This is a genomic window from Clostridium beijerinckii (genome assembly GCF_036699995.1).
Taxonomy (GTDB): domain Bacteria; phylum Bacillota; class Clostridia; order Clostridiales; family Clostridiaceae; genus Clostridium; species Clostridium helianthi.
Genome location: NZ_CP144906.1, coordinates 4,568,700 through 4,626,370, shown reverse-complemented (window position 1 = coordinate 4,626,370; position 57,671 = coordinate 4,568,700). Strand labels below are relative to the sequence as shown.

Genomic DNA, 57,671 nt, shown 5'->3' with positions numbered 1-57,671 from the left:
CAGTTTATGAAAACTTAGCACAAGCTGAACCAAAGAACGGATTCACAATCGGAATCAAAGATGACGTTACAAACACTTCATTAGAAGTTCATGTAGATATAGATGCTACTCCAGAAGGAACTACAGCTTGTAAGTTCTGGGGATTAGGATCAGACGGTACTGTTGGAGCTAACAAGAGCGCAATCAAGATTATCGGAGATAATACTGATATGTATGCTCAAGCATACTTCTTCTATGATTCAAAGAAATCAGGTGGAATTACAGTATCTCACTTAAGATTTGGTAAGAAAGCTATTAAGTCACCATACTTAATAAACAAAGCAGACTTTGTTTCATGTTCTAACCAATCATACATCCACAAATACAATGTACTTGAAGGATTAAAACCAGGTTCAACATTCTTATTAAACACTATCTGGACTCCAGAAGAATTAGAAGAAAAATTACCTGCATCATACAAGAGATTCTTAGCAAACAACAACATTAAGTTCTATACTATTAATGCTGTAGGAATTGCTCAAGAAATCGGTCTTGGCGGAAGAATCAACATGATAATGCAATCAGCTTTCTTCAAGTTAGCTAACATTATTCCAGTTGAAGATGCTATTAAGCACTTAAAAGATTCAGTTGTAACTTCTTATGGTAAGAAGGGTGAAAAAGTTGTTAATATGAACAACGCTGCTATCGATAAAGGTGTTGAATCTATTGTTGCAATCAATATTCCAGAAGCTTGGAAGACTGCACAAGATGAAGCAGCTGAAGAAATCAAGCATGCAACTAAATTTGTTAAAGATATAGTTATCCCAATGAACAGACAAGAAGGAGATCAACTTCCTGTATCTGCATTTGCAGGAATGGAAGATGGTACATTTGAAGCAGGTACTGCAGCATTCGAAAAGAGAGGAATTGCAGTAAATGTTCCTGAATGGGATAAAGAAAAATGTATTCAATGTAACCAATGTTCATATGTATGTCCACATGCTGTAATAAGACCATTCTTATTAACAGAAGCTGAAAAGAATGCTGCTCCAGAATCAGTTAAAGCAGTTGCAGCTAAAGCATTAAAGACTGAAGAACCATTATTCTATGCTATGGGTATTTCTCCATTAGATTGTAGTGGATGTGGAAACTGTGCTCAAGTATGTCCTGCTCCAGGAAAAGCATTAGTTATGCAACCACAAGAAAGCCAACATGTAAATATTCCAGCTTGGGATTACTTAGTACATGATATTTCAGTTAAGAAGAACCCAATGAGCGTAAACACAGTTAAAGGAAGCCAATTTGAACAACCATTACTTGAGTTCTCAGGAGCTTGTGCAGGTTGTGGAGAAACTCCATATGCTAAGCTTATAACTCAATTATTTGGTGACAGAATGATGATTGCTAACGCAACAGGATGTTCATCAATTTGGGGTGGATCAGCTCCTTCAACTCCATATACAACTAACAAAGAAGGACATGGTCCAGCTTGGGCTAATTCATTATTCGAAGATAATGCTGAATATGGATTTGGTATGTTCTTAGGAGTTAAAGCTATAAGAGAAAGATTAGCTGAAAAAGCTGAAGCTGCTATAGCTGCAAATGATCCAGCAAAAGCTGAAATACAAGATTGGTTAGATAATATAGATGAAGGTGCTGGAACTAGAGATAGAGCTGCTAAATTAGTTGCTGCTTTAGAAAAATCTGGTACTGAAATAGCTAAAGAAATGTTAGCTGAAAAAGACTACTTCGTTAAGAGATCACAATGGATCTTCGGAGGAGACGGTTGGGCATACGATATCGGATACGGTGGAGTTGACCACGTATTAGCTTCAGGAGAAGACGTAAATATATTTGTATTTGATACAGAAGTTTACTCAAATACAGGAGGACAATCTTCTAAATCTACTCCAACTGCTGCAATAGCTAAATTTGCTGCATCTGGTAAGAAGACTAAGAAGAAAGACCTTGGAATGATGGCTATGACTTATGGTTATGTATATGTAGCTCAAGTTAATATGGGAGCTGATAAGAACCAAGTTCTTAAAGCAATCGCAGAAGCTGAAGCTTACAAAGGACCATCATTAATAATCGGTTATGCACCATGTATCAACCACGGATTAAGAATTGGTATGGGTAACAGCCAAGAAGAAGCTAAGAGAGCTACAGCTAGTGGATACTGGCAAATGTACAGATTCAACCCAGAATTAAAAGATGCTGGAAAGAATCCATTCTCATTAGATTCAAAAGAACCAACTGCAGACTTCAAGGAATTCTTAATGGGAGAAGTTAGATACTCTTCATTAGCTAAAGCATTCCCAGAACAAGCAGAAGCTTTATTTGAAAAGACTAAGAAAGATGCTATGGACAGATTAGAAGGATACAAGAAATTAGCTAATCAACAATAGTAATTAAAATATTGAAATAACTAAATTTGCGCAAAAAGAGGAGTCACTTCTTTGTAGAAATTATTCTATAAGAAGTGACTTCTTTTTTTGTTTACTGTGAAATTGCATTGGTGAATAATATTGATGATTATGAATTTGGAGCAAATAAAATATAAAGAAGCTGATGTAGGAGGTTAGTTTCAAAAGAAAATGAAAGGAAAAAATATTATATATATATGTTGCAAAAATAATTCTTCATCACAATTCTAAAAATAGTGCAAGAATTTCAGCCGTAATTGTGAATTGTGAAATGTGCATTGTGAATTGCAACATATATATAACATTTAATTTGTAATAATTGTAATTTTAATTGAATTTTTAAGAATTGAATATTTTTGAGTATACATAATTAGAATATTTATTAAAATTACTTTACAATTTTTTTATTTAAGGGTTTTAATTTTGATGATTTAAGGGTAAAATTAATTAAGAACCAAAAGGAGGTTGAAACATGGAAAAAGATTTAGAAAAATGTGGATGCAATAGTGAAGAAGGAAGTTGTGGATGTGGTGGACATCACCATGATGAAGATCATGAATGTGGATGCGGATGCAATGATGAAGAAAACTTCGTTATAGATTTAGAAGATGAAAATGGAAATGTAGTTACATGCCCTATAATCGACGAATTTGAATATGAAGGAAAAGCATATTATTTAGCTCAAAATCCAGAAGAAGATTCAGTTTATCTTTTCAGACTTGATGAAGATGAACTTGTTGTTCCGGATGAAGAAGAATTTGATAGAGTATCAGCTTATTATCAAAATGAATTAGTAGGCGAAGAATAAGAAGTTAAAGACTTTAGTAATTTATTACTAAGGTCTTTTGTTTAATATGTCTTAAATATTCCATATTGTTTACAATTCAATATATTAATGATATATTTTTATTATGTGACAAAAGTATATATAAATGAATTAGAAAATTTTCTATAATTCATTTTAAGGTCAAAATTGGAGGGAAAAAGCAATGCAATTATCTAAAAAAGCGGGGAATATCACACCATCAATTACATTGGCAATCACAGCTAAAGCTAATGAACTAAAAAGTCAAGGGGTTGATGTAGTAAGTTTTGGAGCAGGGGAACCAGACTTTAATACACCAGAAAACATAATTCAAGCAGCTATAAAAGCCATGAATGATGGAAAAACTAAGTATACTCCAGCAGGAGGGTTATTAGAATTAAAAACTACTATATGTAATAAGTTTAAAAATGATAATAACTTAGAGTATAAGCCAAGCCAAATAATAATTTCTACAGGTGCAAAACAATGTCTTGCAAATGTGTTTATGGCAACTTTGAATCCAGGAGATGAAGTATTAATTCCTGTACCATATTGGGTTAGTTATCCTGAATTAGTGAAATTAGCTGATGGGGTTCCGGTATTTGTTGAAACATTAAAAGAAAATAATTATAAATATACAGTTGCTGATTTAGAAAAAGCTTTAACTAGTAAAACTAAGGCGCTTTTATTAAACAGCCCTAATAATCCTACAGGAACAATTTATCACGAAGATGAATTGTTGGAAATTGCTAATTTTGCAAAAGAACATGATTTATTAATTATATCAGATGAAATTTATGAAAAGCTAATATATGATGGAGAAAAGCACATAAGTATAGCAGCATTAAATGAAGATGCCTATGAAAGAACCGTAGTAATAAACGGCGTTTCTAAGACATATGCAATGACTGGGTGGAGACTAGGGTATGCAGCTGCAAGTGAAAGTATAACTAAGCTTATGACAAGCATTCAAAGTCACATGACATCCAATGTAAATACAATAGCTCAATATGCTGCAATAGAGGCATTAAATGGTCCAGTAGAAGATTTAAACAATATGATTAAAGAATTTGAGAACAGAAGAAATTTCATGATATATAAATTAGAAAAGTTAAACGAAATATCAATTATAAAACCTAATGGGGCATTTTATATAATGGTTAATATATCTTCTTACTTGAATACTACGTTTAAGGATCAAACTATTAACAACTCTGTAGATTTTGCAAAAGTATTACTAGAAGAAGAGAAAGTTGCAGTAATACCAGGTGCTGGATTTGGTTTAGATGATTATATAAGATTATCATATGCGACATCTATGGATATAATAGAAACTGGAATAGATAGAATTTCAACATTTTTAAGCAAAATTAAATAATGTATATAGATAACCCAACTAAGACCTGAACTTATGCATATAACTCGCCGAAATGAGAATTATGCTGTTGTTCCAGTTTCTAAGGAAATTATGATGGATGATTCTAAGCTCACAAGTTGCACCCAAGATGCTAGCCTCAAAGGCAAGCGCTCACAGAGAAAGTTCGAAGAACGAAATATAAAATTTCGATTCTCACTTTTTGAACTAGCATACTTGGAACAACTTTTAATCTAAGAATCAAAGCCATCAAATTCCTAATGAAACATTTCATATTATGACCCTTGTGGTTACAAAAGCATAATTCTTATTTCTAGTTGGGATATATTTCATAGTATAAATCTAACTTAAAGTTGGGTTATCTATAGAATAAAACAACTATAATCTATACTTATGTATATTACTCATTTCTTATTTCTGATTGGAATATATTTCATAGTCTAAGTATAGTTATAGTTTATGATTTTGGTAAGTTATCACATAAACCTAGTTTTAAAGTTGTTTATTTATAGTAAATATGAAGAAAGAATATTATGGTTAGAATTGATTCCTAATTTTTGTATATATGTTGCAAAGATAGTTCCTCATCATAATTCTAAAAATATAGCGAAAATTTTAGCTGTAATTGTGCAGTGTGAATTATAACATATATATTTACGATTTTCTTGTAATAATTAAGATTATTATTACTTAAAATAAACTAGTGACAAAAAAATAATAATGAAAATTAAATTTAAAGAAAAGCCTAAGGATTTTTAACCAAAATTAATCATTAATAATATTTAGCTCTAAACACTTAATGATTTAAAGTAAAGTTAAGTGATATTTTTGAGTGTTAAGAATTAAATATTAAAAAGGTAGGTATTTGTGTTTTGAAGAAACTAGCTATATTTGACATAGATTATACCATTACTAAAAAAGAAACTTTGATGGAGTTATTTAAGTATGTAATTAAAAAAGATAAAAAAAACCTTAGATTTTTACCGAGAGCTGTATACTGTGGAATTATGTATGTAATTGGAATATACGATGAGAGAAAAGTAAAAGAGACATTTTTAAGGTTTATAGATGGGATTAAAGAAGAGGAGCTAGCAGAACTTGTTAAAGAGTTTTATGATGAAAGGCTAAAAAATATTTTATATGATGATGCATTGAAAATGATGAAAAAACTTAAAAATGAGGGGTATGATATATACTTAATTTCAGCATCTCCTGAATTTTACGTTAATGAATTTTATAATATAAAAGAAGTTGATAAAGTAATAGGAACTAAATTTGGATTTGAAAATGGAACTTTCGTAAGAAAAATGGTAGGGAATAACTGCAAGGGAGAAGAGAAGGTTAGAAGATTGAACGAAATACTTAAAGATGAAAAAATTGAGGTGGACTTTAAGGAATCGTATATGTTTTCTGATTCTTTATCAGATAAACCATTATTGGATCTAGTAGGTAAGCCATATTTAATAAACTATAAAAAGAATCATGATATAGAGATACTAAGATGGAAATAAAATATAGATTAAGATATCAGTCTTATTAAGAAATGAAATTGATTTGATTACATAGTATAAGCTGTGTTAAAGAATTTACATCAGTATATGATTAAAGTTTAGGCTTATAGAATTAATAATATTAATTTAATATTACAGATTATATATATAATATATATGCATTGCAAAATGATTCTTTATCATGATTCTAAAAATATTGCAGGAATTTTAGCAATGATTTTGAATTGTGAATTGCAATATCTATATATAGTAGAAAGGGATGGCAAGGTATGGAAGATAAAATAATTTATGAAGTTTTAAGAGTAATAAATAGAAAGCCAATTTTTCTAGAAAGTCATTTAAAAAGAATGAAAAATTCTTTTAATTTAATTAATGAAGAATTTTTAGTAAGTTACGAAGAAATAAGTAAGGAAATTGATGTTCTAATAGAAAGTGAAAATAAACCTGAAGGAAATATAAAAATAACATTTGGAGTAAATGAAAAAAAGCTAAGGGTATTTTTTATTGAACATTCATATCCATCTGATGAAATGTATAAGAATGGTGTTAACACTATACTTTATTTTGGAGAAAGAGAAAATCCTAATGCGAAAATAATAAATGATAGCTTTAGAGAAAAGGTTAATAAAGAGATAAAGGATAATAATGCATATGAAGCTATTTTAGTCGATTCAAATGGGCATATAACAGAAGGCAGCAGATCAAATATTTTCATGGTTAAAGGAAATAAACTTCTTACATCGCCTGTAAAGGCTGTATTGCCGGGAGTAACTAGAGGAGAAATAATAGATATTGCAAACAAAGTTGGGATTGAAGTCGAGGAAGTAGAATATAAATATTCTGATATAGATAAATTGGATGGAATGTTTATTTCGGGTACATCTCCTAAAATATTACCAATAAAAACAGTAAATAGCATAAATTTTAATGTAGATAATAACTTGATTAGAAAATTGATGAAAGAATATGATAATGAGATAGAAATGTATATAAAAAATCATTAAAATTAAGTTAATTTGTATTTTCATGTAAAATAATATAGATTAATATAAATAATGGATATAAAATTAAAATAGGCTGTGGTATACTTAGATAAAGGAGTATTTTTAGGGGGAGATATTTATGGACTTGAAGTTTTCTGGATCATCCTTAAATGAATGTCTTGAAAAAGCATCTTCTGAATTAAATCTTTCGAAAGAAGCTTTAAAATATAGAATAATTAAGGAAGAAAAGAAGTTTTTTAGAAAGAAAGTAGAGATAGAAATAATAGAAGTTGACGAAAGTAAGAGCAGCATTGAAGAAAAGGAAATAATTGAAGAATTACCAGAAACTAAAGAGGAATTTGGAGCTAAGATTGAGAATGGGAAAATAATAATAACAGAATCCAATAATAAAGATGAAATTATTACTATAAAAACTTGTCCGGGTGTAATTTTAATTATTAATGGGCAAAAATGTGATGGAATAACTCCTGTAACATCACGAGATAAAATTGAATATAAATTTGAAGAGAACGAGCCGACAAGAAACATAGATATATCAATTACAGATGATAAAATGGAGGCATATGTTGATATAAAATCAATCCCAGCTCATATATATGAATTAGTTGACCAAGAATATCAAAAAAATTTGACAATCAAAAAGAAGAATGTTGATGATAAATATCCACCAAAATATACAGTAAAAGAATTAAAAGAGTTGCTAAAGAGTAATGGAATTAAATATGGAATTATTGAAAAAGAATTAGGGACTATGTGTAATGAACATAATATAGAAAAAAAAATAGTTGCAAAAGGAATACCAGCAGTAGATGACATTCCTGATGAGATTCAAGTTTTGTTTCACGATTCTGAAGAACTAATTCATTACAAAGACTCAGAAGAAAAAGTCGATTATAGAAATAGATTTCAAATTGCAAATGTTAAAGCTGGAGACGTTATAGGCAGAATAGTACCTGGAAAATCAGGAAGTGATGGACAAGATGTATTTGGTACTGCTGTTAAAAGAAAGACTTTTAAAAAGACTGGAGTAAGGCTTGGAGAGGGATGTAAACTTGAAAATAATGACATTATAGCAACATCAGAAGGCAAGCCAGCTTATAAAGCAAATACGTTTGTAGTAAATAAATTATACAAAGTAGATCAAGTAGATTTAAAAAGCGGAAATATAGATTTTGTTGGTAATGTTGAAGTTGTTGGTAATGTTTTAGAAGGAATGGAAGTTAAGGCAGGGAATGAGCTTCATGTTGGCAAAAATGTAGAATCTGCAATACTCAGATCTTCAGGAGAAATTTTTATAGGCGGAAATATATTGAATTCAACAGTGACAGCTGGATGTGAAAATGTTGAGAAAAAGCAGTATTTAGAAAGTTTGAAGAGTCTAGCTAATATTATTGATGATTTAGTTGAGTCAACAGTGCAAGTAAAAGAACATAACTTACTAGGTTCAAAGAAAGATGGAGAAATAATTAAAATATTAATAGAGAATAAGTTCAAATCACTACCTAAGATATGTAGAAATATTTTGAATTATAATATGTCTGAAGGAATTCAGCATAGTGATGTTACAACATTTATAATAAATAAACTATTGGGCTTGGGCCCACTTAAAATAAATAATATTAATGAATTTGACATTTTTAAGGAATTGTTAGATGAAGAAATTTGTGAAATAGAAGATTTGATGGTGATTCCTACAAATGTCCATTTAGCATATGCTCAAGGGTCAACCATAGAAGCATCAGGAAGTATTTTTATAACAGGTAAGGGACAGTATACATGCAACATAATAGCATTGGAAAATATAGAGTTTACCAGTGAAAAAGCTGTTTGTAGAGGGGGCACACTTTCGGCTGGATCTGAAATAAAATTAAAGACAGTGGGAAGTGCAGCTGGAGTTAGTACTGTTTTAAAAGTCTCTAAAAAAGGAAGAATTACAGCTGATATAGCTTATAACAATACTATTTTCTGCTTTGGAGAAAAACAAATTATGTTAGAAGTTTCTTCTAAAAATGTAGAGGCATATATAGATAAAACTGGAGAAATAACAATTGATAAATTTATACTATAGGAGGGTTCAAAGTAATGTCAAGTAATGATGTGAAAATTTTAATATTTGGATTAAATGGAGAGCATTACGCAACAGATATAAAAGAAGTTGAGAGGATTTTAGGATATGAAGAGCCAACAATTCTTCCTGATTCGCCTAGTTTTGTAAAGGGAGTAATAAATTATGAACAAAGTATACTTCCAATAATTAGCTTATCCAAAAAGTTTAATTTTGGAGAAGATGAAGAAAATGAAAATAGAAAAATAATAGTTGTAAAAAGAGATGAAAATAAATTCGGAATTATTGTAGAAAATGTTTACGAAGTGCGAGATGTTAGTAGTGATTTAATGGAAGAAGCACCTCCTATAACAGCAACAATAGACAAAAGATATATAGCAGGTTTAATAAAATTAAAGGATAATATAGTTATTTTATTAGACTTAGAAAAGATACTGTCTTCAGAGGATGAAGAAAAAATCTTTTAGGGGGTAAAGATGGTAAGTGCAGAAGTAAAAGTTGGAATAGCTGATCTAAATTTAGTACTCGACCCAGGAACAATAATGACAATAGGACTCGGATCATGTATAGGAATCGCCTTATATGATAGGGCAGTTAAGGTGGCAGGATTAGCACATATAATGCTTCCTGATAGTACACAATTTAAAAGTAGTACAAACCCCATGAAATTTGCAGATTTAGCTATTCCACTACTAATTGATAAAATGGAAAAGCAAGGGTGTAAAAAGAGAAATCTCGTAGCTAAAATAGCTGGAGGAGCTTCAATGTTTAATTTTTCTGATAAGAGCATAATAAGCGATATTGGAAAAAGGAATAGTGATGCAGTGAAGAAAAGCTTAAAAGAGGAATCTATTCCTATAATTGCTGAGGAGATAGGTGGAAATAAAGGTAGAACTATGATCCTTTACGCTAGTGATGGAAAAGTAATACTTAAAGTTGTAGGGCATGGAATTGTAGAATTGTAAAATAAAAAGAGAGGTGTGATTAGGTGGGTAAGATAAAGATTATTGTTGTTGATGATTCGGCTTTTATGAGAAAGGCCATATCAGATATGATAGAATCAGAAAGTAATTTTGAAGTTATAGCTAAATTTAGAGATGGAAGAGAATTGGTTGAGAAGGTAGAGAAGTACAATCCGGACCTTATCACATTAGATGTACATATGAGGGATTTAGATGGACTTGCAACTCTTAAAGAATTAAAAAGACTTGGGAAAAATTATCCTGTAATAATGCTTAGTAGTTCAACGACAGAAGGATCGGAACTAACTTTAGAATGTTTAGATAATGGTGCTATTAGCTTTATAACTAAGCCATCAGGAAGTATTTCGCTAGATATAGCAAAAGTTAAAAATAACTTAATAGAACAAATAAAGAGTATAACCAGCAATGTTAATCCTAGAAAGAAGTTAACAAGTTTAGAAACTAATAAAAATAACCAAATAACTAATAATGAGATTGGTTTAAATAATCCCAATATAATAAAAGAAAAAACTATACATAGGGTAAGCAGTATACCTAAAAATAAAAAAATAGATGCAGTTGTAATTGGAGCATCTACTGGAGGTCCTAAGGCTCTTCAGGAAGTATTAACCAAATTACCTGAAAATTTAGGGGTACCGGTTTTTGTAGTTCAGCACATGCCAGAAGGATTTACAAAAGTATTTTCTGAAAGATTAGATAAAGCTTGCAAGATGAAAGTGGTTGAAGCGGCAGAAGGTATGAGAATTAGTAATGATACCATATATATTGCCAAGGGTGGTCAACATATGACTGTGGGTTCAAATAATTTAATTCACTTAAATGAAGAGCCGCCTATATGGGGAGTGAGACCAGCAGTTGACAAGTTATTTAATTCTGCTATAAAAGTGTACAGAGGAAATTTAATATCTGTAATTCTTACAGGAATGGGCAGAGACGGTGCTGATGGGACTGCAAACATAAAAGATAATGGTGGTATAACAATTTCAGAGGATAAATCTACATGTACAATTTATGGTATGCCAAAGGCTGCATTTGAAACTGGAAAAGTAGATTTAGTGGCTCCACTTAATGAAATAGCTGAAAATATAGTAAAAATAATTAAACAGTTATAGGAGGAAATATGGATTTTAATGAATTTCACAAATGGGTTCATAAAGAGTTGGGTATAAATTTATCAGCATATAAGCCAGAACAGCTAAATAGAAGAATAAACAGCTTAATGACAAGAGTTGGTATAAAAACATTAGATGAATATTCCAAGTCTATAAAAAGTAATCCAGAGCAAAGACAAAAGTTTCTAGATTTCATAACAATAAACGTAACAGAATTTTTTAGAAATCCAGAATTATTTACTGATTTAGAAAAACAAATTGCAAAGGAGTTACTACCAAATAATTCAAGTCTTAAAATTTGGAGTGCAGCTTGTTCAATAGGCTGTGAACCATATTCATTAGGAATAATATTGGATAAGTTAGCGCCAAATGGAAGACATAATATAATAGCTACAGATATAGATGATACTATACTTTCTAGAGCAAAGCTTGGAGAATATACTCAAAATGAAATGAAAGGTGTAAATAATACAGATTTAAGTAAATATTTTAAAGTAAGGGACGATAAATATTATGTAGAGTCTAAAATTAAGAATATGGTAACTTTTAAGAAACATGATTTGATTTTAGACAGATATGATACTGGCTTTGATTTAATTGTTTGTAGAAATGTAGTTATTTATTTTAATAATGATGTTAAACAGGAAATTTATAAAAAATTCAGTAACTCATTAAAAAAGGGTGGGCTTTTATTTGTAGGAGCTACAGAGAGCATTTATAATTATAGAGACTATGGATTTGAAAAAGCGTCAACCTTTATTTATAAAAAGATATAGAGGAGGAGTAAGGATGGATACATCTCAATATATGTCAATGTTTTTAGAGGAGTCATTAGAAAATTTACAAACATTGAACGAATCACTATTAGATTTAGAACAAAATCCAGATGATACAGATAAGGTTAATGAAATATTTAGAGTTGCTCACACAATTAAGGGAATGGCAGCGACTATGGGATTTACTGATTTAGCAGAGCTTACCCATAAGATGGAAGATGTATTAGCTGAATTCAGAGAAGGAAAACTAAAAGTAACTCAGGATGTAGTGACAGTATTGTTCGATTGTCTTGATACATTAGAAAAGATGGTTGACAATGTTCAAGAAGGTTCTGAGGAAAAAATAGATATAGATGGAATAATGAAAGCTTTAGCTGACATAAAAGAAAATGGAAACAAGAGTAACGCAGAAGAGGAAACGCAAGCTAGTGAAATTAAGTCAGAAGATGAAAGTAAAATGATATCAGGTGATGAATTTGATTTAGATTTAAATCAATATGATACATCTGTTATTAGACAAGCTAGAGAAAAAGGATTTAACTCTATTGAATTAAAAGTAACATTAAGTGAAAACACTTTATTAAAATCAGCAAGAGCATTTTTAATAGTTAAAGATCTTGAAGATCACGGAGAAATATTAAAATCAGACCCATCAACTCAAGAAATTGAAAATGAAGAGTTTGATTTTGAATTGAAATTTATCTTAGTAACTAAAAATACTGTAGATGAAATATTAACTGTTGTAAATGGAATTTCAGAAGTTGCAAAAGTTGAAGCTTCTTTAATAGAATTAGAAATTTCAGATATAGCTCCAAAAGAAGCAGAAGTAAAAGAAGTGCCACAGCTACCAGAGCTACCGGTTATAGAAAAGGCTCCAGTAGAAAAGCCAGCTGAAGCAAAAGTTGAGACAAAGCAACCAGCTGCTAAAAAGTCCACTCAAAAGAAAGAAGTTAAGAAAGCACATCAATCAGTAAGAGTTGACTTAGAGAGAATAGATAATTTAATGAATATGGTTTCTGAGCTTGTAATTTATAGAACTAGATTAGAACAAATCGTAAATGTTCATAAATCACAAGAGTTAAATGAAACATTGGAACAAGTAGGAAGAACAACATCTGATCTTCAAGATTTGGTTATGAAGATTAGAATGCTTCCATTAGATACAGTATTCAATAGATTCCCAAGAATGATAAGGGATATATCAGTAGAATTAAATAAGGAAATTAACTTTGTTATAGAAGGTGCGGATACTGAACTTGATAGAACTGTTATTGATGAAATAGGTGAACCATTAATACACTTATTAAGAAACGCAGCGGATCATGGTATAGAGTCTGCTGAAAAGAGAATTGCACAAGGCAAGCCTCCAGTTGGAACAGTAAAGTTGGTTGCTTATCAAGAAGGCACTAAAGCATTAATAAAGGTATCAGATGATGGTGCAGGAATAAATCTTGAAAGAGTAAAAGCTAAAGCAGAGCAAAAGGGAATAAACACAGAAGGATTATCAGATAGTGATATTAAGAACTTGATTTTCGCTCAAGGATTTAGTACTAATGAAGTTGTAACAGATATCTCAGGAAGAGGAGTTGGAATGGATGTTGTTAAAACAAAAATTGCAGCACTCGGTGGTACTGTAGATCTACTAAGTGAAGAAGGTAAAGGTTCAACTTTTGTAATTAAGCTTCCACTTACATTACAAATAATACAAGCTTTACTTGTAAAGGTAGGAGAGGAAACATTAGCAATATCATTAGGATTTATTGATAGAGTAATTGACTATAAAGAGGAAAATATAAAGAAAAGTAATGGAAAAGAAGTTATTATTTATAGAGAAAATGTAATTCCATTAGTAAGATTAAATGAAACTTTAGATATAGAGGCTAGTAATACTGATAAGAAATTTGTTATAATAGTTAATGTAGGTGATAAAACTATAGGTTTATTAGTCGATTCATTACTTGGGCAACAAGAAATAGTTATAAAACCACTCGGAAAAACATTAAAGAATTTAGATCAGTATATTGGTGCGACTATACTTGGTAATGGTTTAGTAACGCTGATACTAGATGTAGGGGCATTATTATAAAGTGAAATTTTTAAGTAAGATTTTTAAATCTAATTAAAATTAGTTTGACTTATAATTCCATAAAAATGAGCAAAAGGCTAAAGGTTTGGAGTGGACAAGATATATTATTATTGTTATGTTATAACAGCAATAATAATATATAAATGTGAGATGATTGGCCCTTTAGGGTGAAAAATTTTAAAGGAGGGTTATAAGTGGAGTATTCTAATTTAAGCACTTTGCAATTAGATGCACTTAAAGAAGTTTCTAACATAGGTGCAGGTAATGCAGCAACTGCTCTTTCTATGATGATGGGAAAAAAAGTAGATATGACAGTACCAGCAGTAAACGTAGTAAGACTAGAAGAAGTATTTCAAGAAAGTGGAGAATGTGCTGTAGCTGGAACAGTTGTAAGAGTGCTGGGCGATATTTCAGGAAATATGCTTTTAGTATTCGAACAGGAAACAGCTGAAAATGTAATAAAAAAATTAGTTGGAAGTAAGCAGTCTCCAGAAAGTGAAATGGGAAGTTCTGTATTATGCGAGATAGCAAATATAATATCAGCATCATATATGAATGCTATTGCACAGTTAACTAATCTTGTTATGGCACCATCAGTGCCTGCAACTTCATTTGATATGTTAGGTGCAATACTCACAACTACATTTATTGAGTCCAATCAATATGATGAATATATACTAGATATTGAAACTGTATTCTTAGACAGTGATACAGAAGAGAATATAGGAGGACATTTTTATTATATCCCTATGCCGGGTTCGTTAGAGAAAATATTGAAATCTATAGGAATAAATTAAATTTTGGAGGTAAAATTGTATGGCTAGAGTTTTAATTGTGGATGATGCAGCGTTCATGAGAATGATGATAAAGGATATCTTAGAAAAAAATGATTTTGAAATAGTAGGTGAAGCAAATAACGGGATAGTTGCAGTAGACCTTTATAAAAAAGAAAAACCAGACGTAGTAACAATGGATATAACTATGCCAGATATGGATGGAATTGAAGCAGTTAAACAAATAAAAGCATTTGATCCAGATGCTAAAGTAATCATGTGTTCAGCAATGGGACAACAATCAATGGTTATGGATGCAATAAGAGCCGGAGCAAAAGACTTTATAGTAAAGCCATTCCAAGCGGATAGAGTTTTAGAAGCTATAAAGAAAGTTGTAGGTTAATATAAAAGCAATAATACAAGAAATGAATTATAACAGGCTATAAATAAATCTTTGCAAATTTTAAAGAAATTTTAATTTAAGTGTCAATTATCAATGGTTGATTGTATATTATTGTAGAGGAGGAGTATGAATGCAAATAGTAGTATTCAAACTAGGAGAAGAACATTTTGCAGTAGAAACAGATAGAGTCCAAAGTATCAATGATACTATGGGGATTACAAAAGTTCCTAAGGCTCCGAGTTATATTAAAGGATTAATAAATTTACGTGGGAGCATTAAATCTCTTGTTGACATAAATTTATTACTTGATGTAACTCCTGGAAAAGAACAAAATAATATAATTATTTTAACAGTAGAAGATGAAGAAATTGGAATATCAGTGGATGAGGTTGAAGAAGTTTTAGATATAGACGAGAAAAATATACAGAAAATAGAAAAAGATGCAGGTAAAGCACAGCCTTACATTAAGGGCATATTAAATTATGACGAAAAACTTCTTACAATAATAGATATCGACAAATTATTAAATTAGTTTATTGAAATGAGGGAAAAATATGGCAGATGTCTTATCACAAAGTGAAATAGATGCCTTATTGTCTGCCTTATCTACAGGTGAATTAGAGTCAGAAGATGTTGGTAAAGATGAAGAAAAACATAAAGTTAAACTTTATGATTTTAGGAGTCCTCAAAAATTTTCAAAAGAGCATATAAGGACACTTGAATTAATTCATGATAATTATGCAAGAATTATTTCCAACTATTTAACGGGTCAGACTAGGCAAAATGTTAAGGTGAAAATAGAATCTGTAGAGCAGATAACATATGAGGAATTTATTCATTCTGTGCAAAACCCTACCATTATTACAATATTTAAAATGGCTCCATTATCAGGGACAATAATATTTGAAACTAATCCTCAATTTTCTCTTCAAGTAATAGACGTTTTGCTTGGGGGAAAGGGAAATAGAAAAGCTGAAACAAAAGAATTTACAGATATAGACAAGAATATAATGCGACAAGTAACTACCGGAATGATAAGTAATTTAAAATTAGCATGGGATTCGGTATTAGAAGTTGAGCCAGAAGTAGAAGCAATCGAAACTAATCCGGCAATCAATCAAACACTAGCACCTAATGATCCTGTGGCATTAATAACATTTTCAGTAGAAATGAATAAGAGAAGCACATTTATTAATATGTGTCTTCCTTATTTAAGTGTAGAGAAAATATTAGATAAATTAGTAGTACAATATGCATTTAAGAATGATAATGAAGCATCGATGGCTGAATCGAGAGAAAAATTAGAAAAAGGAATCAATAAAGTTGATGTCGAAATTATAGCGGAACTTGGAACTGCTAATATAACAGTAGATGATTTCTTGAAACTAACAGTAGGTGATGTAATTAAACTTGATAATAAGAGTTCATCACCAATAAAAGTATATGTAGGTAATGAAGAATGTTATTATGCTAAGCCGGGTGTAGTAGGAAAGAATGCAGGTGTTATGATTTTAGATATAACGGATAAGGAAGTGAATGGGTATGGGCAATAACTTTTTATCACAAGAAGAAATAAATGCGTTATTAGCAGGTGAAGATTTAGCTTCTACTGGAGCTGAAAGTGCAGATACGTCAGCTGGCGATAATAAAATAGATACCGAAGCTATAAGTGATATTGATAAGGATCTGCTTGGAGAGATCGGAAATATTTCCATGGGATCGGCTTCAACTGCCTTATATCAGCTTATAAATCAGCAAGTTAACATAACTACTCCGGTAGTTAGTGTAACTACGTTGAAAGAAATAAAAGAAGGCTTTGAAACACCAAATATTGTTCTAGATATTGAATATATTGCAGGGATAATAGGAAGAAATATTTTAATTATAAAAACATTAGATGGTTTAGTTATATCTAACCTTATGATGGGCGGAGATGGAAATGTTACTGAAACGCATGATTTGTCTGAAATAGAAATTAGTGCAGTTTCAGAAGCTATGAACCAAATGATAGGCTCTGCAGCTACATCAATGGCTACTATGTTTGGAAGAAAAGTTGACATATCACCACCAAGTGCCAAAATTGTAGTTGATGGATCTATACCGATTTCTGACGCAATACCAGAAGATCAACCAATAGTAAGAGTATCATTTAGAATGACTATTGGAGATATTGTAGATAGTAATATAATGCAGATATTTCCAATAGAGACAGCTAAAAATATTGTTGCAATAATGACTGGGGAAGATAAAGAAAAAGAAGTGGCGGCATCAGAACCAGAAAAAGATAATAAAAAAGATGCAATTGTAAATAAGGAAATATATGAGCAACCAGCTCAAGTTCAACAACAGCCACAACAACAATATCAACCAGAACCTCAATATCAGCAGCAATATCAACAACCACAATATGAGCAGCCAAGAATGCAACAGCCGGTAGAAGTTCATGCAGCAACATTTGAACCGTTAGTACCGCAAAATAGCGTTCCGCCAATAAAGAATATTGACTTAATATTAGATGTTCCTTTAGATATATCTGTAGTTCTAGGAAGAACAAAGAAAAGTATACAGGATATTTTAAATTTAGGAACAGGTTCTTTAATAGAGTTAGATAAACTTGCAGAAGAACCAGTTGAAATATTAGTTAATGGAAAACAAATAGCTTTAGGTGAAGTTGTTGTAGTTGATGAAAACTTTGGAATAAGAATAACAAATATAGTAAGTAGTGTTGAAAGAATAAAGAGATTAAAATAAAAACTCCCGAGAGGGAGTTTTTATTTTTGGATATAGATAAACATTATTAAATTTAGAATTATGTGATAATACGCCGAAAGAAGAAACATTGTTATTTCACAGGACTATGAAAATTTCGCTGAAAGTGCTAAATTACAGATTGCACCACTAATGCTTGCTCCCAATTTTATTGTGACAAGCATTAGTGGAACAACCTACAATTAAGAACTTTTTACAGCTCATTTTCAAATGCCTGCTGCATAAAAATGTTTCTGCTTTCTAGTTGAAATATATTTTACAATATAAATCTATCCTATAATTGGTTTATCTACATCACTTTGAAAATTAAACATATGAAGTAAAATTGCCAAAATCCAATACACTTGTATTCCTCAGGAATATGAAAATTTTGATGGGTGATTCTAAGATCACAAGTTGCATCCAAGATGCTAGCATCAAAGGCGAGCGCTCACAGAGAAATCTCGAAGAACGAAATGTAAAATTTCGATTCTCACTTTTTGAACTAGCATACTTGGAATAGTCTAAAGGAAACTCGATTCACTTCGTTCGCTGAGTAATTTCAATTGACTAAATCATAGATTTGGAATTTCAATTAAGAATCAGAGCCATCAAATTCCTAATGAAACATTCCATAAAAGCATAAGTCTTATTTCTAGTTGGAATATATTTCATAGTATGAATCTAGTTTATAATTGGTTTATCTGCATCACTTTGAAAACTAAGCATATGAGGTAAAATTGCCAAAATCCAATACACTTGTATTCCTCAGGAATATGAAAGTTTTGATGCGAGGTTCTAATTAAGTCAAATCAATAATTTGAGTATCTATGCATTAAAAATAATAGTAGAACTAATATAAAATTATGATATAATTAATTTACTTACTAATAAATATGTGAGGTGAGAAAGTGGAGGATAAAGTTTTAGATATCCTTGAAAGGCTTGAACTAAGATTTACATCAATGGAAAATAAAATTGGTGGAATAGAAACTAAAATTAGTGGAATCGAAGAAGATGTTAAAGTACTTAAACAAGATGTTAGAGAGCTTAAAGAAGGTCAAGAGAGAATTGAGAAGAAATTGGAATCAACACATGAACAAGTGGAAAGAACTGCGGAAGATATAACAAGCATAAAGCATGATCTAAATAGTGTTGAAATGATAACATCTAAAAATTGGTATGATATAGCTAGAATAAAAGCAATTAAATAATAGTGTGATTTAAAAAATTAAATCTGCTTAGTGTTATATGGCACTGAGCTTTTTTTGCGTTTGAATAATTACCCGCAACCTAGTTATAAAATTATAATTTAATAAAAAAAATTTTTCTTAGAACCCTTTATATATTTCTTTTTTTGCGTATATATTAATTGGAAGGATAAATATGCCCCGATAAAAAGAGTAGCTATGCACTACTGAAAAGAGCAGCTATGCTGCAATACGGAACATTTCTACAATGCGGAACTTTTTAAGTGTAAGAAAACTTTTGTGAATTAATTTATTAATATATATGAAAGGGATTGATGAATATGAGAGAAAGAAAATATGTTAAATTTAGAGTTGATATGTATGAGGATACAAAATTTAAAATAATAGATAGGATGCCTAAGAGGGATCTTATTCACTATGTTTGGAATAGGATAGTTGTTTTAGCTGGAAAGGTAAATCAAGAGGGAGAACTATATATGTCAAGAAATATTCCATATACAGTAGAGACTTTGTCGATAGAATTTAATAGAGAGATCAGTGAAGTAAAAGCTGCATTAGATGTTCTAATGAATTTGGAAATGATCGAAATCGTAGATAATAATATATACAAGGTGAAAAATTTCGTAAAGCATCAAAATATCAAAGTCAAAGAAAAAAATGAAATTGTGAAAAAATATAGTGAGATTGACCATTCGAAAAGTAGTAAAATAGAAGCTACTGAGGAGGAGTTAAAAAATATAAATGGTATTGAAATAGAAAGCAATAGTGAAATTGCGGAAAACTTAAGAAATAGTAAAATAGATAGAGATATTGAAACTCCAGAAAGTTTAAATAAGGGTGTAATGTTTAAAGAAGAAAAGGTTGATGTTTATAATGGAGTTAATAATGAAAATAATATAAGAACAAACCAAGATAAAGACGAGAAAAATAATATTAGTAAACATAACAATTCTCCTGTAATTTTAGAAATGAAGAAAAGTCAAAATACAGATAAAAAGAATAAAAGAGCAAGGAAGAAGAAAATTAGAGATGATATCGTTGAAACTAATGAAAATGATGAATTTAGTAATGTAGCTGAAGAAGAAAAAGAGATATTCTGTTGGTTAACTGAAGACGAGATGATTCCTAAGGAGGGAGAAAAAGTAATATTGGAAATGTCATTTTAATTAGTGAAAATGTCTATAATAATATATAATTACATTAAGATGCTCTAAAAAACAATTTAGAATACTTATAAAATATTAAACGAAACTTATTATAATTTAAAAGTTATAAATAGTGAATATAAAATTAAATAAGGTATAAAAAATTGAAAGAAAGGAGAAGGTGGTTTAAGTGAGAAAAACTATACAAATAGGAACATCTGATTTTAAAAAGCTAATAGAAGGAAAAAATTATTTCGTAGATAAAAGCTTATTAATAAAAGAATTCATAGAAAATAGTGCTGATATAATATTAACTCCAAGGCCAAGGCGCTTTGGTAAAACTTTAAATTTAAGTATGCTGAGATATTTTTTTGATATAAGAACTAAGAATGAAACTAAAGATCTGTTTAAGGACTTAAAAATAGAGAATGAAAAAGAAATAATGAAGCTTCAAGGAGAATATCCAGTAATTTTTATTACATTTAAAAATCAAAAACATTTGTCTTATGATGACTTTAAAATTGGAATTCAAATGCTGCTATCTAATTTGTATAAGGAACATGAGTATTTATTAGAAAGTAATAATTTATCAGAGTTTGATAAAGCGGATTTTAAAGAGATAATATCCAGAAAGGCACCAGTTGGAATTTTTTCGGAAGCTATAAGTAATTTGATGATGTATATGAATAAACATTATGGAAAAAAAGTAATGCTATTCATAGATGAATATGATGTACCAATCCAAGAGGCATATCTTGATAAAGGAAACCCGACTCACATTCGTTCGCTGGGTACGTTCGAGGAACCAAATGCAAGATTTGGACTCTCACAGCATGATAATATGATTGCTTTAATTAGAAATTTACTAACATCAGCCCTTAAAGATAATCCATATGTTGAAAAATCATTGATAACAGGAATACTTAGGGTTGTAAAAGAAAGCATTTTTTCAGGCTTAAATAATTTAGAAGTAAATACTCTTTTAAGAAAAACTTTTAACGACAAATTCGGCTTTACTAAAAATGAAATTAGAGAATTGCTAAGTTATTATAAATGTGAAGATGATATGCAGAATATAAAAAAATGGTATAACGGCTATATTTTTGGTGGAGAAGTTATATATAATCCATGGTCTGTTTTAAATTATTTAAAAAATACTAGAGAAGGCTTTATGCCTTATTGGATTAATAGCAGTAGCAATGATCTAATTAAAAGATTATTGCTAAAAGGTGATAATAATATAAAGCTTGAACTTGAAGAACTCATAGAAGGGAATTCAATAAATAAAAAGATTGATGACAGTATAGTAATGGCAGAGGTCGAGGATTCAAATGAGAATATTTGGAGTTTTTTATTGATGAGTGGGTATTTAAAAGCGGTAAAAACTGAAAATATAGAAGGAATTTTAAATTGTGAGCTTAAAATTCCAAATAAAGAAGTTCTAATTTTTTATAGAAACTTGATTGAGAAATGGTTTAAAGAAGCTTTAACAAATCAGAAATACGAGTTAATGTTAAATACCTTGATAACTGGTAATATAAAAATTTTTGCAGGATTATTTAAAGAATTTGTGATAAATAACTTGAGTTATTTTGATATATCCGGTAAAGAGCCGGAAAGAGTTTATAATGCTTTTGTTCTTGGAATGCTTGTGTCTCTTTCAAATGAGTATGAAGTAAAGTCAAATAAAGAAAGTGGATATGGCAGGTATGACGTTATGATAATTCCAAAAGATATTTCAAAAATAGGAATTATAATTGAATTTAAAAAAATCGATTACTTCTTGGATGATACTATAGAAGAAGCAACCAAAGAAGCTTTAAGGCAAATAGAAGAAAAAAATTATGCTCAGGAATTGTTCCAAAAAGAAGTAAAGAATATAATAAAGCTTGCTATTGTATTTAAAGGAAAAGAGGTTAGAGTTACTCAAGGAGAGAATTTGGATTATTGACAAGGTGAAAGCTAAAATAAGAGAATTTATATAGATAAATGATAAGTTAGTAATTTGAAGATATTTAGGATGATTTTTAAATTAGCAGTAGAATATATTTGGAGAGGGTAGAAAAAAATCTAAGATTCGCTTAGTGTTATATAACACTGAGCTTTTTTCATATCTAATTATTTTCTCAAAATAGTTGCACAAATTATTTTTTATTGACTTTTCTATAAACTTATAAAAGAAAAGTACGATAAGTATAATAATGAAGTAGTAAGGCGCAATTAAAAAATAACAAGTGTTATTTCTTTCAAGAGCCTAAGAAATGGAGAAATGTATTATGAGTATTGATAGAATAAGTAGAGCGACATATATAAATGCATATAACTCAAATAGCAGTAAAGCTGTCGAAAAGACAAAGAAAACTAATGATGTAGATAGAATTGAAATTTCAGAACTAGGAAAAAGTCTTAAAGGTTACTCATTAGATAGTAATATACAAAATGCAAAAAAAATAGCAGATATTAAAAATAAAATAGATAGCGGAATATACAATGTTGATGCAAGATTAACTGCAAAAAGTATGTTAAATGCAATGAAGGAGAGTAAGGCATAAATATGATAAATGAACTTATTAAATTAATACAAAGCCAAGAAGAAGAGTTAAAAAAACTTTTAAAATTATTAGAAACTCAATATAAGATGATAATGAGTAAAGATGTATTTGGTTTAGAGGGATTAGTTGATAAGATTAATGAATCTGGTAAGAAGATTGCAAAACAAGAAATAGAGAGAAGAAATATACTTGGAGATAATGGGATAACAGAAGTTGTGAATAATTCAAATAATGAGCAATTAAGAGAAAACTATAATAATATAAAAAGAACATTGAATTCAGTTATTTCTCAAAAAGAAACAAATGATATGTTATTAAAGCAACAAATACTATTTAATAATAAAATGTTAGAAATAATGAATCCAAGAAGAGAAATAAAGACATATAACTCATATGGAAATTTATCAAGATAGATAAAACATTTGATTGCACATAAACTTTTATGCAATTTAATAAATGTTTTAAGATCAGTAATTACAAATTTCAAAACGGAGTATTTCTACATTAATAACTTATAAGTGGAAAAATAATAAGGATGTTACAATATATAGAACATGGAAGTTGGTATTATTGAAAGGTAGGAAAAAATATATGGCAGGACTATTTGATACGTTTACCATTGCTAAAAGAGGGTTAAATGTTCAGCAAGGAAATATAAATACAACATCTCATAACATAGCAAATGCGAATACTACAGGATATTCAAGACAGAGGGCTGTAGCTGAGACTACAAGGCCATTTGGTGGAATGTCAAGATTTGATACAACAGGTGTTGGACAAGTTGGAACAGGTGCTGAAATTACATCAATACAAAGAATTAGAGATTATTTTATAGATTACCAAGTTAGAAGCGAATCAGGAACATCAGGATACTATACACAGGTAAGTAATACATTATCAAAGGCAGAGGATATCTTTGGTGAACCGTCAGATACGGGTATACAAGAACTTACAAATAAATTTTTTAATGCATTTCAAGAAGTATCTAAAAGTCCAAATAAATCTGATGTTAAAACGGTAGCTATTAAAGATGCTTCAGCACTTGCTGATGCATTAAATTATACTTATAATCAATTGAAAAAGGCTCAAGATGATAGTCAATCACTAATTCAAACTAATATTACTGATGTAAATAGCTATCTAGACCAAATAAATGAACTAAATAAGCAGATAAGAAGTATTTCCTCAGTTGGACAAACTGCGAACGATTTAATGGATAAGAGAGATAATCTTCTAGATCAATTAAGCTATAAATTTGGAATAAAAGTTGATAGAGATAGCCTTGATACTATAAATCTTTCGTCAACAGAATATCCGGATGCAGCTTTAGTAAAATCAAATCCAAATGATACAGACTATTCTAGGTTTTCATATGTTAAGAGTGCAGTAGCGACTAAAGATGCATCTGGAAATTTCACTGGAGAGGTGACAGTGGAATATTATCCTTTAGGAAATGAAAAATCTTCAACTAAGTCATTTAAAATAACAACAGATTCTAGTAAAGCTAAAGATTTAGCAGATAATTTAATGCAGAATAGAATTTTAATTGCAGATAAAGATGGAAATGCAGTGGGGATGACTAAAACTATAGCTAAAGATCCAAACCCTGCACCCACAGCTGGGATAACAACCTCAACAGTAAATGGTGTAACAACAGTTACAAATGTAACGGCTATAAAAAATACAGATGGATCAACAACATACACCACATTAGTGAAATCAACACCTCCAACCACCGATACACAATTGAAGGGCGGAATTTTTCAAACTTATAAATATGATAGCGAAAGTGGAGTTAATAATGTAGATGATAATCATATAAGAGGTGAAATAGCTGCAAACCAATCTGTGCAACAAACTATAAAAGGATATATGGATAGTTTGGATAGACTTGCAGCAAGTTTAGCATACTCAGTTAATGCAATTCAGACTGGAAGTATTGATGGAAATGCTACTACTCTTTCGCAAGGGTTATCTAAAAACTTAATTTTCACAAATGCAGGAAATATAACAACCGATACAGGAATTACAGCAGCTACTATAAAAGTAAATAATGCTTTAGTAAAAGATCCTACCTTGCTAAACTGCAATACAACTTCAACAAGTGGGGAAGGAGATGGAAAAAGAGCTAATGCAATAGCTAATCTTAGTTCGATGAAAATGAACCTAAGTAATGTTAAATCTACAGAAGATTTAACTAAAATGACCAGAAAGAAGTTTCTAGAAGAGATAGGGATAGATGATGCATCTGGTACTGGAACAGGGTTTTCAGATAGCACTTGTTTAAATTTAAATGCTGGAACCAATGGATCCACAGTTGATAGCTACTATAAGACTATAATAAATAATATCGCAACAACAACACAAGAGGCCAGCAGGCAGGTTGATAATCAGGAGACGGTATTATCTAATTTGGAAAATCAAAAAGCGTCAGTTTCAGGCGTATCTCTGGATGAAGAAATGACTAATTTAATACAATTCCAACATGCTTATCAAGCCAATGCAAAAATGATATCAACGATAGATGAGTTATTGGATGTAGTAATAAATGGGTTGAAGAAATAGGAGGTGTTTTGATGTCGTTTAGAATAACAAATAGCATGTTAAGTAGCAATTATTTAAGAAATGTGAAAAGAAATATGAACAATATGCAGACGCTGCAAAATCAATTAGCTTCTGGGAAGGAAATAAATAAAGCATCAGACAATCCTTATGTGGCATCAAGAAGTATGCAGTTAAATGCAGAAATATCTTATAATAAGCAATATGATGAAAATATAAAAGACACATCAAATTGGCTTGATACAACAGATACAGCATTGTCTCAAATGGGAAGTATTTTTGGGAGAATAGAAACATTGCTTGTAAATGCGGGAAATGGAACTTATGGGGATGATGAAAAATCAGCGATAAAAGATGAAATTAAGGAAAAAGTTAATGAATTATCTCAAGTTTTAAATACGAGTTTTGATGGTTCGTATATATTCGGCGGTACAAAGACAAATTCTAAGCCAACTACAGTTGTGGATGGTAAGCTAGAATATGCAGATAAAGATGGAAATTTTATAAATGTATACAAGCAGTCAAATGGAACAATAACAACTTCAGCAACTACATCAAATATTTCATATACGTTAACTGCGAGTGATATAACATTACTAAACTCTGAATTAAATAATACAACATCGCCGCCAAGTGATGCGAGAAAGACTGAAATAAATACATTAATACTGGCAGGTGTGGGAGCATCTGAGTATAAATCAGTAGATGGAACTATAACAACATCGGCTACATCGACAAATAAGCAAGTAGGTTTGACCATGGCTGATGTAACAGCTCTCCAAAATGAATTAAATAATACAACATCACCACCAAATGCAGCTAGAAAAAATGAAATAAATAATATACTAACGCAGGCGACTCCTATAACTCAAATTAATTCAAGCTTAGAAGTTGATATAACCCAAGGAGTTAAAAGTATTTATAATAAAACGGCAGTAGATGTATTGGAGTTTAAAGATAAAAATGGGAAGAGTATAAATGTTTCTGATTTATTATCAAATATAGTGAATGATTTAGGTACAAATGGATCTGGTAGTAATCTTATTACTAATGATTTGAATGATATACAATCTGTAACGGCTAATTTACTGCAAAAGAGATCAGAAGTTGGTACTATGCAGAATAGAATGGATTCAGCGCAAACAAATAATGAAACTCAGAATTATAATATGACAGATATTTTATCTAAAACAGAGGACGTTGATTTTGCTAATAAGACTATGGAGTATTCAATGATGCAAACAGTTTATACAGCTTCACTGCAGACTAGTGCTAAAATATTACCGATGACTATACTAAATTATTTATAGTTAGGAGAAGATAGATATGAAGTTTATTTCTAAAGTCCATGGTGAAATGGAATATGAAGATCATAATATAATTACATTTAACAAAGGGCTGCCAGGGTTTGATGAGTTGAAAAAATTTATTCTTTTAGATTTGCAAGGATATGAGCCTTTTAAATTGTTACAATCATTGGAGAACGAAGAAATTGCACTCATAGTAACATCGCCATATGAATTTTTTGAAGATTATGAGATTGTATTGAGTGAGGAAACAGTTAGCAATTTGAAAATAGATTCTCCGGAGCAGGTTAACATAATTACCACAGTAACGTTAAACTCAGATGTAAAAAAAATAACTACTAATTTACAGGGGCCGATAGTTATAAATAGTTCTAATAATTTAGGGGAACAAATAATATTAGATAATTCTAAATATCAAATAAAAAATCCTTTAATGTAAGGAGGTAAAAAATGCTAATTATAACTAGAAAAAAAGGTGAATCCCTAATGATTGGGAATGATATAGAGATTGTAATAAGTAAAATAGATGACGGAAGCGTTAAAATTGGAATTAAGGCACCAAAGGATGTGTCTATATTGAGAAAAGAAATATATGAAGAAGTAGAGAATGAGAATAAGGAAGCAATTAAATTTGATATTAATGTATTAAATAATATAAGAAAAAAATAGATATTCAAATTTAAGTGTGCAAGCAACAAGGAGGTATTAAAAACATGGATGTTAATAACCTAGGACAAAATTCAATTAATTTAAATTCATATAACTCAAATTTATCTGAATATACAGAGGCTAATACTGATGCTGCGATTAGGAAAGTTAAGAGTACTGATACTCAAACATCAGATGATAATAAAACTAAAAATGAAGAATATAATAAAAAGGATTTAGATGATGCATTAAAAAAAATAAATAATTTCTTAAAAGATGAGCATACCAGAGCAGAATACTCTTACTATAAGGAACTTAAAACAATGATGATAAAAGTAGTTGATGAAAATACTAATGAAGTAATATTAGAAGTTCCGCCAAAAAAGATTTTAGATATGGTTGCGAGTATGATGAGACAGGTTGGTTTGTTGGATAAAAAAGCCTAATTTAATGGAGGGATCTCTGAAAGGGGAAATATTTATTTGGAATTTAAGCTAAATAAAATTGATACTGATATTAGAAAAAAAATCCAAGAAGAAACCAAGGAAGATAAAGTACATTCTGGAAAAGGTATAAGTATAAAAAAAGATGTGAAAGAAGAGGATTTTGAAGAGAAGGATTGCCATAGTGAAAAAGACCATGAAAAAAGATATTTTACGGTGAATGGAGTAAAATATAATCAAAAAAATATAGATATAAAGGTAGAGAAAATAGAAAAGATAAATGAAGGCAATTCTAAAGGAAGTATTTTAGATACAGTAAAGTAGGAGGATTTAGAATGTATTCTAATGGATATAACGTATATAAGAACAATTCTGTAAATTATGCATCAAAAGAACAATTGCTGCTAATGCTTACTGAAGGTGCAGTTAAGTTTTGTAAAATATCAAGACAAGCTATAGTGGATAAAGACATAAAAAAAGCTAACGAGGCTTTGATAAAGACACAGGATATATTTTCAGAACTCATGGTCAGTTTAGATACAACTGTGGGTGATTGGGCTGTTCAATTATTTAGGGTATATGCTTTTATTAAGGAAAAGTTAGTTGAGGCAAATATTAAAAAGAGTTTGGAAATAATAGATGAAATTCTACCTCTTATAGAAGATATAAATGAAACTTGGAAAGAGGCCTACAAAAGATCCAAGAGGTAAGTAAAGGAGTGATATAAATGACAAGTATTTATCCAAGCAGTGCTAGTAGCTCGACTAAGAGTAGTACTTCAAGTGCAAATTTATTAAGAATATCAGGTATGGCATCAGGTATTGATACTGACTCAGTAGTTAAATCAATGGTTTCAGGTTATCAGACTAAAATAGACAAGGCGAGTCAAACAAAGCAGTTATTACAATGGAAACAAGATGCTTATAGAGATATAATAAAGCAAGTAAAGGGGTTACAAGATTATTTTGATCCTCTTTCGAGTAAATATATTTTAGGGGGGAATTCGTTAAATATTAATACGGCTACAAGTGATAATACGGCTACTGTTTCAGCAACAGCAAGTTCTAGTGCTCAGGCTGGGAATTATAATATTCATGTAAGTCAGCTGGCAACCAAAGCAAGAATTGAAGGAAATCCTAAAGATTCTATCATTGGTATTGGGGATTTCACTACCAGCACTGGACAAAAAATATTGGACAAGGATAATAATACGCTACTAGATCTAAGTGGCTTAAGTGGAACTGGCACAGACTTGGTAGAAAAAATAAATAGCAAAATTGCGTCTTCTAGTTTAAATGGTAAAGTGTCAGCATCATATGTTAAAGAAGGTAGCGGCAGTTCTGCTAAGGAATATATTAAATTCATTAATCTTAACCCGGATACAGTTGTTAAATACAGTGATTCAAGTAAATCTGTACCAATTAACATTAACGGTGGGATATTATCTTCTTCAACACTAGTATCTTCAGATTTTGGATTTGATGCAACAAAAGGAGATATTAGTTTTAAATTAAATAATGGGGGCAAAGATTATAATGTTTCACTTAAGGTGGATAGTAGCACTACATTAAAAAATTTGGCTGACCAAGTTAACAGTGCAACTAGTGGTGCCATTACGATGAATGTAGATGATACTACGGGTAAAATTTCATTTCAGTCAAAAAGCTACGGCTCGGCTTCTAATATTACTATAACTAATTTGAACTCGGATAATAATGTTATTACGAACTTAGGATTATCCACTAGTGGCGTAACAACACTTAATGGAACGCAGGGAAATGATGCAATAGTCTCTATCACAGCTCCTGGGAAAGCAGAAGTTACTACAACACAGAGTTCTAACCAATTTACTTTAAATGGAGTTTCGTATAATTTAGTTGGAACTAATGCAACAAATGAAAGTTCAAATATTACAGTGGCATCAAATGCTAGTAATGTTGTTAGCAATATTAAGAATTTTATTACAGACTATAATAATGTAATATCAACTATAAATACTAAGTTAACAGAAAAGAAAAATACTGATTACCAACCACTTACTGATGCTCAAAAAGAAAATATGAGTGAAAGCCAAATTACAGCATGGGAGGCTAAGGCGAAAGTTGGCATACTTAGAAATGATGACTATCTAAGTGGTTTGATGACTCAGGTTAGAGGGATATTTTCATCTCCAGTATATAGAAGTTATGATAGTACAAATACTAGCTCTGGAAAAGTATCATTAAGTTTTGGTCAATATGGTTCTAATTCTATAGGGATAGACACATCAACAGATGTTACAGATGGTGGAAAGCTCGTTCTTAAGGATGAAACAAAATTAAAAAATGCTATAGAAAATAATTTTGATGATTTCAAAAAAATGTTTATTGGATCTTCAAGTAAAACTTTAAATGAGAATCAATCTTATGTTGGTTCGGGAAAATATATGGAAGATGGATTGCTTAAAAGAATAGATACAGTACTTAGAGACTATGTATCGGCTCCAGGGTTAGGTGAAGATGGTACATATAGTTTATCTGGAAGTATGAATATATTTGTAAATAAGCAGTATGATTATAGCAGTATGGCCTCAGGTGGAAAAAATACGTTACCTGATCAAGTATATAATCAGACTTTAAGCATTAGTAAGCTAAAGACGCAAATGTCAGATGCTGAAACTAGATATTATAAGCAATTCACAGCATTAGAAACAGCAATGAATGCTTTAAACTCTCAACAGAGTCAACTTAGCTCTATGCTTGGGATAAGCTAAGTAAAATATAAATGATTGAAGTATTCGCTATTTACTGAGAGAGAGTGTGAGTAAAGTGAATTTAGAACAAATAATATTTGAATATAAAGACATTACTTTGACTATTATGGAATTAATCAAACTTGAAGAATATGAGAAAGTAGATAAATTTTTTAAACAAAGACAACTTATTTTAGATAATATTAATAAGTCGAGTTATTCAAAAGAGGAATTAAAAGAATTTTTTATAAAGTTCCATATAGATGAATTAGATAAAGTATTGGAAAGCGAAATGAAAAATAAGAAGGAAGAGTTACTCATAAAGATAAAACAAAATCAAAAGAGAAGAACAGCAATGAATGGTTATAATAATTTGCAGGCAAAAGCTGTGTTCTTAAGTAGAGAATTTTAAAATATAAATAATCTAAAAATACTATAAAGTAATAGGAAATGTTAACGAATATAGAAATATAAGATTTAATTATTTATTACTTGGAAATAATTAAAAAAACTAAAGTGATAAACAATTAACTCGAATATAGTAATAAGGCTTATAAGCTATTAACTCTTAAGAGTTGATATAAATTAAAAATGAAGTTGTGACAGGGAAGTCTAAACTTAAAAATCAAGGAGGAATATATTATGATTATTAATCACAATCTTATGTCAAATAATGCAATTAGAAACGCAAACGTTAATTCTACAGCTGCAAGTAAATCAATGCAAAAGCTTTCTTCAGGTCTTAGAATTAATGGAGCAGCAGATGATGCAGCAGGACTTGCAATTTCTGAAAAAATGAGAGGTCAAATCCGAGGTCTTGATCAAGCATCAAACAATGCTCAAGATGCTATATCATTAACTCAAACTGCTGAAGGTGCATTAAATGAAACTCAAAGCATACTTCAAAGAATGAGAGAATTAGCAGTTCAATCATCAAATGATACTAATACAACGGTAGATAGAAGTGCTATAAAAGATGAAGTTAAGCAACTTACAGATGAAATTGATAGAATAGCTAATACTACTGAATTTAATACTCAAAAGCTATTAGATGGAAGTAAAAAAGGTCTTGTAGATGCAGCGAATTCTAAAACAACATTACAATTAAATACGAATGCAGATATAAAATTAGCTGGAACAGTAGGGGATACAACAGCAACTAATATTTCAGACAGTTTCACAGTTACAATAACTAGAACACAAGGAACTGGTACTTCATATGTATCTAGTGACTTTACTAGCTCAGTTGTTGGTGGTACAGCTGCATCATTTAGTATTACAGATGGTGATACAATATCTTATGGTGGAGTAAGTATAGATCTTACTGGTGGTACTGGAACATTAACAAGTATGTCATCAGGAGAAAGTATTACAATATCTGTTAAAGCTAAAGTTGATCAAGCAACTGATGTTACAAAGTCAATCAGCATGCAAATTGGTGCAAATAGTGGACAAAACTTACTAGTAGGAATAAATTCTATGAAAGCTAAAGATTTAGGAGTTAGAAATAGTGATGGTACAGCGCTTGATATATCTTCTGCTGATAAAGCTACTGGAGCTATAACTCAAATAAATAATGCTATAGAAAAAGTTTCTGCTGAAAGATCTAAGCTTGGTGCACTTCAAAACAGATTAGAACATACAATAAATAACTTGGGAACTTCATCAGAAAACTTAACTTCTGCTGAATCAAGAATAAGAGATGTTGATATGGCTAAAGAAATGTCAACATACTCAAAAAACAATATTCTTTCTCAAGCTGCTCAAGCAATGCTTGCTCAAGCAAATCAACAACCACAACAAGTTCTTCAATTATTAAGATAATTTATAGAATTAATTTACAAGAGGATAGGGAAACCTATCCTTTTATAATATGTTGCCTTTATAGAGAATCTATATGAAATTGACTTTGTATAAAAGTAATATATTACAAAAGGAGAACTAAGTTATGAAGATATCTGCATGTATGATAGTTAAAAATGAAGAGAAAAATATAGAAAAATGTATAAATAGTTATAAGGAAATAGTGGATGAAATAATAGTAGTAGATACTGGGTCTGAGGATAATACTGTTGAAATAGCTAAAGATTTAGGAGCGAGCGTATACTTTTTTAAATGGATTAATGATTTTGCTGCCGCAAAAAATTATGCACTAGATAAAGCTAAAGGAGACTGGATTATTTTTTTGGATGCGGATGAGTATTTTGGTCAAGATTCAGCTAAAAAAGTAAGAGGGATTTTAAAAAGTTTAAGAGGTACGAAATATTCGGCTGTTGGATGTAAGCTTATAAACATTAATAAGGTAAATAATAAGACTATAGATTCTTTTATGCAAGTTAGAATTTTTAGGAATGATAAGAATATAAGATATAAATCTAGCATTCATGAATCCCTAAGTAAAAAGAATGATAAAGTACATATAATGTCATTTTATGATGAAATTGAAGTTTATCATACAGGATATTCTACAGATATAAATAAAGGAAAGGCTAAGAGAAATTTAGAAATTTTATTAGAAGATATAAAATCTAACGGTGAAAATAAAGAGTATTATAGATATCTATGTGACTGCTATTTTGCGCTTGAGGATTATGAAAATGCTCTTAAATATGGCGAGCTTCATTTAAACAGTAATGTAAAAGTGATCGGTTATGAAAGTAGGATTCATAAAGTTATATTAGATTGTATGTGGAATTTAGGCAGACCAAGGAAAGAAATTGAACAAAGAATAAAAAGTACTATAGATATATTTTCAGATCATCCAAATTTTTATTGCTCTTATGGTTTTTTTCTACTGGATGAGAAAAGATATGAAGAAGCATTAAATAATCTTTTGGCGGCGTTAAGTTATAATAATAGTTACAATGGTATAGAAGTGAATTTGATATTAGGATTGATTCCTTACATACATTATAGAATAGGATTTATTTATGAAGTTAAGAATTCCTACGAGAAGGCCGTTGAGCATTATTATCTAAGTTTGAGTAAGGATAGATTCAATAAAGATGCTTTTCAAGCTATTTTTAAGATAATAAGAAATGAAAAATTAGAAGATACAGTAGCTTTTTTAAATAGTATTTATGATATTAACAATGAAAATGATGTGCAATTTATCGTAGATGAACTTATAAAGCTAAAGCCTAGAGGTATTTTGGCTTATTATGCAAATATATGGTATAAAAACTTTGGTCATGAGGATAGTGCATTAACTTTTACATTATTAGCAGAAGGAAAATTCGAGACAGCTTATAAAATATTTAGTGAAGGATATGGTGAAGAATCTAATGAGATACTAGCTATAGTTAGCGGGATATTGAGTGGTGATTCAGCTATTATGAAAGAGCTTTTGAATACAAACAAGCCTTCCTTCAAAAGAATAATAAGTGAATATGAAGGAAAGAGTAATATTTTACTTGAAGAGGATTTAGACAATTATATAGCATTGTTTAGAGAGTTATGTCTATTTGATAGAAGTGATGTTATAAAAAGATTTCTAGACTTAAGAAGTAGCTTTAAATCTAACGTATCTATAGAAATAGCAAAAGTTCTTATGAGCAATGAAAATTATAAAGATGCGTTAAAATTTTATAATGAAAGTGTACAAGAGGTGGAAGATAAAAACATATTGATGTATATAGGCTATTGCAATTATAAACGTGGAGAACACAATATTGCTTATATTAATATAAAGAAGGCTATACAGAACGGGTATAGTGGAAATGATGCACACGAATTTTTAAGGTGGATAGGAGAAAAGATGTAGTTCTTAAGTTAATTTGCTTTTATTTTCTTATGTTTTTGTATTATTATGGAACATTATGTACTATTTAATAAAATTTATAACAATTATAAGTATAAAGAAATGTAAATAATTATCGATAATATACTTTGTATGGAGAATATTTGTATAATATATAAAGATTTTTATTAAAAATAAGAAAATAGAAAAGAGGTTCAGAAATGAAAGTAGTAATACTTGCAGGAGGATTAGGAACTCGAATTAGCGAAGAAAGCCATCTTAAGCCAAAGCCTATGATAGAAATAGGTGATTCACCAATTTTATGGCATATATTAAAGTATTATTCCTCATATGGGTTTAATGAATTTATCATTTGTTGTGGTTATAAGGGGTATTTTATCAAAGAATATTTTGCTGATTACTATTTGCATAGAAGTGATATAACATTTGATTTTGCTGATAATAATAATATGATAATACATAATAATATAGCAGAACCATGGAAAGTTACAGTGGTAGATACTGGCTTGGAAACTCAAACGGGTGGAAGAATAAAGAAAATAGAGAAATATGTTAATAATGAAACATTTATGTTAACATATGGAGATGGGGTTTCGGATGTTGATCTAACGAAATTATATGAATTTCATAAGAAACATGGAAAAGCTGCTACGATTACAGCAATACAGCCTGGTGGAAGATTTGGAGTTTTAGATATTGATAACGACCACCAAATTAATCAATTTGCTGAAAAAAACAAAGAAGATGGTGGATGGATTAATGGTGGCTTTATGGTATTAGAGCCTGAGATATTCAAATATTTAGATAATGATATGACCGTGTTTGAAAGAGAACCTCTTGAAAATTTAGCAAAAGAAAATAAATTAATGGCTTACAAACATACTGGTTTTTGGAAGTGTATGGATACACTAAGAGATAAAGAGGCATTGGAATACTTATGTAAAATGAAGCAAGCGCCATGGATAAGATGGTAGTGATATAATTTAAAACATATATGGAGGAATATTAATGATTACTAAGTCATTAGAAGCGGATTTACAATATACATACAATAAATTATCAAAACAGGAAATAGACAAATTAACAGATTCAACTATTCTAATTACTGGTTGTGCTGGATTTTTAGGATATTATTTTGTACATTTTTTATATAAATTTAAGGATGATTTGAAATTGAAAAGGGTTATATGCCTTGATAATTTTATGCTAGGTTATCCAAAATGGATTGATGAAATCGGAAAAGATGAAAGATTTGAAGTTAAAGAATTTGATATTATTAAAGATAAAATTAGTGATATAGAAGATGCAGATACAGCAGATTTTATTATACATATGGCATCTATAGCATCTCCTATATTTTATAGAAAGTATCCGATCGAAACTTTGGATGCTAATATATGGGGATTGAGAAGTCTTTTGGATTATTATTCAGAAAAAAACATCAAGGGATTTCTATTTTTTTCCTCAAGTGAACTTTATGGTGATCCAGCACCAGAAGCAGTACCTACATCTGAGGAATACTATGGATATGTATCTGCAACAGGACCACGCTCGTGCTATGATGAGTCTAAGCGATTTGGGGAAACTATGTGTATGCTTTTTGCACAAAAGTATAATATGCCAATTGGCGTGGCGAGACCATTTAATAATTATGGACCTGGCATGAAGATTAATGATAAACGTGTACCCGCAGATTTTGCTAAAAATATAATTGATGGAAATGATATTATCATATTATCGAATGGTAGTCCAACAAGAACTTTTTGCTATATTGCAGACTCTATAGCAGGATATTTTAAAGTAATGCTGCACGGAAAATATGATTATTTCAATATTGGTATAGAAAAACCTGAAATTACAATTAAACAATTAGCAGATATATATAAAGAAGCAGGTAAAGAAATATTTGGATATAAGGGTAATGTAATTTTTAGTTCATCTGAAGACAAGGAATATTTAACTAATAATCCGCAAAGAAGATGCCCTAATATAGATAAGGCTAGAAATATATTAGATTATAATCCAGAAATACTTGTAGAAGATGGAATCTATAGATTTTTAACATTCATAAAAGAAAGTACTGAGGAAAATTTGATATGGTAACAGTTTTTGGTTTAGGATTCGTAGGACTTACAACAGCCTTAGGCTTTGCTCATTTAGGCCATAAAGTTTATGGGATTGATGTAGATGAAAAACGTAAGAATACACTTAGAGAAGGGAAAATACCTTTTTTTGAGCCTTATATGGAAGATGTTTTAAATGATCATCTTAATAAGAATTTTTTTGTAACAGATGATGTTGAAGAAGCAATAAGAAATAGTGAGTATGTATTTTATTGTGTTGGAACACCATATGGAGAAATGGGAAATGCTGATTTAACTTATTTATTTTCAGCGATTGATAGAACTATTGATGCAATTAAAGATGATAAGTTTAGAGTATTAGTCACAAAATCAACAATACCTCCATCAACTACGGCTGAAAAGATATATCCATATGTTAAATCTAAAGGGGAAAGAGCAGAAAATATAGGAGTAGCTAATAATCCAGAGTTCTTAAGGGAAGGACATTGTTGGAAAGATTTTATAGAGGCAGATAGAATTGTTCTTGGCTGCAATGACTCAAGATCTATGGAAATGCTATTAGATCTTTATAGGGATATGAATATACCAATTAAATGTGTATCTCATTCTACAGGTGAATTTATAAAATATTTATCAAATACACTTTTAGCTACTTTAATTAGTTATTCAAATGAGATGGCTCAAGTTGCAGACCACATAGGTGGAATAGAAATTTCAGAAGCATTTAAGATTTTACATATGGACAAGCGATGGAATAACTGTAATATGACTTCGTATGTATACCCAGGCTGTGGATATGGCGGCTATTGTCTTCCAAAGGATACAAATGCTTTATATTCCCAGGCTAATGCTAAAGGATTTGCTCCGCAAATATTAAAAAGTGTAATAAATACAAATGATAATATTTCACAAACTATAGCAAAGAAGATAATTAAGGGATTGAATAAAGAACAATCCATAGGAATATTAGGATTGTCATTTAAGCCAGAATCAGATGATGTTAGAGATACACCGGCAGTAAAGATAATTAAGGCTTTGATTGAGGATGGTTATAAAAATATATATGCATATGATCCAATAGCTATAGAAGAATTTAAGGAAAAGTATCCTGATATTATAGTTAACTATTGTGAAAGTGCTAAAGAAGTTTATGATAATTCAGATGTTGTAGCTGTTGTTACTGCTTGGCAGGAATTTAAAAAAATAAATGAATTTGGTAACAAAAAAATTATAGATTGTAGATATATGCTTTAGGCTTTATTAAGAGAGGCGGATTAGTTATGGAAAAAGAAAAAATCTTAGAGCTTGTTAAAGAATACTATAAAGAAAATCATAGAAAAAAAGACTATGAAATCGGTGATAGAATAAACTACGCTGGGCGTGTTTATGACGAAGAAGAGATGTGTAATTTGGTTGACTCAGCATTGGATTTTTGGTTAACAGCTGGAAAGTATACTGATGAGTTTGAAAAAGGATTAGCTAAATATTTAAGTGTACCATATTGTTCACTAGTTAACTCGGGTTCATCAGCAAATCTCCTTGCTATTATGGCGTTAACATCTCAACTATTAGGGGATAGAAGAGTTAAACGCGGAGATGAAATTATTACAGTTGCTGCAGCGTTTCCTACGACAGTAGCTCCTATTATTCAATGTGGTGCTGTGCCAGTATTTGTAGATATTGCAATTCCTTCATACAACTTAGATGTTTCACTTTTAGAAGGTGCTTTATCAGACAAGACAAAGGCTGTATTTATAGCACATAGTTTAGGAAATATTTTTGATTTACATAAAATTAAAGAATTTTGCGACAAACATAATTTATGGCTTATTGAAGATAACTGTGATGCCTTAGGTGGAGAATATGAAATAAATGGAGTAGTTAAGTTAACAGGAACTATTGGTGATATAGGAACATCTAGTTTCTATCCAGCACACCAAATGACAATGGGAGAAGGTGGAGCAGTCTATACAAGCAATCCATTATTAAATAAGATTATACGTTCAATGAGAGACTGGGGACGTGACTGTGTATGTTCTGGCGGGCAGGATGACACATGTAACAGAAGATTTAAAGGACAATATGGAACATTGCCTTTTGGATATGATCATAAATATGTTTATTCTCATTTAGGATATAATCTAAAAGCAACAGATATGCAGGCGGCTATAGGGGTAGCACAATTAAAAAAACTTGCGAGTTTCGTTGAAAAGCGTCGTGCAAATTGGGAGTATTTAAGAGAAAATTTAAATGGGCTAGAAGAAGATATCATACTTCCAGAAAAAGAAGATGGAGCAAACCCTTGCTGGTTTGGCTTTGTTATCTCAGTTAAAGAAGGAAGTTCTAAAACTAGAGATGAAATTGTATCATATCTTGAAAAAAACAATATACAGACTCGTTCACTATTTGCGGGTAATATTACAAGGCACCCATGTTTTGATGGTCTAGTTAATGGAGAAGACTATAGAACAGTTGGAGGGCTAAAAAACACAGATTTTGCTATGAATAATACATTTTGGATTGGTTTATATCCTGGTATGACTAAAGAAATGTTAGATGAAATGGTAAAAAGAATTAAAGAAAGTATAGAAATATAACTCCTTTACATTTAATCAGAGAGGATGAAATACGTATGATTAATGGAATAAAGATATTTGATTGCACAATAAGAGAAGTGGGATATCAAACAGGTTGGAATTTCGATGATTTATTCGTTAGAAATTTATATAAATTTGCACAAGGAAAAGGTATTGATTATATTGAACTAGGATTCTTTCATAATGAAGAAGCAGATCCTAACAGAGGTATATATAGATACTGCAGCACTAGAAATCAAGAAATAGCAGAAGTATTTAAATCAATAAAAAATGTTACAAAGATATCAGCTATGAGAGATGTCCAAAGACCATTAGCTAACTTATTGCCTAAAAAACATAGTGTTGTTGATACAATTAGATTGCTTACAAGATCTCATGAAACAGATTTTGATGTTTTGGATAGACAGGTTAGTGAAATTCAGGAATTAGGATATGAAATATTTTTGAATTTTACTAGTGCAGGATATAACGATATTGAAAAAAATATAAGCTTTGCTGAATTTGCAAAAGCAAGAGGAGTTAAAGCGATAGAATTTGCAGATACTGAAAGCGTAATGACAGAAAAATATGTAATAGATACGATTAGAGAATGTCATAAAGTAGGAGTGGAATTAGGCGTTCATTTACATGATAAGAATGGTACAGCTGAAATTCTTGCTGATTTAGCAATTAAAGAAGGAGCAGATTATATGGATGTGACTCATTTAGGTCTTGGTGGAAAATGGAGAGATGGAAATCTTACAATGGAATATCTATTAAGAAAGTTAGAAGTTAACGGTGGTTATGAGGCTACAATGATTAAAAATGAACTGATTGAAAATTTAATTAAGTACAATAAGTTTTCTGTAGCGGAATAACAAAAGGAGTAGTATGGGTTATAATAATTATGAGGAACAATTAAAAAATGCAATAGAATATGCAGCAATTACTGGAAGTTTTGATAAAAGGAATATTATTGATAGCTCTGAAAATGTATGCGTGTTTGGGTTAGGAAGATATTTTGAAGAAGCATTTGAGCAACAAAACGTTAAAGAAAGATTCCATGTTAACTTGTTGTGTGATAATAATAAAGAAAAACTTGAAGAAGTAAGCAACAGAGGTGGATACTTTAAAGGGATTGAATGTGTCTCTTTGAATGAATTGTCTCATATGAATAATGTAGCAATAATTTTAATGTTAGGAGATCCAAGAAGTGCTGAAACTCAATTAAGAGAATTGGGATTTAATAATATAATCACATATAATGATATGGTTCTCGATGAGGTTATGAATGGAAATCGAGATAAAGAGTGGTTTAAGGATCAAGAAGAAGAAATATTTAAAGCATATAATATATTGAAGGACGAAGAGTCCAAAAAGGTATTTGTAAATGTTTTGTGCAATAGAATAGCACCACAATTTTCAAAATATAAGTACGATGAAATATGCGTTTTACCGCAGTATTTTCCAAGTGATATATTAGGATTTACAGATAATGAAAGTTTTGTAGACTGTGGTGCTTATGATGGAGATACTTTAGAAAGTTTTTTAAAAGTTACTAATGAAAAATTTAGCAGTGCATATTCTTTTGAATTAGATAAAGATAATTATGATAAATTGTGCTCTAATGCAAGGATGCTTTCAAAGTCAGTAAGTGAAAAAATAGAATGTTTTAATTATGGAGTATGGAATGAAAATAAAACTATATCTTACGGAAAAATGTCATCATCAGATAGTTTTAGCATTTTTAATGAAAAAGAAATTACGACAGCCAAAGTCGTTAAATTAGACGATTTATTAGGAAATAGAAAAGTTACAATGATAAAAATGGATATTGAAGGTGCTGAAATGATGGCACTTGAAGGTAGCAATAAAATAATAACAGAACAGAAGCCTAAAATGGCAATTTGTGTATATCATAGAGTTGAAGATTTATGGAAAATACCAATTTATTTAAAAAAATTGGTTCCAAGTTATAATATTAGTATTAGACACCATGCAAACTTTTGGGTTTCAGAAACAGTTTGTTATGCCTATGTTGAGAGTATTACATAAACTATGGATTTGAGGAGAAGAGAGAATGAATTTGAATTTTTACGAAAGAAAGATTAAGGATGCAATCAGAGACGCGACAAATACAGGAAGTTTTGATAAAAGAAATATACTTAGAAATTCAAACTATATATGCATATTTGGCGTTGGTAAATTTTTTGAAGAAGCTTATGAACAATACTTCTTAAATAGAGATATAAAAGTTGATTATTTATGTGATAATAACCCGAATAAATGGGGAAAGGAATATAAGGGGATTAAATGTATATCTCCAGATGAACTAAAAAAATTAAAAAATGTTGTTGTAATTCCACTTATTGGAGATTTAAGAGGAGTACAAGAACAACTAGATGATATGAAAATAAGACATATTAATCCTTTTGCATTGTTTTTTGATATGATAGTTAACCTACCAATGGATAGAGAGTGGTTTGTAAACAACTCAAATAAATTTCTAGAAGTATATAATATTATTGATGATGATAAGTCAAAAAGAATATATGCAGATGTTATTAGTAATAGAATTGGTGAAAAATGTTTGCTGAATGATTATGAGGAAATATATAGTGATGGAGAGTACTTTGATCATGGGGTATTTAGACTTGGCAAAAATGAAGGGTTTGTAGATTGTGGAGCATACATAGGAGATTCAATATCAGAGTTCTTAGAGGTTACAGAAAATAATTTTGATGCAATATACTCGTTTGAAATGGATAAAAATAATTTCGAAATATTAAAAAATAATGTAATGAAAATAGACGAGGCGATTGCTAATAAGATTGAATGTTTTAATTGTGGTGTGTGGAATGAATACAAAGTTATTCAATATGGAAATGAAGAAAGTGGTTCGGGAGAAAGTTGCAGTTTCTATAAGGCCGAAAATAACTTATTAGATGAAAAACAAATTCAATCTGTGAAGGCAGTAAAGTTGGATGATGTATTATATAATAAAAAGGTTACACTAATAAAAATGGATATAGAGGGAGCAGAGCAAAATGCACTTAGAGGTGCTGAAAAAATTATAACGACACAAAAACCTAAAATGGCAATATGCTTATATCACAGAATTGATGCATTTTGGGAAATACCGCTATATCTGAAAAGTTTAGTTCCAGAATATAAAATTTCTGTAAGACATCATCAAAGTAATGGTATAGGTGGAACAGTATGCTATGCATATGTAGAGTAATAATTATATATCAATGGAGGAAAGTATGAAAATATCGGATTATGTTATGGAATTCATATCAGAACTAAGTATAAAACACGTATTTTATATTAGTGGTGGCGGTGCGATGCATCTTAATGATTCATTAGGAAGAAATGAGAATTTGAATGGGATATGCATGCTCCATGAACAGGGGGCATCAATTGCAGCAGAAGCTTATGCAAGAATTAATGAAGGTTATGGTGTATGTTTAGTAACATCTGGGCCAGGCGGAACTAATGCCATAACAGGCCTTGCAGGAGCTTATTATGATTCTACACCTGTAATTTTCATATCAGGACAGGCCAAGAGAGCAGATTTAGTTAATGATCAAAATATACGTCAGTTCGGGATTCAAGAGACTGATATAGTTTCAATAGCAAAACCAATATCTAAATATGCTGTTCAGATTCAAGAACCTGAAGAGATACGATATGAACTAGAAAAGGCAGCAGCTATTGCAGTTAATGGGAAGCCAGGACCTGTGTGGATTGACATACCACTCGATATTCAGGCAATGCAAGTAGATGTAGAAAGTTTAAAGGGATATAATACTTCTGAACTTAGAGAGTGTCCCTGCAATAAAGAAGATATTGATAAAACAATAGAATTATTTAATAAGGCAAAAAGACCAGCACTTATTTTAGGTAATGGAATTAGATTAGCAGGTGGAGTTGAAGAGGCGAGAGAGTTATATGAACTATTAAATGCTCCAGTAATGACATCATGGAATGGTGTTGACTTAATTGAAGACAGTCATCCATTATTTTATGGGAGACCAGGTGCAGTAGGGCATAGACACTCAAATTTTATTCAACAGAATGCAGATTTTGTATTAACTATTGGGACAAGATTAAACTTACTTTCTACAGGATATAATTTTGAGAGCTTTCTAGAAAAAGCTGATCATGTAATGGTAGAAATCGATGAAAATGAAATGAAAAAGAAAAGTGTTCATCCAAAGCTTGCTATAAACTGTGATGCGAAAGCATTTATCAAAGCTTTATTAGAAAGAAAAGAAGAATTAAAAACTAATATTAGAACAGAATGGATAGAACACTGTAATATACTGAGAGATAAATATCCAAGATTTATTCCAGAACAAGAACCAAGAGATGGATTTGTTAGTACATATCGTTTGGTAGATGAAATATCAAATAAAATGACAGAAAATGATATATATCAATTTACTAGTTCTGGAACATCTGTTGACATTGCAATGAAAGTATTTAGAATTAAAAAAGGACAGAGAGCTTTCTTAACAAAAGGGCTAGCAGCAATGGGGTATGATTTGCCAGCGTCTATAGGCTCTTGCATTGCATCAGGTGGAAAAAGAACTGTATGTGTTACAGGCGATGGTAGTATAGTGATGAATATTCAAGAACTTGAAATACTTAAGAGACTAAAACTACCAGTAAAACTATTTGTTGTTGATAATAATGGATATAGTATGATTTATGGTTCACAGGATGGAAATTTTAATGGGCATCTTACAGGATGTACACCGGAATCAGGATTAACTTTACCGGATATGAAAAAGCTTGCTGAAGCTTTTGGTATAAAAGCGTATCATATTGAAAATGTAGATGAATTATCTAATAAAGTATCAGAAATTTTGGAGTATGATGGCCCTGTAGTGTGTACTGTAAAAGCAGATATTACACAAAAAATATTACCAAAGCAAACAAATTATATGAGAGAAGATGGTCAAATGGCATCTAGACCACTTGAGGATATGTCGCCATTGCTAGATAGAGATGAATTTGAAGATAATTTTATTCAAATATAATACATTTGAAAGGTATGGGCGTATATGAATATATTAATAACTGGAGCTACTGGTTTTATCGGAACTGCATTATGTAAGGAAATGACAAAAGGTGGTCATAATGTTACAGCTGTAATAAGACCTAACTCTTTTAAAAGACAAAGACTACCTAAAGAAGTAAGTGTTATAGAATTGCCTATAGATAAATTAAGTGAATTAAAAGGTAGCTATGATTTATTTTATCATTTAGCCTGGAATGGTTCTTCAGGAAATGATAGAAATAATTTCGATATACAAAACAGTAATATACAATATACTGCAGATGCTATAAGGGCGGCTAAAAGATGTGGATGCCATAAATTTATAGGGGCTGGAAGTCAAGCAGAGTATGGAGTAGTTCATGGGTTGTGTAGTGAAGATACTACTGTGCCAAACCCGTTTATGATGTACGGTTCTGCAAAATTAGCTTCATATCATATGGGAAGAGTATTGGCAGAGCAGCTCGGTATTGCTTTAGTATGGCCTAGAATTTATAGTGTCTATGGTATTGGAGAAAATGATGGAACGCTTATATCATATGTAATAAAATCACTAAAAGAAGGAAAAGTACCTGAATTATCAGCTTGTGAAAATATGTGGGATTTTATGTATATTACTGATTGTACAAAAGCATTAAGGATTTTAGGTGAGAATGAAAAGGTCAAAGGTGTTTATAATATTTCAGCGGGAAAACCTAGAATACTTAGGGAGTTTGTTGAAGAAATTCGAGATATTGTTAATCAAAATTCATGTATTCAATTTGGGGCAAAAGAAGTAGATTTGAAAAGAACATTTTGGTTGGAACCGGATGTAACCAAGTTGAAAAAGGTTTGCGAAAGTTGTGAAGTGAATTTTGAAATGGGGATAAGAAAAATAATTAAAGAAGAGTAATTATAAGCTAGATGGAGTACATTCTGTAGATATTTCGTTAGTGGCAGAATGTGATTTAAATAGAAAAAATTTAAGAACAAGAGAAATATTAAGTTCAGAGAGGATGGAAAATTAATTTGTTTAATTTAGAGAAATATTATTTAGAAGCACATTCAGGTGACAAGGTTGATAATAAGGAAATTCTTAACTACATAAAATCATTTAAAAATATTATTATTTGGGGTGGGAGTTATCTTGGAAATGAAGTTGGTAAGTATCTCCTAAATAATGGTGTTGATATTAGTTATTATTGGGACATGAGAGCAGATGAACTTAAAAAAGTTAACGATATAGAAGTTGTTATGCCGTTTTCAACTGAAGATAAAGAAAATACATTGGTGATATTTTCTATAGGAAATAATGTAATAAGAAGTGGATTGCTAAAAAATTTACAGGAAAAAGGGTATTATAATGTTATTCGTGGAGATTATTTATATATGGGAACAATTTGTCCATTTGATAAAACTACAGGAATAGATTCAAAGCAATGCCAAGGAACAATGTGTTGTCGTTCTATTTTTTGTGAAAGGCTGAGCAATATTGTAAAAAGCAGAAATAGCAGCGAAAAACCACTGCATATGTTTAGTGTGACTTTTGTTATTAATTCTCGTTGTAGTCTTGGGTGTAAGTGCTGTACATCATACATGAATGCGTATCCTAAAGAAAAACGTAAAGATGTACCGTTTGAGCAAATTTCGGAAGACATCGATAATTTCTTTGATGCTATGGATAGTGTTGGCACTGTTACTGTAATGGGAGGAGAGCCATTTATGCATCCTGATTTATCAAAGATTATAAGTAAACTTCTTACAAAGAATAATTTTGGATTAGTCTCAATTGCAACGTCGGGTACGTATCCTATAAGAGAAGAACAATTAGAAGGATTAAATGATAAGAGAGTTAATATTAGTTTTTCTAATTATGAACAAAGTATTACTGAAAATCAGAAAAAAATGTTTTACGAAAATATAGAAATGGTTAAAAATGCGGGTATATCATATACAGTTGGAGTTGTAATGCCTGAATGGTCAATACCTTCTACATTATATGATTTAGGGGATAGTGAGGAAACTATGATTGCCAAAAAAAATGGATGCGTTCAGCCTCCACGTTGTATGCAGGTGAAAAATGGGAAATTACATCCGTGTGATTTTGGTACAGCTGTATATAGTTTAGGTATAGCTGATTATGAAATGGATTATGTTGATATAAAGAAATCAACTTCGAGGGAAGAATTATCAAAACAAATAAGGGAGTATATTGATCAACCATATTACCGTACATGTGGACACTGTGCGGGAATGCAAGGGCTTACTTCAAAAGCTGCTGAACAGGGAGTTATTGATTTTACAAAACCACTAAATCTAGAAGAAATTTGCGATTAGGAGAATTTTTAAATGAATGCTAACAAAAATAAATACCCATTAGTGAGTATTTTGATTCCGAATTATAATTATGGACACTATTTAAAGAATTGCTTAGATAGTGTTTTAGAACAAACTTATCCTAATTATGAAGTAATTTTCCGTGATAATAATTCTACAGATGATTCATATGAAATTGCATTAAGTTACAAGAAGAAATTTGAGGAAAAGGGAATATATTATTTTGTTGGAAAGAACAAGAGAAATATTGGTAGCGATGCTAATTCAGTATGGTGCCTTCGCGAATCTGAAGGAAGCTTTGTTATTTATCTCTCATCTGATGACTCAATTGAGAGCACATTCTTAGAGAAATGTATGGATATTATGACTAAAAATCAAAATGTTGGAATGGTGATGACACATAGACATGAGATCGATGAAAATGGAGTTAAATATGAGAAGCCTTCTTTTTATAATAGAAGCTGTATAATTCCAGGTGAAGAGCAGGCGGCAGTATTTATGATGGCAGGAATAGCAGTTCCTTCGCAGGTTATATACAGAAGGGAGATATTTGGAAAGTTTGCGTCTACAAGATTAAGCTTCCAAATAGCTGGAGACTGGTATCAGAACTTTATGTTTTCGTGTTACTCTGATATAGGATATATTTCAGAAGCATTATGTAATTATAGAATTCATTCAGGAAATGAAACTTCATATTCTGAAAGAAATCTATTAGGAATATTTGAACATTATCAGTTGATAAATTCATTTATTAATGTAGCAGATAGTTATGGGATGAGCAAAGTTTCTGAAAGATATGATAGTGCAGTAAGTAAATTAGGTAACATGTGTTTACGATATGCATTAAAAATGTTTAGGGGAAATGAAAGAAAATCGGCAAAGCGCTATTTACTTCTAGCGCCTGTATTCAATGAGGATATACATCAAAATGAGGAATATAAAGAAATGCTGGGTTGGATAAATTTAAATGATGACGAATTAAATTTGAAGTTGGCAAGCATTGGGGATTTAGATAGAACAATTTCATATGATCCTCCTGAGGGAAGCATATATATATAATCAATTTTTTATATGTATACATGAAGTGATTTCAATTTTATAAAATGCAATTATATAAAAACGGCGTTATTTTAATGCAGTTTTAATAAAAAATAAAACTTAATAAGAGGTATACTATATGAATGATACAGAATACTTCCGTAAAATAGAAGATGTAATGAAAAAAATAAAAAATGATTTAATAGACGATGTGGATAGCATACTGGATGAATTATATAAAATTAAACCAGTAAGACTTGTTTGGTTTGTTGCTAAAGCAGAGTTGATGCTAAAACAAAATTCTGATTTATCAGAAGTGTATAAAATTCTAGAATCAAAAGGATGGCAGTTATATAACTATAGTGGAATAGATAAATATAGTGAATTATATCTCAAAATAGCAATGGAGTATAATGATATTTATGATACAAATCGTAATAAGAATATTTGTGAGAAACTAAAAGTAAATAATTTGCCTGATATCTCAAATCTTCTATATGAAGAAATTAGGATTAATAGAGAAAAATTTATAGAAGATTTTTATTCTCTAGAGAAGTGGAATGAATTATACCTTTTATATTATCAAGTAAGTAATTATTTGATGCATGAGATCATGGAGCTCTATGGGAATAAAAAGGGATATTTAAATAAGAAAGTTGAATTTATTCATAACATGCCTAATATGGGGTATATAAATAATGTTTTAGAATTTAATAAAGATAATATTTTTATTGTTGTAGTTTCTAATCAGGATGATTATAGTGATTGCATTATCTTAATGAATATTCTTTTAGATTTAGGGTATAAAACATATTTTATAAATTCACCAATGAGTGTGGATGTGGAAAACATTATTGATATTTCAAGTACTCTAGACATAAGTCTTGAGAACTCGGAGAATTATGGAGAAGCCACCATAATACATCCTATAACAATAAATTATAAAGGAAAGACTTTAGGTGATAATAGAGAATATATAGTAGATTATATATGTAAAAATTACACAAATAACGGTTTAGCAACTATACTTTGTAGTGGAAAACTTATGGATGAGCTTTGCATGAGACCATTAATGCAAAAACAAATGCAACGTCTTTCACCATTTCACGCTGATTACCTTGAAGATAATATGGCGTTTGGATGGGTAGGGAAATACACATCATATATTAGTGAAATTTATGAATTTGATGTAAAGGATGAGATTAAAAGATCAGCAGAATGTAAATTTTCAATAGTGGTTCCAGCTAGAAATTCTGCAGCATCTTTAAGGCATACATTAAAAACTTGCTTGAACCAACGATATAATGGAGATTATGAAATAGTTTTAAGTGATAATTCAACAAATGGAAATACAGAAGTCTATGATTTATATTGTGAACTTAATGATCCAAGAATTAAATACTATAAAACGCCTAGAGATTTACATCTGCCAAAGAGCTTTGAATTTGCATTTTTAAAAGCAAAAGGTGAATTTATAATATCAATTGGTTCTGATGATGCTATGCTTCCATGGTCTTTAGAAGTATTGGAGAATGTTCTTGAGAAATACCCAGATGAAGAGATATTTCAATGGGAAAGAGGTTTCTATGCATGGCCTGGATTTAATGGAGGACAAGAAAATCAATTTATTATTCCTTCGAAATATGAGAAAAATAATTGCTTAGTATATAATGTTAATAAAAATGATTATTGGGCAATGATACTTAAAGATCCAAAATCAATGTACGGTTTGCCTTTGTTATATATTAATTCTGGATTTAGAAGGAGCTATCTAAATACGCTACTCAATAAGACGGGTAGATTATGGGATGGAATATGTCAAGATTTATATATAGGAGTTATTAATATTTCTATAAATGGTCACATAACAAATATTAAATATCCATTGACTATTGCTGGCATGACAGGAGCTTCAGTAGGAGCACAGTCTAATTCTGCTGCTACTAAAATTGAAGATAGTAATAGTAGAATGGATGAGGTTATAAAAACTAGTAATATTGGTGGATTCTCTACTTCGTATGTAGAAAGGTTAATGCCTGAAGTAACAACAGATATAAGTTCTTTATATAACAGCATATTAAGGGCAATTGCTAGAGGTGCATGTTCTGAAGAATTTCTAGATAATTTATTGAATTGGAAGCAAATGTTTACGGAATGCATTATGCAGTTGGATATAAGAGATGTATTATTTGATAAGAAATTGCATTATTTTAGATATACTGCTTCAAAGCATGGCGATGAATTTCTAAAATGGTTTGATGAAAATATTTATGAAAAGGCTATTATGCCAAGGAAAATAGATGATGAAAAAAAGGATGAGGTTGTAAAAAGAAAGAGTTATAAAGAAGGTCCTATGGAAAATGGTGGAGAGGTATTGGATGCATCTAAATATGGTGTTACAAATGTGTATGAAGCCTCATTGCTATTTGAAAAAGTGACAGGGTTATAAGTATAGTAGTAAAAACAAAGATTTTACAGAAATAGATATATGATAATGGGCATCAATAATAGTATTGATGCCTATTATCATATATAATATTTAAGTAAATGGAAATTTATTCGAATTATAATTAATAAGGAAAAATATTTTGGAGGAACAATTATGGGTAAGTACGTTATATTAGGTGGAGGAATTGCTGGAATGGCTTGTGGCTATTTTTTAGGAAGTGATTCATGTACTGTATATGAAAAAGATGATGATTATGGTGGTTTGTGTGGCAGCACAAAAATAAATAATTTTACTTTTGATAAAGGTCTTCATTTATCTTTTGCAAAATCAGAACAGGTTAGAGAGGTTTTTCATCAAACAGATTATTTTAAATATAATCCAGAGCCATACAATTACTATAATGGATTATGGATTAAGCACCCTGTCCAAAATAATTTATATAAATTATCGACTGACGAAAAAGTACAATGTATAAAATCATTTTTGGAAAGAGAAGATTCAAAACAAGATTTTGAAAACTATGAAGAATGGCTTTATGCACAATATGGCAAATATATTTCTGATAAGTTTCCAAAGATATACACAAAAAAATACTGGTGTGATGATGCAAGGAATTTAGAAACAAAATGGATAAATAATAGAATGTATAGCCCTAATATAGAAGAAATACTGCATGGTGCTATGAGTGATAATACGAAAGATGTATATTATGTAAAAGAAATGAGATATCCAAAGATTGGTGGATACAAAAGCTTTTTAAATCCATTAATTCGGGATTTAGATATCAAATTAAATAAGAAAGCTATATTAATCGATGGAATACATAGGTATGTTGAATTTAGTGATGATAGCAGAGTTTATTATGAGAATTTAATAAGCAGTATTCCTTTGCCAGAACTAATTAAAATATTAAAAGATGTTCCGGATGAAGTGGTCAATGCTTCTAAAAAGTTGATAGCTACATCTATGAAAATAATATCTGTAGGATTTAGAAGACCAGACATTAATAATAAATTATGGTTCTATATATATGATGAGGATATTTTACCAGCAAGAGCACATTCCCCAAACTTAAAATCAGTACATAATGTTCCAAACGGATATAGTTCTATGCAGTTTGAAGTGTATGAATCACCATATAAAAAAAATGCTATGAATGATAATGATTTATGTGAGCATATAGAAAAATGTATAGTTGAAATGAAAATAGCAGATAAAAATGATATACTTTTTATAGATGTAAAAAGTATACAGTATGCCAATATTGTTTTTTATAAGAATATATATGAGTGCAGGGAAATAGTTCGTAATTACTTAAACAAAATTGGAATAAATTGCATCGGAAGATTTGGAGAATGGGATTATCTGTGGAGTGATCAGAGTTTTTTTAGTGGAATGAATATGGCGTTTAAGTTAAAAAATGAAAGAGATATTGGATAAATCTGAAGGATGTTAATAAAAATATGGATGAAAGAGAAGAATTAAAGGAAGAATTAAAAGCTGAACTTCAATGGATAAAATATAGAATTAGAATGTTAGATATCATTGAAGAAAGGTTATTAAAAATGAGAGAGATAATAGGAAAAGCAAAAGAATTAAATTTAAATGCAAATAAAGTTGAAGAAATGAATATGGAAATTAATGATCTGGCCCAACAAATAAGAGCGCTAGATGGGGAGAGTAGAAAAACAGAAAATATAGAAATAGATTATTAATAAAAGATTATGGGGTAAACCAATATGTTAAGCTTGTGTATGATAGTTAAAAATGAAGAGAAAAATCTTAGACGTTGCCTATCTAAGGTAGTTGGTTTCATAGAGGATATAATTATAGTAGATACTGGATCTATAGATAAAACAAAGACTATTGCAGCAGAATTTACTGATAAAATCTATGATTTTAAGTGGTGTAGTGATTTTTCAAAAGCTAGAAATTTCTCTATATCTAAGGCCTTAAATGATTGGGTGCTTATACTTGATGCAGATGAGTTTATTTTGAATTTTTCAAGGGAGAAAATAAATGAGTTTATAAATGAACCTTTAAATAGAAATAATGTTGGAAGAATTGAAAGAATCAATATAATGGGGGATTCTGGCGCCGATAAGAAATATGTTGAAAGAATAAATAGACTTTTTAATAAAAATTATTTTCAGTATAGTGGATCAATTCATGAACAGATTACAGATTTAGAAGGTAACAATTATAAGTCGGACAATGTAAGCGTGACTGTAGAACATATAGGGTATACATATGAAGTGCTAAATAGAACTGATAAGATTAAAAGAAACATATGTATGCTAATGGATGCTGTTAAAAAGGATAAAGAGGACCCATATATTTATTATCAGTTAGGGAAATCGTATTACATGGGAAAAGACTATGAGAATTCCTGTGTATATTTTGAAAAGGCATTAACTTTTGAGTTGGATTCTAGACTAGAGTATGTTGAGGACTTGATAGAAACTTATGGATACTCTCTAATTAATAACTGTAGATACTCAGACGCACTAATTTTAGAAAATTATCTTGAGATTTACTCAAATTCTTCAGATTTTTATTTCCTAATGGGACTTATACATATGAATAATGGCAATTTTATGAAAGCAATTGAGATGTTTTTAAAATGTACAAATTTTTCGGAATGCAAAGTTGGGGGAATAACTACATATAAATCATTTTATAACATAGGAATTATATATGATGTATTAGGATTTAGAGAAAAAGCTATAGGATATTATAGGATGTGTGGTGAATATGAGCCGGCAAAGAAAAGGCTTGATTAAGAATTATAGTTTGATTAAAAATAGAATATTAATAGATGTAATAATATAATTTTCAGATTTATATTTTAAGGGTAGGTAAAGATATTTTTAATGTTTACGATAATAAATTATTAAGGATGATGATATAGTAATCTATCTTTTGACATTATAAAATTATTAAAAGAAAGGATTTGATTCTATGGATATAGCTGAAATGTCAGTGGCTATGCATCAATTATCACTTCAAAATTCAGTGTCAATATCAGTTATGAAAATGGCTATGAATGATGGAAGTAAGATAGTAAGCGATCAAATAGAAAATATGGTGGGAAATGATAACATGGCAATGGATGATAGTAAGGGCAACAATATTGATATAAGAGTATAAATTTAGTAATATTTATTGTAAATGATTAAGGAGGTTGTTATAAATTGAGGCTTGCACATAATATGTTTTCTTTAAGTATATATAAAACATATAAAGTTAGAATCACAGATGAATCTAAAGCTCTTAATAATATAAGTACTGGAAGTAAATTAAGTTCAGCAAAAGATAATCCTGGAAAGATTGGAAAGAACGAGACCTTGAAGATACAGGTGTTAACAAATGACGCTGCAAGTAAAAATGTTCAAGATACTAATTCAATGATGCAAACATTTGATGGTTCTCTTCAGGAAATAAATGATAATTTATCTAGGATTAAGGAATTAACCGTTAGTGCTGGTTCGGGAACTTTAACTGATTCTGACAAAAATAATATTCAGACTGAAATTGATAGCATTAAAGCCGATATAAATTCTTTAGCAAATAATACAGAGTTCAATGGAATTAAGTTATCTTGTACTAGTGCTTCAAGCTTGAATTTAAATCCTACCCAAACAATAAAATCTGCCATTGGAAATATGTCGGGTGAGAGTATCGATATTCCTATATTTGATTTAAGTACATCTAATTTAGGAGTTGATAAGCTAGATATAAATAATGTGGATTCGTCACTTGAATCTGTTGATAAAGCTATTAAAATGGTAGGAGAAATCAGAAGTACATATGGTTCATTACAAAACAGGTTAGAAGGTACTGCAGAGTATTTAAGTAGTAAAGATATTAATATTCAAACAGCTCAAAGTAGAATTGGCGATGCAGATATTGCAGAAGAAATGATGAAATATTCGAAAAGTCAGCTGTTAGTTAATTCTTCAATTGGATTAATGGCACAAAGTAATAATTTTCCTAAAGATTGCCTAAACATTTTGGCTAATGTGAAATAATTTATTAAGTGGAATGAATATTAAATAAACTATAGTAAATTTTGATTATCAGAATTTACTATAGTTTATTTTTTTGAACTATAGTGATTAATGTATGAGTTTGTGAAATCTTAGGTTTATATTTATACAAAATTGAATTATTTGAAATTATTGAACAAATTATAATGAAATTTATAATTTATTTAACAACTTTATCGAAAATTAAAAATAACTGTGGTGAAATAAACCAAAATACATTATAATTTAAAAGGACAAATTATATTGATACTAGCACACTTATTGAAAAATAAGGCCGCAAAGCCATGAGTCTAAGGGGAATTTTATTTTCTATGATTGTCAGGTTGCCAAAATATAAAGTGAAACTTAGTTCTTAGCTTCATGAAAAAATTTATATTCAAGGCTAATTGAACTTATTTAATGTTGTGTTATTGTTATCTCGAATATTAATGAAGAATATTGAAAAATAAGATCTTTCATTTTGTTTGATTTGTTTTTATTATTTGTTAACATGCGAGTATTGCAAAACTAGGCATAAGATAATTATATATGTTGCAAAAATAATTCTTCATGATAATTCTAAAAATATTGCAAGAATTTTAGCTGTAATTATGAATTGAGAAATGTGTATTGTGAATTGTAACATATTAATAAAGTTTATATTTATTTTGCTTTAAATATTTTTGGTGCCTATAATTTATAGACACCTTTTATTTTTTAGATATATGGTAGGCCACAGTACGGATAAATACTGCAGAAAGTCTAAAAATGACATTTAATTTATTTTAGAAGATTTATTATGTGGGGGAATATTACAATAAAACCAAAAAAAATCGGAATTAGTAAATAAATTGGAAAACATTTTTCAAAAAATTATAGATAAAATTGCATAGTTATTCTATAATTAAATTATTAATTAGTTAAAATAAAATGTAATATTTTACTTAGGTGAAAATTGTGAGGAAAAAAGCATTTTATTTTATATATTTCTAATAATGTGTAGAATAAAATATTTGTACTGAAAGTTTTAGATATTTATACAAGTATAAGGCGAAATGTAAGGATGTGAATTTATGGCAATACAATCTATCAGTTCAGATGCTACTTATGAATTGATCAAACAAGGAATTAAAGCCTCAAATGTTAGAGCCAAAACAATTGCTAATAATATGGCAAATGTCAATACGAAGGATTATAAGAGATTTAATGTAGTATTCGAGGAAAATTTAAAGAACCAAGGAGATTTCTCAAAATTAGAGTTAAAACGCACTAATCTACGTCACCTTTCAAGTAGTGATTCAAATAGTGGTGATAATATATCAATTGAACAGGATAAGAGTACCAGTATGAGAAGTGATGGAAACAATGTTGACTTAGACATTGAAAAAGTAAATCAAGCAGCCAATACACTTAAATATAATGCTTTAATAACTCAAATAAATGGTAAATTTAATAGTTTGAAGACAGTTATTAAATAATGGTAAATAATACCTTGATTAGAATTTATATTTAGATAAGCTAATAAACTTTGAATTATTGATTAGATAAAGGAGGATTATAAATGAATGCATTTACTTCTATGCAAATAAGTGCAACTGGTCTTTCAGCAGAAAGATTAAGAATGGATACTATAACGTCTAATATGGCTAATGCAAGTACAACAAGAAGTGCAGATGGTAAAGGACCATATGTAAGAAAAGTAGCTGTATTTCAAGAGGCCCTTGATGCTAATAAAAATATGGCTGGAGTTAAAGCCGTTAAAATTGAAAATGATCCATCACCTTTAAGAAAGGTATATGACCCAACGCATCCAGATGCAGATAGTAATGGATACGTTACAATGCCAAATGTGAATGTATTAAATGAAATGGCAGACATGATGGTAGCAACTAGATCTTACGAGGCAAATGTTGATACTTTTAATTCTTTAAAAAGCATGTTTTCAAAGGCTTTAGAAATTGGTAAGTAGGGGGATGAAAAATGAGAATAGAAGATAAGTTTGCACAAAATGAAATTATATTTAATAATAAATTTAAAGATATTAATAATAGCAAGAGCAATAATGAAAGCAATAACTCAGTTAATTTTGGAGATGTCTTAAAAAAGGCAGTAGATGATACCAACGGTAAGATGACACAAGCTGATGAAACTGCAACAAAGTTTATTAAAGGTGATGATGTTAATATTGATGAAGTTATGGTTAAGAATCAGGAGGCTAGTTTGAGTCTTCAGTTTTTAGCACAAACTAGAGACAAGTTATTGGAAGGATATAATCAATTATCGAGGTTGCAATTGTAGTAAGGTGAGGAGAGCTTAATAATGAAAAAACTTTTAGAAAAAGTTAAGGGGCTTTTGGAAAAGTTTAAATCCAAGAATAAGAAGATAAAAGCTGCTATAATAGTAGCAATCGTGGCAGTTATTATTGCAATTATAAGTGGGATTTTTTACTCATCTTCTAACAAATATCAAGTACTATTTTCTGATCTTGATGCAGCTGATGCTCAAACTGTCGTTAATAGTTTAAATGAAAAAAAAGTTGATACTAAAATAGATAGTAACACAAATACGATTTGGGTTCCTAAGGATCAAGTGGATAAATTAAGGTTGGAGCTAGCACCAACTTTGACATCTGGAAGTAAAGGCTATGAATTAATGGATAGTGGAAGTTCCTTTGGAATGACGGATGAAGAATTTAAAATAAAAAAAGTTAGAATGCAGCAAGGTGAGTTGGAAAAGACAATAAAAAGTTTTCCACAAGTAGAAGAAGCAAGAGTACATATAACTGAAGCTAAGGATTCTGTTTTTGTAAAGGACAAAGAACCTGGAAAAGCAGCAGTTTATCTAAAATTAAAAAAAGGGACAACTATTGGCGAAGATCAGGTTAAATCGATAGTAGCGTTAGTATCTGGGGCAACTGAAAACATACCTAGAGAAAACATAGATGTTATAGACGATAACATGAATTTACTTACTAAGGATATAAATTCTGATCAAGGTAATTCAGTAAGCTCTGAAACAATATCAAAGCAACAAGATGCCGAAAAATCTTATGAAGATAGAATGCAAAAGGCAATTGTTAGTTTATTGGAGCCAATCGTTGGTAAAGGTAAAGTTAAGGCTACTGTTAATGTGAATTTAGATTTTGACTCAAAACAAAAGACACAAACAGTAGTAGATCCGAATAAAGTAATTGTAAGCCAAGAAAATTCTAAGGAAACAAATAATTCAGGATCAACAACTGCAAGTCAAAGTCCTGTTGATAATAATATGAGTAACACAACTACAGCTACAAATAATAATCCTTCAACTTCAAGTAAAGAGGATCAGAAGACAAATTATGAAGTAGGTAAGAGTGAATCTAAAGTTATTAGTGCACCAGGTGAAGTTAAAAGGCTTACAGCGTCAGTTATGGTAGATGGAAATTTAGATGCCGCAACACAACAAACATTAGAAAATGCAGTTGGAAATGCAGTTGGATTAGATACACTTAGAGGAGATAAGGTTTCTGTGGTTGGAATGGCATTTGATACAACGGCTCAAGATCAAGCTAAGTCAGAAATTGATGCTATGAATGCAGAGGCAGCTACATCTAGTAAGAATAAGATGATGATTGCTGCAGGAATTTTAGGAGCATTGCTTTTAGGTATTATTATTTTCTTCGTTGCAAAGAGAAGAAAGAAGAAGAAAGAAGAAAATGAACAATTATTAAA

At 30.1% G+C, this 57,671-nt stretch carries 53 protein-coding genes and 1 riboswitch (2 of these 54 cut by a window edge); all 53 genes read left to right on the top strand.

The annotated features are described in order from the left end of the window. A protein-coding gene (nifJ, locus tag PZA12_RS21205; RefSeq protein WP_077840372.1) for a pyruvate:ferredoxin (flavodoxin) oxidoreductase crosses the window boundary here: on the top strand, positions 1-2,387 show its 3' portion. 1,123 nt of this gene lie to the left of the window's left edge; only the last 2,387 of its 3,510 coding nucleotides appear in the window; the start codon falls outside the window, past its left edge; it ends in the stop codon at positions 2,385-2,387. 490 nt (positions 2,388-2,877) lie between these two features. Further along, the gene (locus tag PZA12_RS21200) at positions 2,878-3,213 is read left to right on the top strand and encodes a DUF1292 domain-containing protein (RefSeq protein ID WP_012060474.1); all 336 of its coding nucleotides are present in this window, start codon (positions 2,878-2,880) and stop codon (positions 3,211-3,213) included. 181 nt (positions 3,214-3,394) lie between these two features. Further along, positions 3,395-4,588 (top strand): pyridoxal phosphate-dependent aminotransferase, encoded by a 1,194-nt coding sequence (locus PZA12_RS21195; protein ID WP_077840371.1) that lies wholly within the window; start codon positions 3,395-3,397, stop codon positions 4,586-4,588. Positions 4,589-5,457: 869 nt separating this feature from the next. Further along, positions 5,458-6,096, top strand: coding sequence for an HAD family hydrolase (locus tag PZA12_RS21190; RefSeq protein ID WP_103697589.1), 639 nt, complete (start codon positions 5,458-5,460; stop codon positions 6,094-6,096). Positions 6,097-6,365: 269 nt separating this feature from the next. Beyond that, on the top strand, positions 6,366-7,100 hold the full coding sequence (locus tag PZA12_RS21185; RefSeq protein WP_103697588.1) for an aminotransferase class IV: 735 nt from the start codon (positions 6,366-6,368) through the stop codon (positions 7,098-7,100). Between the two features lie 118 nt (positions 7,101-7,218). Continuing rightward, a complete protein-coding gene (locus PZA12_RS21180; RefSeq protein WP_103697587.1) occupies positions 7,219-9,168 on the top strand; it encodes a flagellar assembly protein A in 1,950 nt (649 codons plus the stop codon). Positions 9,169-9,182: 14 nt separating this feature from the next. Next, positions 9,183-9,632, top strand: coding sequence for a chemotaxis protein CheW (locus PZA12_RS21175; protein WP_103697586.1), 450 nt, complete (start codon positions 9,183-9,185; stop codon positions 9,630-9,632). A 9-nt stretch (positions 9,633-9,641) separates the two neighbouring features. Next, positions 9,642-10,130 (top strand): chemotaxis protein CheD, encoded by a 489-nt coding sequence (locus PZA12_RS21170; RefSeq protein ID WP_077840528.1) that lies wholly within the window; start codon positions 9,642-9,644, stop codon positions 10,128-10,130. Positions 10,131-10,153: 23 nt separating this feature from the next. Then, on the top strand, positions 10,154-11,260 hold the full coding sequence (locus tag PZA12_RS21165) for a protein-glutamate methylesterase/protein-glutamine glutaminase (protein WP_103697585.1): 1,107 nt from the start codon (positions 10,154-10,156) through the stop codon (positions 11,258-11,260). Between the two features lie 8 nt (positions 11,261-11,268). Then, positions 11,269-12,036: a CheR family methyltransferase gene (locus PZA12_RS21160; protein WP_023973520.1), complete on the top strand. Its 768-nt coding sequence runs from the start codon at positions 11,269-11,271 to the stop codon at positions 12,034-12,036. 13 nt (positions 12,037-12,049) lie between these two features. Next, positions 12,050-14,122 carry a chemotaxis protein CheA gene (locus tag PZA12_RS21155; protein WP_103697584.1) on the top strand — a complete coding sequence of 691 codons (2,073 nt, stop codon included), beginning with the start codon at positions 12,050-12,052 and terminating at the stop codon, positions 14,120-14,122. Between the two features lie 194 nt (positions 14,123-14,316). After that, complete coding sequence (locus tag PZA12_RS21150) at positions 14,317-14,919, top strand: chemotaxis protein CheC (protein WP_077840531.1); 603 nt, start codon at positions 14,317-14,319, stop codon at positions 14,917-14,919. 19 nt (positions 14,920-14,938) lie between these two features. Further along, a complete protein-coding gene (locus tag PZA12_RS21145; protein ID WP_017211295.1) occupies positions 14,939-15,298 on the top strand; it encodes a response regulator in 360 nt (119 codons plus the stop codon). 130 nt (positions 15,299-15,428) lie between these two features. Then, on the top strand, positions 15,429-15,830 hold the full coding sequence (locus PZA12_RS21140) for a chemotaxis protein CheW (protein WP_017211296.1): 402 nt from the start codon (positions 15,429-15,431) through the stop codon (positions 15,828-15,830). Positions 15,831-15,852: 22 nt separating this feature from the next. Beyond that, complete coding sequence (gene fliM / locus PZA12_RS21135; RefSeq protein ID WP_103697583.1) at positions 15,853-16,851, top strand: flagellar motor switch protein FliM; 999 nt, start codon at positions 15,853-15,855, stop codon at positions 16,849-16,851. Beyond that, positions 16,835-18,049 carry a flagellar motor switch phosphatase FliY gene (gene fliY, locus PZA12_RS21130; protein ID WP_173715031.1) on the top strand — a complete coding sequence of 405 codons (1,215 nt, stop codon included), beginning with the start codon at positions 16,835-16,837 and terminating at the stop codon, positions 18,047-18,049. The genes fliM and fliY overlap by 17 nt, the downstream gene beginning before the upstream one ends. A gap of 908 nt (positions 18,050-18,957) precedes the next feature. After that, positions 18,958-19,260, top strand: coding sequence for a hypothetical protein (locus PZA12_RS21125; RefSeq protein ID WP_103697582.1), 303 nt, complete (start codon positions 18,958-18,960; stop codon positions 19,258-19,260). A 311-nt stretch (positions 19,261-19,571) separates the two neighbouring features. Then, the gene (locus tag PZA12_RS21120; protein WP_103697581.1) at positions 19,572-20,423 is read left to right on the top strand and encodes a phage replisome organizer N-terminal domain-containing protein; all 852 of its coding nucleotides are present in this window, start codon (positions 19,572-19,574) and stop codon (positions 20,421-20,423) included. Positions 20,424-20,592: 169 nt separating this feature from the next. Continuing rightward, positions 20,593-22,353, top strand: coding sequence for an AAA family ATPase (locus PZA12_RS21115; RefSeq protein ID WP_103697580.1), 1,761 nt, complete (start codon positions 20,593-20,595; stop codon positions 22,351-22,353). Between the two features lie 325 nt (positions 22,354-22,678). Further along, positions 22,679-22,954: a flagellar biosynthesis anti-sigma factor FlgM gene (locus PZA12_RS21110; RefSeq protein WP_103697579.1), complete on the top strand. Its 276-nt coding sequence runs from the start codon at positions 22,679-22,681 to the stop codon at positions 22,952-22,954. A gap of 2 nt (positions 22,955-22,956) precedes the next feature. After that, positions 22,957-23,367, top strand: coding sequence for a flagellar export chaperone FlgN (gene flgN / locus PZA12_RS21105; RefSeq protein WP_103697578.1), 411 nt, complete (start codon positions 22,957-22,959; stop codon positions 23,365-23,367). Positions 23,368-23,545: 178 nt separating this feature from the next. Next, on the top strand, positions 23,546-25,519 hold the full coding sequence (gene flgK / locus PZA12_RS21100; RefSeq protein ID WP_103697577.1) for a flagellar hook-associated protein FlgK: 1,974 nt from the start codon (positions 23,546-23,548) through the stop codon (positions 25,517-25,519). An 11-nt stretch (positions 25,520-25,530) separates the two neighbouring features. After that, the gene (gene flgL / locus PZA12_RS21095; protein ID WP_103697576.1) at positions 25,531-26,826 is read left to right on the top strand and encodes a flagellar hook-associated protein FlgL; all 1,296 of its coding nucleotides are present in this window, start codon (positions 25,531-25,533) and stop codon (positions 26,824-26,826) included. A 16-nt stretch (positions 26,827-26,842) separates the two neighbouring features. Then, the gene (gene fliW / locus PZA12_RS21090; protein WP_103697575.1) at positions 26,843-27,262 is read left to right on the top strand and encodes a flagellar assembly protein FliW; all 420 of its coding nucleotides are present in this window, start codon (positions 26,843-26,845) and stop codon (positions 27,260-27,262) included. A gap of 11 nt (positions 27,263-27,273) precedes the next feature. Continuing rightward, the gene (gene csrA / locus PZA12_RS21085; protein WP_103697574.1) at positions 27,274-27,492 is read left to right on the top strand and encodes a carbon storage regulator CsrA; all 219 of its coding nucleotides are present in this window, start codon (positions 27,274-27,276) and stop codon (positions 27,490-27,492) included. 44 nt (positions 27,493-27,536) lie between these two features. Further along, positions 27,537-27,917 (top strand): flagellar protein FlaG, encoded by a 381-nt coding sequence (locus tag PZA12_RS21080; RefSeq protein ID WP_103697573.1) that lies wholly within the window; start codon positions 27,537-27,539, stop codon positions 27,915-27,917. Positions 27,918-27,953: 36 nt separating this feature from the next. Then, the gene (locus PZA12_RS21075; RefSeq protein WP_103697572.1) at positions 27,954-28,238 is read left to right on the top strand and encodes a hypothetical protein; all 285 of its coding nucleotides are present in this window, start codon (positions 27,954-27,956) and stop codon (positions 28,236-28,238) included. Between the two features lie 11 nt (positions 28,239-28,249). Next, positions 28,250-28,624 carry a flagellar export chaperone FliS gene (fliS, locus tag PZA12_RS21070; protein ID WP_103697571.1) on the top strand — a complete coding sequence of 125 codons (375 nt, stop codon included), beginning with the start codon at positions 28,250-28,252 and terminating at the stop codon, positions 28,622-28,624. Positions 28,625-28,641: 17 nt separating this feature from the next. Continuing rightward, entirely contained in the window at positions 28,642-30,666 is a 2,025-nt protein-coding gene (gene fliD / locus PZA12_RS21065) for a flagellar filament capping protein FliD (protein WP_103697570.1), read from the top strand. A 46-nt stretch (positions 30,667-30,712) separates the two neighbouring features. Next, positions 30,713-31,057: a flagellar protein FliT gene (locus tag PZA12_RS21060; protein ID WP_146047533.1), complete on the top strand. Its 345-nt coding sequence runs from the start codon at positions 30,713-30,715 to the stop codon at positions 31,055-31,057. Between the two features lie 230 nt (positions 31,058-31,287). Continuing rightward, a complete protein-coding gene (locus PZA12_RS21055) occupies positions 31,288-32,469 on the top strand; it encodes a flagellin (RefSeq protein ID WP_103697568.1) in 1,182 nt (393 codons plus the stop codon). A gap of 124 nt (positions 32,470-32,593) precedes the next feature. After that, positions 32,594-34,408 carry a glycosyltransferase gene (locus PZA12_RS21050; protein ID WP_103697567.1) on the top strand — a complete coding sequence of 605 codons (1,815 nt, stop codon included), beginning with the start codon at positions 32,594-32,596 and terminating at the stop codon, positions 34,406-34,408. 197 nt (positions 34,409-34,605) lie between these two features. Beyond that, positions 34,606-35,379, top strand: coding sequence for a glucose-1-phosphate cytidylyltransferase (gene rfbF, locus PZA12_RS21045; protein ID WP_103697566.1), 774 nt, complete (start codon positions 34,606-34,608; stop codon positions 35,377-35,379). 34 nt (positions 35,380-35,413) lie between these two features. Beyond that, positions 35,414-36,508, top strand: a complete 1,095-nt coding sequence (locus tag PZA12_RS21040; RefSeq protein ID WP_103697565.1) for an NAD-dependent epimerase/dehydratase family protein — start codon at positions 35,414-35,416, stop codon at positions 36,506-36,508. Then, a complete protein-coding gene (locus PZA12_RS21035) occupies positions 36,502-37,743 on the top strand; it encodes a UDP-glucose dehydrogenase family protein (RefSeq protein ID WP_103697564.1) in 1,242 nt (413 codons plus the stop codon). The genes PZA12_RS21040 and PZA12_RS21035 overlap by 7 nt, the downstream gene beginning before the upstream one ends. A 26-nt stretch (positions 37,744-37,769) precedes the next feature. Then, the gene (gene rfbH / locus PZA12_RS21030; RefSeq protein ID WP_103697563.1) at positions 37,770-39,086 is read left to right on the top strand and encodes a lipopolysaccharide biosynthesis protein RfbH; all 1,317 of its coding nucleotides are present in this window, start codon (positions 37,770-37,772) and stop codon (positions 39,084-39,086) included. Positions 39,087-39,121: 35 nt separating this feature from the next. Further along, positions 39,122-39,943, top strand: a complete 822-nt coding sequence (locus PZA12_RS21025; protein ID WP_103697562.1) for a pyruvate carboxyltransferase — start codon at positions 39,122-39,124, stop codon at positions 39,941-39,943. 13 nt (positions 39,944-39,956) lie between these two features. After that, entirely contained in the window at positions 39,957-41,120 is a 1,164-nt protein-coding gene (locus PZA12_RS21020) for an FkbM family methyltransferase (RefSeq protein ID WP_103697561.1), read from the top strand. Between the two features lie 25 nt (positions 41,121-41,145). After that, entirely contained in the window at positions 41,146-42,306 is a 1,161-nt protein-coding gene (locus tag PZA12_RS21015; protein ID WP_103697560.1) for an FkbM family methyltransferase, read from the top strand. A gap of 25 nt (positions 42,307-42,331) precedes the next feature. Next, positions 42,332-44,113 carry a thiamine pyrophosphate-binding protein gene (locus PZA12_RS21010; protein ID WP_181005974.1) on the top strand — a complete coding sequence of 594 codons (1,782 nt, stop codon included), beginning with the start codon at positions 42,332-42,334 and terminating at the stop codon, positions 44,111-44,113. 24 nt (positions 44,114-44,137) lie between these two features. Beyond that, the gene (locus PZA12_RS21005) at positions 44,138-45,022 is read left to right on the top strand and encodes an NAD-dependent epimerase/dehydratase family protein (protein ID WP_103697558.1); all 885 of its coding nucleotides are present in this window, start codon (positions 44,138-44,140) and stop codon (positions 45,020-45,022) included. Between the two features lie 116 nt (positions 45,023-45,138). Next, entirely contained in the window at positions 45,139-46,446 is a 1,308-nt protein-coding gene (locus PZA12_RS21000) for a radical SAM protein (protein ID WP_103697557.1), read from the top strand. A gap of 12 nt (positions 46,447-46,458) precedes the next feature. After that, positions 46,459-47,505, top strand: a complete 1,047-nt coding sequence (locus PZA12_RS20995; protein ID WP_103697556.1) for a glycosyltransferase family 2 protein — start codon at positions 46,459-46,461, stop codon at positions 47,503-47,505. A 118-nt stretch (positions 47,506-47,623) separates the two neighbouring features. After that, positions 47,624-49,933 carry a glycosyltransferase family 2 protein gene (locus PZA12_RS20990; RefSeq protein ID WP_103697555.1) on the top strand — a complete coding sequence of 770 codons (2,310 nt, stop codon included), beginning with the start codon at positions 47,624-47,626 and terminating at the stop codon, positions 49,931-49,933. Positions 49,934-50,086: 153 nt separating this feature from the next. Next, positions 50,087-51,373 (top strand): protoporphyrinogen/coproporphyrinogen oxidase, encoded by a 1,287-nt coding sequence (locus PZA12_RS20985; RefSeq protein ID WP_103697554.1) that lies wholly within the window; start codon positions 50,087-50,089, stop codon positions 51,371-51,373. 23 nt (positions 51,374-51,396) lie between these two features. Further along, positions 51,397-51,648, top strand: a complete 252-nt coding sequence (locus PZA12_RS20980) for a hypothetical protein (protein ID WP_103697553.1) — start codon at positions 51,397-51,399, stop codon at positions 51,646-51,648. Positions 51,649-51,672: 24 nt separating this feature from the next. Then, a complete protein-coding gene (locus PZA12_RS20975) occupies positions 51,673-52,716 on the top strand; it encodes a glycosyltransferase (RefSeq protein ID WP_103697552.1) in 1,044 nt (347 codons plus the stop codon). Positions 52,717-52,894: 178 nt separating this feature from the next. Beyond that, entirely contained in the window at positions 52,895-53,083 is a 189-nt protein-coding gene (locus tag PZA12_RS20970; protein ID WP_103697551.1) for a YjfB family protein, read from the top strand. Between the two features lie 44 nt (positions 53,084-53,127). Next, on the top strand, positions 53,128-53,964 hold the full coding sequence (locus tag PZA12_RS20965) for a flagellin (protein WP_103697550.1): 837 nt from the start codon (positions 53,128-53,130) through the stop codon (positions 53,962-53,964). Positions 53,965-54,223: 259 nt separating this feature from the next. Continuing rightward, positions 54,224-54,313, top strand: a riboswitch (cyclic di-GMP riboswitch). Positions 54,314-55,034: 721 nt separating this feature from the next. Continuing rightward, positions 55,035-55,439: a flagellar basal body rod protein FlgB gene (gene flgB, locus PZA12_RS20960; protein WP_103697549.1), complete on the top strand. Its 405-nt coding sequence runs from the start codon at positions 55,035-55,037 to the stop codon at positions 55,437-55,439. Between the two features lie 83 nt (positions 55,440-55,522). After that, positions 55,523-55,930, top strand: a complete 408-nt coding sequence (gene flgC, locus PZA12_RS20955; protein ID WP_077838752.1) for a flagellar basal body rod protein FlgC — start codon at positions 55,523-55,525, stop codon at positions 55,928-55,930. Positions 55,931-55,941: 11 nt separating this feature from the next. Further along, complete coding sequence (fliE, locus tag PZA12_RS20950; RefSeq protein ID WP_103697548.1) at positions 55,942-56,259, top strand: flagellar hook-basal body complex protein FliE; 318 nt, start codon at positions 55,942-55,944, stop codon at positions 56,257-56,259. Between the two features lie 21 nt (positions 56,260-56,280). Continuing rightward, positions 56,281-57,671, top strand: partial view of a flagellar basal-body MS-ring/collar protein FliF gene (fliF, locus tag PZA12_RS20945; protein ID WP_103697547.1) — the 5' portion only. It continues 178 nt past the right edge of the window; the window shows 1,391 of its 1,569 coding nt (coding positions 1-1,391); the start codon lies at positions 56,281-56,283; its stop codon lies beyond the right edge, outside the window.

Coding starts and splice junctions, on each gene's coding strand:
- PZA12_RS21200 (WP_012060474.1), top strand. CDS start 2,878: ATGGAAAAAGATTTAGAAAAATGTGGATGCAATAGTGAAGAAGGAAGT.
- PZA12_RS21195 (WP_077840371.1), top strand. CDS start 3,395: ATGCAATTATCTAAAAAAGCGGGGAATATCACACCATCAATTACATTG.
- PZA12_RS21185 (WP_103697588.1), top strand. CDS start 6,366: ATGGAAGATAAAATAATTTATGAAGTTTTAAGAGTAATAAATAGAAAG.
- PZA12_RS21180 (WP_103697587.1), top strand. CDS start 7,219: ATGGACTTGAAGTTTTCTGGATCATCCTTAAATGAATGTCTTGAAAAA.
- PZA12_RS21175 (WP_103697586.1), top strand. CDS start 9,183: ATGTCAAGTAATGATGTGAAAATTTTAATATTTGGATTAAATGGAGAG.
- PZA12_RS21170 (WP_077840528.1), top strand. CDS start 9,642: ATGGTAAGTGCAGAAGTAAAAGTTGGAATAGCTGATCTAAATTTAGTA.
- PZA12_RS21160 (WP_023973520.1), top strand. CDS start 11,269: ATGGATTTTAATGAATTTCACAAATGGGTTCATAAAGAGTTGGGTATA.
- PZA12_RS21155 (WP_103697584.1), top strand. CDS start 12,050: ATGGATACATCTCAATATATGTCAATGTTTTTAGAGGAGTCATTAGAA.
- PZA12_RS21145 (WP_017211295.1), top strand. CDS start 14,939: ATGGCTAGAGTTTTAATTGTGGATGATGCAGCGTTCATGAGAATGATG.
- PZA12_RS21140 (WP_017211296.1), top strand. CDS start 15,429: ATGCAAATAGTAGTATTCAAACTAGGAGAAGAACATTTTGCAGTAGAA.
- fliM (WP_103697583.1), top strand. CDS start 15,853: ATGGCAGATGTCTTATCACAAAGTGAAATAGATGCCTTATTGTCTGCC.
- fliY (WP_173715031.1), top strand. CDS start 16,835: ATGGGTATGGGCAATAACTTTTTATCACAAGAAGAAATAAATGCGTTA.
- PZA12_RS21120 (WP_103697581.1), top strand. CDS start 19,572: ATGAATATGAGAGAAAGAAAATATGTTAAATTTAGAGTTGATATGTAT.
- PZA12_RS21110 (WP_103697579.1), top strand. CDS start 22,679: ATGAGTATTGATAGAATAAGTAGAGCGACATATATAAATGCATATAAC.
- flgN (WP_103697578.1), top strand. CDS start 22,957: ATGATAAATGAACTTATTAAATTAATACAAAGCCAAGAAGAAGAGTTA.
- flgK (WP_103697577.1), top strand. CDS start 23,546: ATGGCAGGACTATTTGATACGTTTACCATTGCTAAAAGAGGGTTAAAT.
- flgL (WP_103697576.1), top strand. CDS start 25,531: ATGTCGTTTAGAATAACAAATAGCATGTTAAGTAGCAATTATTTAAGA.
- fliW (WP_103697575.1), top strand. CDS start 26,843: ATGAAGTTTATTTCTAAAGTCCATGGTGAAATGGAATATGAAGATCAT.
- csrA (WP_103697574.1), top strand. CDS start 27,274: ATGCTAATTATAACTAGAAAAAAAGGTGAATCCCTAATGATTGGGAAT.
- PZA12_RS21080 (WP_103697573.1), top strand. CDS start 27,537: ATGGATGTTAATAACCTAGGACAAAATTCAATTAATTTAAATTCATAT.
- fliS (WP_103697571.1), top strand. CDS start 28,250: ATGTATTCTAATGGATATAACGTATATAAGAACAATTCTGTAAATTAT.
- fliD (WP_103697570.1), top strand. CDS start 28,642: ATGACAAGTATTTATCCAAGCAGTGCTAGTAGCTCGACTAAGAGTAGT.
- PZA12_RS21055 (WP_103697568.1), top strand. CDS start 31,288: ATGATTATTAATCACAATCTTATGTCAAATAATGCAATTAGAAACGCA.
- PZA12_RS21050 (WP_103697567.1), top strand. CDS start 32,594: ATGAAGATATCTGCATGTATGATAGTTAAAAATGAAGAGAAAAATATA.
- rfbF (WP_103697566.1), top strand. CDS start 34,606: ATGAAAGTAGTAATACTTGCAGGAGGATTAGGAACTCGAATTAGCGAA.
- PZA12_RS21040 (WP_103697565.1), top strand. CDS start 35,414: ATGATTACTAAGTCATTAGAAGCGGATTTACAATATACATACAATAAA.
- PZA12_RS21035 (WP_103697564.1), top strand. CDS start 36,502: ATGGTAACAGTTTTTGGTTTAGGATTCGTAGGACTTACAACAGCCTTA.
- rfbH (WP_103697563.1), top strand. CDS start 37,770: ATGGAAAAAGAAAAAATCTTAGAGCTTGTTAAAGAATACTATAAAGAA.
- PZA12_RS21025 (WP_103697562.1), top strand. CDS start 39,122: ATGATTAATGGAATAAAGATATTTGATTGCACAATAAGAGAAGTGGGA.
- PZA12_RS21020 (WP_103697561.1), top strand. CDS start 39,957: ATGGGTTATAATAATTATGAGGAACAATTAAAAAATGCAATAGAATAT.
- PZA12_RS21015 (WP_103697560.1), top strand. CDS start 41,146: ATGAATTTGAATTTTTACGAAAGAAAGATTAAGGATGCAATCAGAGAC.
- PZA12_RS21010 (WP_181005974.1), top strand. CDS start 42,332: ATGAAAATATCGGATTATGTTATGGAATTCATATCAGAACTAAGTATA.
- PZA12_RS21005 (WP_103697558.1), top strand. CDS start 44,138: ATGAATATATTAATAACTGGAGCTACTGGTTTTATCGGAACTGCATTA.
- PZA12_RS20995 (WP_103697556.1), top strand. CDS start 46,459: ATGAATGCTAACAAAAATAAATACCCATTAGTGAGTATTTTGATTCCG.
- PZA12_RS20990 (WP_103697555.1), top strand. CDS start 47,624: ATGAATGATACAGAATACTTCCGTAAAATAGAAGATGTAATGAAAAAA.
- PZA12_RS20985 (WP_103697554.1), top strand. CDS start 50,087: ATGGGTAAGTACGTTATATTAGGTGGAGGAATTGCTGGAATGGCTTGT.
- PZA12_RS20980 (WP_103697553.1), top strand. CDS start 51,397: ATGGATGAAAGAGAAGAATTAAAGGAAGAATTAAAAGCTGAACTTCAA.
- PZA12_RS20975 (WP_103697552.1), top strand. CDS start 51,673: ATGTTAAGCTTGTGTATGATAGTTAAAAATGAAGAGAAAAATCTTAGA.
- PZA12_RS20970 (WP_103697551.1), top strand. CDS start 52,895: ATGGATATAGCTGAAATGTCAGTGGCTATGCATCAATTATCACTTCAA.
- flgB (WP_103697549.1), top strand. CDS start 55,035: ATGGCAATACAATCTATCAGTTCAGATGCTACTTATGAATTGATCAAA.
- flgC (WP_077838752.1), top strand. CDS start 55,523: ATGAATGCATTTACTTCTATGCAAATAAGTGCAACTGGTCTTTCAGCA.
- fliE (WP_103697548.1), top strand. CDS start 55,942: ATGAGAATAGAAGATAAGTTTGCACAAAATGAAATTATATTTAATAAT.